The sequence below is a fragment of the Schaalia vaccimaxillae DSM 15804 genome, assembly GCF_000420425.1.
GTDB classification, from domain to species: Bacteria; Actinomycetota; Actinomycetes; order Actinomycetales; family Actinomycetaceae; genus Pauljensenia; species Pauljensenia vaccimaxillae.
The window spans coordinates 1-57,671 of sequence record NZ_ATUX01000013.1; the positions used below are offsets into that span (position 1 = coordinate 1).

Below are 57,671 nucleotides of genomic sequence, written 5' to 3' on the forward strand. Positions count from 1 at the left end.
CACGACTCCATTCATGCGCCGCCGCCCACTCAATCAAATGTGAGGATCGCACAAGCGCAGGAGAACCCACACCCGTCTGCCTCGACATCCTCCGAATGTGCTCACATCGCGTTTCAATCGTCTGAGCCGTCCGACCAGCAACGCGTAACGCTCGCGCCCAACCGTCGACGGCCTCCCGCCAAGCGGGGGTAATCGGTAATTGCTCCACAATTCAGGATGCGCGCCTCAACCGCCGTTCCGCATCCAGATCCACCACTACATCTGTGCGCATGGATGATCCCAACCAGAAGGTTGGGGGTTCGAGTCCCTTCGAGCGCGCAGCGGCCCCCCTCGGTGCGATCCACCGGCGGGGGTTCTGCGTATCTGGCCTTCTGAGGGCTCTTGCTCCTGGCTTTACGTCTACGGCGCTTTTAGTGCGTTCTCTTAGGCCTTTAGTGCCTCTCTTCAGTCCCAATACGGCTTCTCGCTAGCCTCAACTTGCGACGCCGATCTGGTTTACCCCAAAAATAGACACAGTCGTGGGCTGGCTCGCTGGCTACGGCAGATTAAATTGGCTGAATTTCAACACTTTGTGTATGAGGCGCGAGAACCCGACAACTCGACTGTGTCTAAGTCTAATTCTGCGGGTTGATCGTAGAAGAGATGTTCTGGACTAAACCGAATCAGCTCGTGAATAGTTCATTTCAGACAACTTGTTGGCACAGTTCAAGTTGGGTGTCTGGTAAGGAGCTCCGACGGACCATGGGGTGTCCTTTGCTCGACTTATGGGCGTCCCTCGGGGAAGTTTTGGGCGTCCCTCGCGGGGGAGGGAACGGGGCGTGAGAGCGATGGAGTGAGGAAACTGTGTCTGGAATTTAGAGGTTGAGCGACAGGCGCCAGCGGCCGTCTTTGTCGAGTTGAGCGCGCGCACGAACCGTAGTCGTACGCAGGTCATGGTCAGCGCGCATCTGTGCCATCGCAGGCTCGGACTGCTCCCGCGTCAGTGTCACCAAAGGGTAGACCTGGCTGGAGATCTTCAGTACACCAGTCATGCCTCCGCCCTCGATCATTGCCAAAGCAAGGAATTCGTGGCCCTCTTCATCGCGGTGATCCGTCCACTTTTCTTTGGCGCAGCGTTTCTCCAAGTGAGCGGCACCCGCCCCAGTGAGGGGCGCATCGATCCAACGATCGGACTCGATAGTCATCAGGGTTGGTTCGTGCGCGCCCAAGAGCTTCTGAAAGAAATCCACGCGTCTAGTTTGCCATGAGCCCTACGGATTGGCTCGAACTCCCACTCGAGCGCCCGAATCGACTCAAACTCCCGGAGTCTCAACCACCCACGGGTCTTGACTCATCGCCCGCAGCCCGTCCAAACCTAAGCCGTCAACAATATCTGCGGTGCAGCGCGCGCCCTCGACCCCCAGAGAACGGCCAATCCACCCGACCACGTCCTCGACCGACCAACCCAACGCCTGTAGCTGGGCGACGGTGACCGCCCCATCGCGTTTTGCTAGCCGAGCCCCCGCCGCGTTCACCGCCAGCGGCACATGCACGTAGGTCGGCACGCGGATACCCAGCAGCGTTGCCAACGCCGCCTGAGCTGGAGCTTGCGCCAGCAGATCATCTCCGCGCACCACCTGGTCGACGCCTTGGAACCCGTCATCGATCACCGCCGCGAGGTTGTATGCGGGTACTCCGTCGGCTCGGCGCACCACGAAGTGGTCGACTGGCCCAGTGAATTCGCCGTGCAACTCATCAAACACTGTCCACGACGAGGCCGGCGCTCGCAGTCTCAGAGCCGGCTCGCGGTGGGCGGCTCGAAGCTCGGTGCGTTTTTCTTCCCGTTCGGCCTCGGTCAGGTTCAGGCAGGTGCCAGGGTAGTGGCCGGGCGGGATGTGCGGGGCGGACGCGGCCTCGCGAATGTCGCGCCGCGTGCAGTAACACTCGAAAATCAGCCCGCGCGCCCGCAGGTCGGCTAGTGCGGCTTCGTGTGCGTCGGCTCGGTCAGTTTGTACGAGGACGGGCCCGTCCCAATCTAAGCCGATGGCGTGAAGGTCGCTGATTTGGCGCTTGGCGGCTTCGGAGGCGCTGCGGTCTTGGTCGATGTCTTCCATGCGGATGACGAAGGATCGGCCGGTGAGGCGGGCCCAGCTCCAGGCCAGGATTGCGGTGCGCAGGTTGCCGACGTGGAAATCTCCTGTGGGCGAGGGCGCGAAGCGGCCGACGCCGGGTGTCATCGGTGCCGCCTGGAGCGTAGGCGGACGGATCCCCAGAAGAACATTGCGACGGCCACGACTGAGAAAAACGTGAGTAGAGCTGTCCATCCGCTTGTGCTGGACTGGAATCGCAGGAAGACGGCGCCCACGGCCAGGAGGACTCCGGTGATGAGGTAGTACCAGCGTTTTGAGACGATGGGGTCTGTGAGCGGCGGGGGAGTGGTGGCGATGGACTCGACGTAGGCGGCGGCTGGGCCGAAGAATTCTTCGGCGGTCAGGTCGTCGCTGCCCAGGGCTTGGGTTGCTCGCGCGTGGTCGAATTCGGCTCGGGTGAGTTTGATTTGGGTGTTGATATGGTCCAATTCCCAACGAGGGTTTGCGCGCAGCGCTGACGTGAGTTCGGTAAACCACGCGTCGTTGAGTTCCTGGCCAGTCATGCGCCCCAGTTTAACGTCCCTCCCTTTCCCTTTCCGTTCTCTCCCGTCCTCGCGAGGGACGCCCAAAAGTTCGCCGAGGGACGCCCATGTTTGCTCTCGTCTCTGCCTACACTGAACTCATGCCCCAGCCAGCCCGTCGCTCCAAGTCTGCTACTGAGCGCCGCGGCCTCGGCAGGAAAAAGCGTTTCACCCGCGTCGGCACAACAGGGGCTTCGGACTGGATCTTCGTGGCGGCAGGCGGTGCACTTGGAGCCCTCTGCCGAGGACTCGTTGATGCCTGCGCCGGAGCCCATATTTGGTCTGACGGATTCGGTCTGATCTGGTCAACCGTGATCGTCAACCTTGTTGGCGCCACCCTGCTGGGGATCCTCCACGCAATTTTCGCGCATGCCGCGAAAACGTCCTCGTCACGATCCACGAAACTATCCGACCACAAACGCAGGATCAAACGCGCAAAACTCGTCCTCGCCACCGGATTCGCCGGAGCTTTCACCACCTACGGCGCCGTAATGACTCAAACACTCAACGGGACAGGCGCCGAGATAGTGCTCGCACGGCTGCCCGGATTGCTGCTGCAATCGCTGGCGCTCTTGGCCACGGGACTGGTGGTCACAGGTGGCGCTGACCGTATAACCGGTCGGATTCTGGGCCGATTTGACGCAGACGCCGGTCAAGTGCGAGCGAGCCGGATTAGCGAAGATCGCCAAGGCCAGGATCAAATCCGCGAGGGCGAGAATGGAATTAGTCAAGTCCACGCGCACCAAGAGGATGATGTCCACGGCCAAGGTGGCCCCAACCAGGGAGGCCAATTATGACCTCAATTCTTTGGATTTGCGTTGCCATTGGCGGAGCCCTCGGAGCCACCTGCCGTTGGAAACTCGATACCGTGGCAAAACGCAGGACCCCCGACCGGCCCTACCTTGGGATCGCCCTCATCAATATCATCGGCAGCTTCGCAGCGGGCGTTGCATACCATGTTGTGTCGGACTCCGACCTCGCAACAGCGCTAATCACCACCGGTTTTCTCGGAGGATTCACCACCTTCTCTACCGCGGTCATGGATGCGTGGGACCTCATCGAATCCAAGCGTTACGCGACCGCTGCCGCCCTGCTCGTCGGAGTGTGGGTGGTAGCTCTCGTGTGCGCGGCTATGGGCATGTACGTCGCCGCGATCTTCGTCTTTGGTTCGTTTCAGGGTTGAGGAATTTCCCGGTTTCTTCCTGTGTGATTGATTGTCGAGGTCGACTATGGGCGTCCTTCGTGAGAAAGACGTGCGTCCCTCGGCGAAGTTTTGGGCGTCCTTCGCGGGAGTTTTGGGCGTCCCTCGGGGGAGAGTTCGCAATACGAAGCGATGTAACAAAAGATTTGGGCGGTCCGAGCCGCACCCCTATGCTGTGAAGGTCCACCCCTGAACAAGGGAAAAGTCAGCGCTCGGAGGACGAAATGATCGACCTTCGCGGGGTCCGAAAAATCTACCCCGTTAAAGGCGGCAACATAGTCGTTGCCCTCGACGACGTCACCCTGCACGTCGAACGCGGTTCCATCCACGGAATCGTCGGCCAATCCGGCGCCGGAAAATCAACACTTATCCGGTGCCTGACCGCCCTCGAACACCCCTCCGAAGGCTCCATCGTCGTTGACGGACTCGACCTGGCAAAACTCAACGGCAAAGAACTACGCGACGCCCGCCGCCGCATCGGCATGGTGTTCCAATCAGCCAACCTCCTCGACGCGCGCACCGCCGCCGCCAACATCGGCTACCCCCTCAAACTTGCGGGCACACCCAAAGCTCAAATCAACGAACGAGTCAACGAACTCCTCGACCTCGTTGGCCTCACCGGACGTGGAAACTCCTACCCGTCCCAACTATCAGGCGGCCAACGCCAACGCGTCGGCATCGCCCGCGCTCTCGCCGACCGGCCCGCCGTGCTGCTATGCGACGAACCTACGTCCGCCCTCGACACCGAATCAACGCACCAAATCCTTGAACTGCTGCGCCAAATCAACGAGGCATCCGGCGTCACCATCGTCATCATTACGCACGAAATGGCCGTTGTCCGCGAAATCTGCGACTCCGTGACCCTGCTCGGCCACGGCCGCGTCGTTCAAACCGGCGCGGTCAACCAAGTCGTCACGGACCCGGCCAGCCCGCTCGCCCGCGAACTCGTGCCCGCGCCCGCCGTTGACGAAGCCGACCTGCGCCCCGAATCCACGCTGCTCGACGTGATCTTCACGTCGCGGCCAGGCGTTCCCACCGGTGCCACTGTTTTGAACCTCGCCGCTTCAATGGGGGCCGACGTCACCGCCGGAACCTTCGAATCCATGGGCACCACCCAAGTTGGGCGCCTCGCTCTGTCAGTGCCCAGCTACCACGCCGACAAAATCATCGGCCAGCTGCGCGAACACGACGTCTTTGCGGAGGTGCGGAGCCTGTGAATGTTTTGAGTGCAATCGCTTCGTCGTCATTTATTGGCGAGGGTGCGCCCGGGCTGGCGGCGGCCGCCAACAAGGTGGGGGCGGAGCTGATCAGTGCCGCAAACGGTGCCGGCACAGGGCTGGTGAGTTTGGGCAAGAATGACCCGAACTGGCTGGATAACCCGGCTCTGACTAAGCAATTCATCCCCGCCATTGGTGAAACACTGCTGATGATGGGATTCTCAACGTTCTTCGCGGTGCTCATTGGGTTGCCGTTGGGGCTACTCTTGGTGCAGACCGGTAAGCGAGGCTTGACGCCGATTGCGCCGGTCTACCAGTTCTTGAGTTTCGTCGTGAACATTGTGCGCTCGCTGCCGTTCATCATTGGCATCATCATGCTGCTGCCTTTCACGAAGTTCCTGTTGGGGACCTCGCTGGGGTGGCAGGCGACGGTTGTGCCGCTGGTGGTGTTGTCGGTGCCGTTCTTTGCGCGGCTTGTCGAGTCGAACATCCTTGCATTGGATGAAGGCAAGATTGAGGCGGCGCAGATGATGGGTGCTTCTAACCGGCAGATCCGGTGGGGTGTTCAGGTACGCGAAGCCATGCCGATGCTGGTCCAGTCCATCACGACACTGGCGATCACGCTGATTGGTTATTCGGCGATGGCCGGAGCCGTGGGCGGCGGAGGCCTGGGGCAGATGGCGATCAATTACGGGTACAACCGTTGGCAGGATGACGTCATGATTTCTACGGTTGTGGCGATCATTGTGATTGTGCAGATTGTTCAGTTGGTGGGCGATTGGATTGCCCGAGCAGTGGATCATCGCTCGCGGGACTGAGGGTGTGTCCGGCACTGGGGTTCTCGCTCATGGACTGAGGGTCACGGCTTGCTCTGACCACGGGCGTTCGCGGGGCTGAAGTTCGCCATTCTCGGGGCTGATTGGGACGGTTGCGCCGAGGATACCCGCAGAATTAGACACAGTCGTCATCAACGGTTCGCCGGTCCGTTTCTTGCTAAGCCTGTGACCTGCGCTTTTACCCGCTCGCTCTCGAGCAGACGAGTGCTCGCCAGCACGACTGTGTCTATTTTTGCGGGTGCTGCCGTCGGCTTGCCTGCGTGCTGTATCCGTGTGCCCGCTCGCGTGCCGCGTGCCTTGCTCGTGCACATTTCCCACGCGGCCCTCACCCGCCACGGCCCAACCCCGCCAGACGCCTTCGCCACTATCTGCGTGCTGTTACAAAAGTCCGTTGCGTGTTCACGATTGGCTCATAGTCCCCGCCGTAGTCAAAGATGGGTGTCATGAGCCCAGTCGGCGCGCAGTGAGCACTCCTGCTCAACGCAACATTTCGTCCGGGCAAGAAGCATCTGGCCCCAAGGCTGAATAACCGAAACACAGAAGAGAGAATCTCATGACTTCCATCCGTAAATCCGATGTCGCAGCTGCGGCCGCCGCCTTCGCGCTCGTTTTGGCCGGATGCTCCGGCTCGGGTGATTCTGGCGAATCCACTGCCACGACTCCTGCCGAGTCCGGCGGAGCTTCGGCTGAGACCGTCACCCTGACGGTCGGTGCGTCGCCGTCGCCTCACGCCAAGATCTTGCAGTACATCGATGAAAACCTTGCTGCCGATGCCGGCTTGGACATTGAGATTGTCGAATACTCCGACTACATCCAGCCCAACGAAGCCCTCGATGGCGGCGACTTGGACGCCAACTTTTTCCAGACCGTCCCTTACCTGGAGACCCAGGAAGCCGAAAACGGCTACGACTTCGAAGCCGGCGAAGGCATCCACCTGGAGCCTCTTGGTGTCTTCTCCAACAAGGTGAAGTCTTTGTCCGAGCTCCCGGCCGGCGCGACGATCGGTGTCATCTCTGACACTTCAAACCAGGCTCGTGCCCTGGCTGTCCTTGAGGCTGAAGGCCTCGTCAAGCTGCCGACCGACGGCTCGGATGCGAACGTGAATAACGTTGAGATCCTGGGCGACTTTACGTTCAGGGAGGTCGACGGCCCGCAGCTGGTGCGTTCCCTCGATGACGTTGATGCCGCGGTGATTAACGGTAACTACGCGCAGGAAGGTGGCCTGTCTTTGGCCAACGACGCGATCGTCACCGAGTCCCCCGAGAATAATCCGGCCGTCAATATCCTGGCCTGGAAGGCTGATTCGGACAAGCTTGACGCTGTTAAGAAGCTTGAAGAGCTGCTCCACTCCGCTGAGGTTAAGAGCTACATCGAGTCTGAGTGGACCGACGGCTCTGTGATCCCCGCGTTCTGATCTGATCGTCTGGTCCGGTGTCCGCACCTGACGTGCGAGCCGGTCGTTATCTGAAAAGTGCCCCCGCCACTGGGTTTTCAGGGCGGGGGTACTTTTTGGCTCCGTCCTATTCGACGAGGCCGAGCGCAGTTTTGCGTCAGGCTGCTGCGGGCAGTTGGACCTCGGGGTCGAGTTGGCCGGAGATGCGGTTGCGCATGTCGCGGCGAAACACTTCGATGACCCACAGCCAGAAGATGTGGCCGAAGATTTCGGAGAAGTGTTCTTCCCACGGCTGGTCCCACGCCGTGGGGACGATTCCCATGATTGGCATGAGGACGAGGTGGAAGCCAATCCAGATGACGAGGCCGAACATGGCACCTTGCCACATTCCCCGCGAGGGATGCCCAAAACTTCCGCGAGGGACGCCCAAGTTAGCACTGCAACAAACGCATATCCTCCACGAACTCCCGGCCTCGGCCTCGTCCGCGGTAGCCTAGGAGCATGCAGCTTCATATCGCGGACCACCCGCTTATCGCCCACAAACTCACCGTCCTACGCGACCGCAACACCCCATCGGCCACATTCCGCCAACTTGTCGACGAACTCGTCACCCTCCTGGCCTATGAGGCAACACGAGATGTTGCAGTTTCCGATACTCCCATCGAAACCCCGGTGGCCCCAACCATCGGCAAGACGCTGTCCGAGCCGCGCCCCATCGTTGTGCCCGTTTTACGTGCCGGTCTGGGCATGCTTGAAGGCATGACGCGTATGCTGCCGACTGCCGAAGTTGGCTTCTTGGGGATGCGCCGTGATGATGACACCCTGGAGATCGAGACCTACGCAAACCGTCTGCCTGATGATCTGTCGGGGCGTCAGTGTTTCGTGCTCGACCCGATGCTGGCTACCGGCCACACCATGGTTGCCGCTACGAATTACCTGTTTGAGCGTGGCGCCAGGGACGTTACCTGCGTGTGTATCTTGGCTGCTCCCGAAGGAATTAAGACTCTCGAGGATGCGATCGGCGACCGTGCTGACGTCAAGGTTGTTGTTGCTGCTGTTGATGAGCGTCTCAACGAGAAGTCGTACATTGTCCCTGGTTTGGGTGACGCGGGCGACCGCCTTTATGGGATTGTCGACTGACGCGGTTTTCTGAGCAGTTGGGCTGAATTCGGTCATAACTGTTCACGAGGACGCGCCTCCTTTGCTGGTTTTCCGGTTCCGGGGGCGCTGTCGTTTTCTGCGGTGGGCGTCCCTCGCGGAAGTTATGGGCGTCCCTCGCGGGGGATGTTTGGAGGGAGTCCGGACACCCTGGGAAGACCCTGATCTTGGTGGGAAAGTCTTGTCGGGGCTCAGCGTACCGGTACGCTTGGACCGTGACTCCAATGGACCGTTATCGAGAAGCGATGAGCCGCGCACTTTTCTTGGCGAACCGCGCTCGAGAATCTGCGGATGTGCCAGTTGGCGCCGTCGTCATTGACTCGCTAGGCCGTATCGTCGGCAAAGGTTGGAATTGCCGTGAATCCGACCATGATCCCGCGGGACATGCTGAGATCGTTGCGCTGCGCGAAGCCGGAAAAACTCTAAAACGCTGGAACCTGGTGGGCTGCACCTTGGTTGTCACGTTGGAACCGTGCACGATGTGCGCTGGCGCCGCCATCGCGGCACGCGTCGATCGGGTCGTTTTCGGCGCATGGGACCCTAAAGCCGGAGCAGCAGGATCACTACGCGATGTTTTGCGCGACTCGCGACTCAACCATTCGCTAGAAGTGATCGGCGGAGTCCTGGGTCAAGAGGCCACCGTCCAACTCCGCGCGTTCTTTGAGAGCCGCCGTGAGCATGCTGCTGAGGCGACTGGGCGCGCGGCGCTTGCGGACGCACCCGCGAAGGTTCCTGCATTTGAGACTGTTAAGGGCTGGGCTGATCACAAGGATGCTGATGGTCACGAGGACGCAGCAGCTGCAACGTCCGGCAGAAAAATCCTTAAGGAAACCGAGGTTCAAGGAACCAAAGCAAAAGTGGTTGGGCCTACGCGGCTTGAGCCAGAAGATACCGAGCGAGAACCGATTGAGTTGACGCAAGTTTGCTTAGAACAGGCTGGGGCGGAAGCGGTTGCGTCGACGGAGGTTGACTTAGAGCAGGCTGAGTCAGAATCGGTCGATTTGACGCAGGTTGGCCCAAAATTGCCCGAGCTGAAAGCATCTGATCTCCAACCATCTCAGCCGGCGGCGCCCTCGTTCACTATGACAGCGGCGGGGATTCCTCTGCGAAGTCGGCGACGCCGCAACGCTCGGCACTAAAACGATCGGCCTCAAGCATTGGCATGGAACCAAGCCTGAGGCCGATAGTTATTTGATTGCTGGATTGGGCTTTAGGCCTCATCCATTTCGGCAGTGGGATGTGCGACGAGGACGAGGTTGAGCGGGTTGTCGGGATCGGGTTCGATTTGGTTGTCGATAAAGCGGCCGAATCGGCGTGACAGGAAGCCGTCCACCATGCCGATGCGCGCCTGCAGGGCGAATCGGTTGGGGTTGGACGGTTCCACTACGGGAGAGGTCAGCAGGACTAGTGTCTTGGGGTCTGATGATTCGCGTGTGGCTCCCAGGCCCATTCGACGCAGGCAGGTCCGCGTTTCGTTGAGGAACTCTGCGTAGTTGAAGTGTGCTGGAAGTTCGTCGTATTGGTCGAGGCGTTCGACGTTCATGTAGTTGAGTGCCTCAATACCCCAGTTGACGCCGATCTGATGGGCTGCGGCCATCGCAGCGTCCTCGTCGAGGCTTTCGAGCCATGTGAAAACTGCGCGAGAGAAGTGTTTGAGCGTTAAGGCGACGAACATGGGATGGGGTGGCAGAATCGTTGAGTATCCGATGGCGGGGCGTCCGCGACCTTTGGTTGGCATACGTTCGGAGGTGACGATGTCCGCTTTGATGAGTGCCTCAAGGGTTTCCCGCACTGAGGACACGTGCAGGCCAAGCTCTTTGGCGAGCATTGGAACGGTAACGGGTTCGCTGTGGCGGCCGATCTGAGTGAAGAGTGCTTGTTGTGCGGGGGTGAGGCGGCTGAGCACCTTGGTGAAGTCGGTGAGTCCCAGGGGAGTGTTGTGTGCGGTCATGTTCGTTCTTCTTCGGTCTGTGTCTTGGAGATCGGTATTGCTGATGAGCCGGGTGTGGAGCGACCCTGTTAATTACTTCAAGGTGTTCCTGCTTGGAATTGTTGGATGAGTCATAAGAATACGGTGAATTTTTGTAAGAAAATTAACCGTTTATTCAGAATGTTTTGCGCTTATCCCACTTAATTAAAGCCTTGTTGAATTTTGAAAACTTTGTGTTGTTCGAGGGTTTGTTCCTTGGTGGGGAGGGTTTTAACTTGGTGGGGAGGCGGATTATCTAGGGTTGCAGCACTGTAATCGGCAGTGCTGGACGGACTGTGCTTGGGCGATGTGATTGCTATTTAGTGATCAACCGTTCGGTTTGCATTTCTGAGCAACTTGTAGAGTGATGTTTGTCACTTTGTAAATTGCTTACTGTAGTTAAGGCTCACCTACTTGAATTGAGCATGATGTCAGTTTTTGAAAGTTGAGTCGCACATTTGTGTTAATAAGTTGCACGCCTGTGCGAAGTTGGCGAGGCTGGATCTACCCGGCAGACCAAACCTGCCCACTTCAACGACGAATCGGACTCGTCAGAGTGCAAAGAGACAAAGAGAACAAGGAGCCAAAGGTGGCTAACCCCAACCTCGCCGACACAACACTCAACACCCGCCAACGCCAAGACGCCCTCGACTCAATGACCAATGCCGAAGGCCTCGACGTCCTCGTCGTCGGCGGTGGTGTCACAGGAGCTGGGATTGCCGTAGACGCCGCATCGCGAGGCCTGCGTACAGCCATCGTCGAAATGGGCGACTGGGCATCAGGAACCTCATCCTGGTCCTCCAAACTCGTCCACGGTGGCCTGCGCTACCTCTACCAACTCGACTTCGCCCTCGTACATGAAGCCCTGACCGAACGCGGTCGGCTCCTGGAAACGACAGCCCCCCACCTCGTCAAAGCCCAACCTTTCCTCTGGCCACTCAAACACCAATACGAACGCTCATACTCCGCGATCGGCGTTGGCATGTACGACGCCCTCGCAATCGCCGGAGCCCGCGGCAAGAAAACCGTGCCCGTGCAAAAGCACCTCGGTAAAAAAGGAACACGCGCCCTCGCGCCCGCCCTCGACTCGACCAAACTCGCAGGAGCCATCCGCTTCTACGACGCCCGAGTCGACGACGCACGCCTTGTCCTCGCCCTCGTACGAACCGCAGTCGGCCTGGGAGCCATGGCCGCCAACCGCGCCAAGGTCACCGGATTCATCAAAGACGCCCAAGGCGGAGTTGAAGGCGCCTACATCACCGACCTCGAAACCGGCCAAGAACGCGAAATCCACGCCAAGCAGGTCATCAACGCCACCGGAGTGTGGACCGAAGACACCCAAGACCTGGCCACCTCGGACGGCGGCCTGAAAGTCTTGGCCTCCAAAGGCATCCACATTGTTGTGCCCAAGGAAGCAATCGACGCCGAAACCGGCATCTTCCTGCGCACCGAAAAATCCGTGCTCTTCATCATCCCGTGGCCGCGCTACTGGGTGATTGGAACCACCGACACCCCGTGGGAACACGATGTCGCCAAACCCGTTGCCACCAGCGCAGACATCGACTACGTCATCAACCACGCAAACGAGGTGCTCTCCAAGCCCATCTCGCGCGACGACGTCATTGGCGTGTACGCGGGATTGCGCCCCCTGCTCCAGCCCAAGCTGCGCCCCGGCGCCGAAGCCTCCTCTACAAAAGTGTCGCGCGAACACACCGTCACTCGCATTGTTCCGGGCCTGACCGCCATCGCCGGCGGCAAACTCACCACCTACCGAGTCATGGCCGAGGACGCCGTCAACCACGCCCTCGGGGAAGCCAAAGCCAAAGCAACGCCCTCTAAGACCGCGACGTTGCCGCTGGTTGGAGCCCGCCGCTATCACGGCCTGGCCGACCGAGCCGGCGAAATTGCGCGCGCCCGCGGCTGGACGCTCGAGCGAGTCCACCACCTACTTGACCGCTACGGCGACGAAGTCGTGGACCTGCTTAAAGTTATTGACGAGGGTGCGGACGCGAAGCTGGCCGAACCGTTAGAGGCCGAGCCGGCCTTCTTACGTGCCGAGGTCGCGTGGGCGGTGACTCACGAGGGCGCGGCCCACCTTGATGACGTGCTGCTGCGACGAGTCCGCCTCGACATTGAACAGCGTGACCACGGTCTGGCAGCTTGCGACGAGATCGCCGAGATCATGGCTCCTCTGCTCGGATGGGACGAGGAAACTGTCGACGCTGAGAAGCTGGCGTATGCCGAGCGCGTTGAGCAGGTTCTGGCTGCCGAAGCCGAAGCCGCTGACGCCGCCGCCGTCGCCCACATTGAGGGAGCTATCTAAGCGCTCCCTCTCCCCCGCTCTTTCGCCGAGAGCAGACCTTATGGTCGTTTTTGGCCTAAAAACCGGCCATTTTCGACCATAAGGTCTGCTCTCGGCGGGCGGGGGGATCGCTGGAAAGACTAAGAGATCAGGCTGCGCGAGCGGCCTCGTACGCCGCAGCGTTACGCGATACCTCAGCCCCAGCCGGGCCCTCCTCCAACGCAGCCTTGTTCTTGTAGAAGCAGCCAATACCCGTGATCGCCAAAACCGGAGCAATCACAAAATTGATGATCTGCAAGAACATGAACGGAATGTAATCCGAATAAGCCACACCCAGCGTCGACACCATGAAAATACCGGTCGTCGTCCACGGCAACATCGGCTCAATGAAAGTGCCGTAATCCTCGATCGAACGCGACAACACGCGACGCGGAATACCAGCCTGATCGAACTTCGGACCAAAAGCCGTACCCACCAAGAATGCGGTCGCGTACTGGTTCGAAGAGAACCCATTGATGAACGAGGACGACAGCAGAGCCGACAAAATCAGTGCTACCCGCGACTTCGCCCAGCCGAAGGCCTTGTTCACCACAACCTCCATGGCGTTGAGAACGTCCATCGCGCCAATAAACATGAACACGAACAAGGTGATGCACACGGCAGAAGCCATCGAGTACAGGCCACCGCGCGACACAATCGTCGTTGCCTGCTCGTTCAGAGCTGCACCGCCATCGGCCAGCATCTCAGGGGTAAAGCCATTCATCAGAGTCGCAATCATGTTGGTCAACGACTGGCCCTGAACAAAAATGGCTACGACACAAGCGGCCGCAATTGAGAAAAACAGGGTCGGCAGCGGAGGCTTGCGCCAAATTGCACCCACAATAATCACTGCTACCGGCACAAGCAGAGTAACCACAGCGCCAGCAGAGAAATTGAACTCTGCGGACAAAGCGTCAGCCGTGGGCTGCGTGTATTCAGAAATATCGGTAGCCACCGATGCTGGAACAACAAAACCTGCCACCGCGTACAACACCGCAGCGATCAGATAAGCAGGCCCCGTGGTGTTGAGCATCGAGCGCACGTGCGAATATACGGGAATGCCCGCGCCCATTGCCGCCATGTTCGTCGTATCAGACAGGGGAGACATCTTGTCGCCAAAGTAGGCGCCACCAATGATTGCGCCAGCCAACAAACCAAGGTTTGCTCCGGTGGCCGTGCCGACCGCAATCAACACCACGCCAATCGTTCCAGCCGAACCCCACGACGTCCCCGTTGCCAGTGAAAACACCGACGTGATGAGGAAAGCAACCAGGTAAATCCACGCCGGATTCACCAACTCCATGCCCCAGTACACGAGCAACGGAATGGTGCCCGATGCAGTCCATGCGCCGATCAGCAGACCAATCGTCATGAGCATCCAAATGGCTGTTAACGCAGTCAGGGTGCGCTGCCCCATCTTTGCCGTGATCTCCTCGAAGGAATATCCCAGGTAGAACAGCAGACACCAGGTGCACAGGGCGCCCAAAGCGAAAGTGAATTCCAGCGGCCACGACTCAAGGTCAAAGACCATTGGGCCCAAAACCATGCCCCACAGGATCAGTGCGACAAGGAGGAGGACAGGCGCCAGTGCATGCCAGAACTTAAAGGGCTTCTTCTTGCGGCCCATCGTCTTGTCAGACTCAGGCATGCCCTCGACCGGCTGGGCGGGAGCAACATTGCTACTCATGTGTTTCTCCAGGTTGTTGAGTATTGGGAAGGGAAAAAGAATTCTTGGGATTGTGGGATTGAGCGTGAGCGACAAGGGCGAGCGGGCAGTCGTGAGAATCCCCCGCACGCCCTCGTCAATGAGTCACGCCAACGCCAAACGAACCACCGTCGGGCACCCGTCAGCGCGAGCCGCAGGCGAGATGAAGGACACTGACGATGCTTCCTCGGTTTTGCCAGAATTGACAGCAACTTCAGCGCCGGAAGCCAGGTCGGTAACCGACACCACCGACACGCCCTCGGGAAGAGGCAACCTGACCTCGGTGGCGCCGCCCTCGACCATTGCAAAAACCACGCCATCCTTCGACGTCAAGTGCACGCCCTCAGGCGCAGACCAGCCAGAAGCGGGGACCGTGTCATAAATTGCGTCGCCGTGATCGTCCATCCACGCGCCAATCTGCAACAGGCGCTCCTGCTGAATCACAGGGATGCGACCGTCAGCAGTTGGGCCCACATTCAAAAGGAAATTGCCGCCCTGGGACACCGTGCGCACCAGCAACGTCACCAACTCGGGAGCCGTCGCGTAATCCTCGATATTCTCCGCGCGGTTAAAACCGTAGGATCCGCCAATGCCGCGCGACTCCTCCCACGGGTGGGCGGTGCCAAAACCGTCAATGTCCTGATATTCCGTCGAATAATAATCGCCGTGATTGCCTGGCATTCCCACATGCATGCGGTCATTGACAACGACTTCATCCCTGTTGGGAGCCTCGTTGTACAGCCAACCCAGAAGCTTGCGGGTCTGGGCGTAATCTTCTGACAGGTCCCACTCGCCGCCATCGGTGTAAATCACCGACGGAGCGTAACGAGTATTGAAATCTTTCCACTGTTCTTCAAGAATCTCCGTTGGGTAATCCGCTTCGGGAATGCCGAAGAGTTCCACATCCTTTTCCGGAACGAAATGGCCTCCATCAACCCGGTGAGAGCGGTTCGTCTCCCAATCGATCATCGAGTGATACAAGCCCATCTTCAGGCCTTCGGCTCGCACCGCATCCGTCAGGTCACCGACCAGGTCGCGGTGGGGGCCAATGTCGCCGGCATTCCAATTCTTCTTATGAGGATTACGCGTGGGCCACAAGCAATAGCCTTCGTGATGCTTAGAAGTCAGGACCACATATCGGGCTCCGGCGCGCTTAAAAAGGTTGGCCCAACGCTGCGGATCGAAGAGTTCCGCAGTGAATTCGGGCGCGAAGTCGCGGTAAAGCTTGTCGCCGTAATGCTTGGTGTGAAAGTCGCCGTCAGCGTTGCGGTAGGGGCCGTAGACAGAGGCGTAGTACCACTCGGCGTAGGAGCCGAATTGTTCATTGGACAGTGTGCGCCACGCAGGAACAGAGAAAACACCCCAGTGGATGAAAATGCCGAACTTGGCTTTTTGGAACCAAGGCGGGCAGGGCCGGGCGTCGAGTTCTTCCCAGCTGGGCGTTGTCATCGGGGGCTCCTTTGCGTGATATGGGTTGGGGGGCTGGTTGGGTATGTATGCCTGCCGCCAGGCGTCGGTATTGGTTGCTCGAAGGTTGGTACTGCTATCTGGCTGCTGCTTCTTTCTTGCTGGCTGGTGTTGTTTCCTACTGTTTGTGACTGTCGATTTTTGTCTGCTCGCTGCTGTCTGCTACCACTGACAACACTGCTCATGGTCTGCGGTGGTTGTGTATGCTCGTTGTTTGCCTTAGCTGTGCGCGCGAACTATGCATGCACGCGGCTTGTGTGCTGATGCTGCCCATTATCGCGATGTGACCATCACAGAGGATAGGTATTCCCCGTGGTTGGGAAACTGTTGACAACTTTGGAGTCGGTGTGCGGGGCATGTCTGCGCGACCCGCAAAAACAGACACAGTCGTTGTTTAGCGCGCAGGCAGTCGAGCAGAAGATTGCCGGAATCTCAATGAAAGTACTTTTGCGCTGTCGCCTTGATAACCACGACTGTGTCTGATTCTGCGGGTAAAACCAGGCGGCCGCCTTTGTTGGGCACCTTTGCCACCCGCCTTCGTCGGGCACCTTTGCCACTCGCCTTCGTCGGGCGTCTCGCCGATGAGGCTGGGACACTGGATATGCGTCGGTGCAACCCACGCTGCGTCGACTATTGAAAGGAAATACCTATGCGTTTAAGTGCCCTCGAACAGGTTCCGCTTTTTGCCGATAGCACGCCGCGCGAAGCTATTGAAGACATGGTCACCTTGGCTCAGGGCCTCGAAGACTTGAACTTTCATCGTTTTTGGATCGCTGAACACCACAACACTGCGGCGTTTCTGTCTTCCGTACCGCAGCTAATCATGACGCATCTGCTGACAAAGACCAGCCGGATCCGCATTGGCTCCGGCGGCGTCATGGCCATGCACCAGGGATCCGCTCAAATCGGTGAAATGTTTAACACAATGGCCACCCTCCACCCTAACCGGGTCGACATGGGCTTGGGCCGAGCCCCGGGTGGGGACATGATCTCCGCCCACGCTCTGAACCAGGGCAGGGTTGTCGATCCGCAGGTCATTAACGTGCTAATCGATGAGGCCGTGGCGATTATCGAACACACATTGGGTGACGATCACCCGTACGCGAAGATACGTGCCTATCCAGAACCGGAGGTTGCCGCCGAAAAGTGGTTGCTTGGGTCGTCGGGCCAGTCGGCGGCGTGGGCTGGAGTGCGGGGGATGAACTATGCGTACGCGCAGTTCTTCTCGGGCAAACAACAGCCTGAAATAATGGACCATTACCGGGCTCACTTGCCTGCTGAGCCTCTGCCGTTGGGGCCGGGTGCCCCTAAGCGCGGGGCTACGGGCCAGACTCTTTCAGCGCTCTGTGTCTCCGCGGCGGCAACTGAGTCTGAGGCTATCGACCAGGCGCTCCCGGGGGCGTATTTCCGTCTGTGCTTGCGTCTGGGGCGTCCGTCCGAGTTCAAAGCGCCAGAGCTGATGTCCGAGGCTGAAAAGGATGAGGCCCGCAAGTGGCTGGAGCGAGATACAGCGATCATCGTTGGCGACTATGACCGGGTTGCCGATCTGATCCGCGGCTTCGTCAAGGGGCATCGAGTTGATGAAGTTATGCTGATCAGCTACATCGGTGATACCGCGGTGAAGCTCAAGCAGTATGCGGAGCTTGCCGCCCGTCTGTCTGACTGATCGGAGTAGGTTGGCGCTGTCGTTGCAATTCTCGTTTTGCAATGTGTTTGACGAGGGCGGGCTTGCAGTTGGTGCACCGACGAGAGTTTGATGGGTGGATCGGGGGGGGCTGATTGTGCGACTGCTCGCACCTTTCCTTGGGAAGTTGGCGCAGCTGTCTGCTTCCCGTTACGATTGGCGCACAAGGTAGCGTGTCCGAGCGGCCGAAGGTGCAGCACTCGAAATGCTGTGTGGTGTCACAGCCACCCTGGGTTCAAATCCCAGCGCTACCGCCATAGTTTGCCCCGTGATTCCAACGAAAGTCGGAGTCGCGGGGTTTTGGTATGTGGAATGAGGCGCGACGGTTCTGTGTTCTTAGGGTGCGTCGCCAGAAGGTCTTGGGCGTCCCTCGGCAAACTTTTGGGCGTCCTTCGCGGTGAGGGAGGGAGAGGGTGGTGGGCAAAATTGCTGCTGAGTCTGTCAAACGTGCGTCACAACTGTTAGCCTCGCCCTATGACCGAGGATTTCATGGCGCTCGCTCGCCAAGCCGAACGTAACTCCACAGCCGCCCAAGACCCGGATTACCCGACTTTCCACGTGGCTCCTCCCGTCGGCCGCCTCAACGATCCCAACGGTCTCATAGTTGACGGCGACACCTACCACGCCTTCTATCAATACACCCCGCACCACCCGCGCCGCCTCGTGTACTGGGGCCACGCAACCTCGCCCGACCTCGTCAACTGGACGCAACACGCACCCGCGATCGCCCCCGACTGCCACCAGGACGCCAACGGCGCCTACTCGGGCACTGCCATCGCCACTCCTGACGGTGTTGAACTCTGGTACACCGGCAACTACAAGGACCCGGTCACCGACGAACGCGAAGCAACCCAGTGCGTCGTCACCACCCCGGACCTCAAGGTCTTCACCAAGATCACCTCGCCCATCATCGAGCGCCAACCCGACGGCTACACCGCTCACTTCCGCGACCCCCAGGTCTGGCAAGACACCGATGACCTGGACAATCCTGCGGGGTCTTACCGAATGCTCCTGGGAGTTCAGCGTGACAACCTGACCGGCGCGGCCCTGCTCTATCGCTCGCATGATCTGCGGAACTGGGTCTGTGAAGGAGAGATGACTTTCCCGGACGCGCACGGAGCTTTCGACAACTTCGGCTACATGTGGGAATGCCCCAACCTGGTGCGCCTGCGCGACGAATCCACAGGCGAAATTAAAGACGTTCTGATCTTTTGCCCCCAGGGCATTGACCCTGACCGCGAAGGCTTTGACAACATTTTCGCCTGCGTCTACATCGTCGGAAACCTGGTGGGCGCCGAACTGCGGGGCGCTGACGGCTCCTTCGAAGAGGTCGACCGCGGCTTCGAGTTCTACGCCCCCCAGGTGTATGCGCGCCGCGACGCCCAAGACCAAGCTGTCTCGTGGAATGACGTCGATGGTGACCCCAAGCTCCTCATCGGTTGGGCTGGCAACGCCGACGAAGACGCCCAGCCCTCCATCGAAAGCGGCGGCTGGGTGCATTGCTTGACGTCTCCACGCGCCCTGGCCCTGGTCGGCGGTCGCCTGGTGCAGCGCCCCTTCTTGCCTGGCCTCCCGCTTGAGGGGGCGTCGCCCTCGTCGCTCCTTGTCGAAGCAGAAGCTGGGCAGGTGGCGGGGCTTGAGGGTTCGCGTGCCTTCCGCTTCGCTGCGGATGTGGCGTACGAGGACGGGGCCGCCCTCGTCGTGGACTTGGGTGAGGCAAGCGGCGTGCGGCTGCGTTTGGAGGCCGGCCGCATGGTTGTTGACCGGTCGGGGAGTCGTTACCCGCACGGCGGCGTCCGCGAGGTCACTTTGTCTGGCACAGAGTCTGGCCGGTTTGAGCTGATTGTGGACCATTCGCTGGTGGAGGTTTTCGTTGGCGGAGGCTCGCGAGTCTTCACATTCCGCGCGTTTGTTCAAGGTGCGGAGGGCCAGCCTTCGGGGCCGCGTCTGAGCGCCGATGGTCGGGTGCGTCTTGACGAGGTCGAGGTCGCGCGCCTGGACTGAGGCCAGTCGCCTCGGCAGTGTTGTCTGCTTGGGCTGGGAGTGCACGCTGCGCTGGCGGAGACAGGTATGCCGCTGGCTCAACGGCTCGCCTGCGCTGTCTTTTTGGTCGCCCAAACATGATTTTCTGAGATTTAACTGAGTAACCCCTTGCGCTCAGGTATGAATTCACCCTAATGTGTCAAACGATTGATATATCGCTCCGGAGGGCAACGTCGCCCGCGTCGCGGCTCCCGGATTCCATGAAAGGAAACGGCAATGGATCACGCCAAAGTGGCCACTGACGTTGTTAACGCCGTAGGTGGCGTTGGCAATATCAGCGCCGCCGCCCACTGTGCCACGCGACTTCGCATGGTTATCGCAGACGAATCGAAGATCGACCAGGCAGCGCTCGACGCCCACGAGGATTTCAAAGGCACCTTCGCCGCAGGCGGAATGTTCCAGATCATCGTCGGCCCCGGCGACGTGGACGTCGTTTACCGCCACATGGTGTCCGACCACGGCGTGCGCGAAGTCTCCAAAGACGAAGCTAAAGAAGAAGCCGCAGCGTCTGGCAATCTCTTCTCCCGCTTCATCAAGATGATCGCCGACATCTTCGTTCCAGTCCTTCCGGCCCTGATCGCCGGCGGTCTGATGATGGCCATCAATAACGTCCTGACCGCTGAAGGCCTCTTCGGTGGAGCCGACGCCCCGTCGCTGGTCAACCGCTGGAACTGGCTGACCGACTACGCCAGCCTCATCAACATGATTTCGTCGGCAGCATTCGCCTTCCTGCCGATCCTCATTGGTTTCTCCGCCGCCAAGCGCTTCGGTGGCAACCCCTACCTCGGTGCCGCAATCGGTGGTGCCATGGTGTCCTCCGATCTGCTCAACGCATGGAACACCGGCGCGGCTCTGGCCGGCGAGGCCGAGGTTCAATACTGGCACCTGCTAGGCATGGATGTCGCCAAGATCGGCTACCAGGCGCAGGTCATCCCCACCCTGGCCGTCACCTTCGTCATGTGCGTCATTGAAAAGTGGCTCCACAAGCGCCTCAAGGGCACAGCAGACTTCCTGCTCACCCCTCTCATCACCATGCTCGTCACCGGCTTCCTGGCCTTTGTCACTATCGGCCCGGTTACCCGCATCGCAGCCGAATGGCTGACGAACGGTATTTCCTGGGGTTACGACCACCTCGGCGTTTTCGGAGGCCTGATCTTCGGCCTCGTCTACAGCCCGATTGTTGTCACCGGTCTGCACCAGTCCTTCCCCGCCGTGGAAATCCCGCTCATCACCTCCGGCATTGGCGACTTCATCTTCCCGATCGCCTCCATGGCTAACGTTGCCCAAGGTGCGGCAGCCCTCGCGATCTTCTTCAAGACTCGCGACAAGAAGATGAAGGGCCTGGCTGGTGCCGGTGGCGCCTCGGCAGTCTTCGGTATCACCGAACCTGCAATCTTCGGTGTCAACTTGCGTCTGAAGTGGCCGTTCTTCATTGCCATGGTGGCGGCAGCTATCGGCTCGGCCGGCGTTGCCCTCTTTGACGTGCGAGGCCAAGCGCTGGGTGCAGCCGGCTTCGTGGGCCTGGTGTCGATCATGCCCAAGCACATCCCCATGTACCTGCTGCTTGAGGTCATCGTGTTCGTCCTCGCCTTTGGCGCGACCTTCATCTACGCAGGCACTCGCGGCAAGGCTGACATGGCTTCGGCCGATGTGCTGTCGTCCGCCGGTGATGCTGTCTCCAGCGAGGCCTCCGCCGTTGCAGCTGCTCCTGGCGATGCTCCTGCGACTTCCGCTGCTACTTCTGCAGCTCCCGCTGCTGTCGCCGCCCCTGAGTTCTCTAACGAGGCCGCCCACGACTTCACCGTCACTTCGCCCCTGGCCGGTCGAGTGATCGCACTCGAATCCGTCAAGGACGAGTCCTTTGCTCGCGGAATGCTCGGACCTGGCGTTGGTATTGAACCCGCAGGCGGATCCGTTGTGGCCCCCTTCGATGGAGTTGTCACGGTTGCTTTTGGTACCGGTCACGCCTACGGCCTCAAGTCCGCTTCCGGCCTGCAGGTCCTCATCCACGTCGGCATGGACACCGTCAAGCTTGACGGCAAGGGTTTTACCGCTCGTGTTTCCAAGGGTGACGTTGTCAAGCGTGGCGACGTGCTGGCAGACATTGACTGGGACGTCATTCGCGAGGCTGGATACGACATCACCACCCCAGTGGTCGTGACAAACAAGAAGAAGTTCGAAGACATCGCTCCGGTCGCAGACTTTGATGCGGTTCAAGGCGACGCGATCATCACGGCGACCCCTAAGGAAGTCACCGGGTGATCGTTTGAAACGCGAGCGGGCCCAGGGCAACAATGCCCTGGGCCCGCTTAGTTTTGTCAGTTCATTGCGTTGGCCAGCGTCGACCTCGCCGACCTCGGCACCGTCCTCGTCCCCACTTCTCGCCGAGAGCAGACCTTATGGTCAAAAATCGGCCCAAAATCGGCGAAAAACGACCATAAGGTCTGCTCTCGGCGGGTTTAGGCTGTCCAGCCTTCAACTAGCTCGGCGGGGAACTCATAGCGAGGCCGCAGCCTACCGGTCACACGAGCATCGTCGCTCTCGTCCTCCGAGGAACGAGCATCAATCTGCGCAAGCAAAACCTTCACTGCCTGGCGAGCAATCAAATCCAAAGGCTGATGTAGCGTCGTCAAGCCCGGCAAAGCGCGGCGCAAGGCCATCGTCCCGTCAAAGCCGATGACGCGCAGATCCTCAGGCACTGACAACTCGCGGGTGCGCGCCCACTCAATCGCCTCAGCCGCCCCAAGATCATCGGTGGAAAACACCGCGTCAAAGCTGCCCTTCGCGCCGTCCAACGCCTCATTGACCATGGCTTGGCGGTGGCGCGGATCAGTATCAAAAGGAACAGCAAACACCAGCGGCTCAATCCCAGCTTCAGCCAGAACACTTCGATAACCGCGCTCACGCAGATTGTGGTCACCCGACCTCGACGTCAACAAAGCCGGCCTGTGGGCACCGCCATCAATCAGCCGACGGGTCGCAATGCGCCCAGCGTCCTCGTTATTGCAACGGATGTTGGGAATCCGATCCGTCAGATCTCGGTCAACCGTCACCAACGGCATCCGAATCGACTCATACTCAGCAAGGTTTTCGTTGTGGGCGCCAGAAATGATACCGTCCACGCGATTGCCGATCAACAGGTTGAGGTATTCGCGCTCACGGTCGGCTCGGCCCATCGAATTGCAGATCAGCGTGCGGTAGCCGTGCTCGGCTAAAACATTCTCGACCTCGACAGCGAGCTCGCCAAAGAACGGCAGGGCCACGGTTGGCACGATCAAGCCGATCATGTTGGTTTTCATGCCGTGCAGCGCGCGAGCCACCTGGTTGGGGCGGTATCCAAGCTCGGCGATGGCGTCGGCCACGCGAGTTTTGGTGGCTTCGGAAAGGTAGCCGCGGTTATTGAGGACGCGAGATACCGTCGTCAAAGACACCCCCGCTTTTTCTGCCACATCGGCCAGGGTGGGTTCTTTGCACAGTGGCACTATGTCCTCCAAAGCTCATCGGATCGCGCGCCTCGTCCTCGTCTGCGCGAACACTACTGTCAAAACTGCTGTTAGTTTAGATCCTTGTGGGAGCCGCCTCATCCACGAAGGTCGCACAAAATGGCGTGAGCGGCGAAATTGCAGCTCGAATCCTGGTATTTTTTTCTTTCCCCTCTCCCCAAATCGGCAACGACCCCATACGATGGAGCAAGGACATATGTCTAACGATGGACATATCTCCCTTTGAAAGGAAATGCCATGATCTCCCGCACCGTCACCGTCGCATCCTCCGTTGGTCTCCACGCCCGTCCCGCCGCCGCCCTCGCTGAAGCAGTCGAAGACTCCGGAGTCGACGTCACCATTGCTTTCGACGGTGAAGAGGCCGATGCTGCATCGCTGCTTGAAATCATGACACTGGGAGTCAAGCACAACGACGTCGTCACCCTGACCACCGATGACGACAACGCCGGCGACACCCTGGACGCCCTCGTTGAACTGCTTTCACGCGACCTCGACGCGGAGTGACCCAATGACCCCCGCCGAGCACAAGGTCCTCCACGGCATCGGCGTCTCCGCCGGTACTGCCGCAGCCCCCGCCGCAATCGTCACCGCCGCTCCCGGAGTTGACATTCACGAGGCAGGCTCCGTTGACGCTGAGGCCGATGGTGCTCGCATCCGCGAAGCCCTCGCCTCAGTACAAGCCGACCTTAAGGAGCGCCAAGAACGCGCTCCCGAAGAATCCAAACCAATCCTCAAGGCTGCCGCGCAGTTGGCGGGCGACAGGGGACTGGCCAAGGCCATCGACAAGAAGCTCAAAAAGGGCCTGGGCCTGACCCAATCCGTTCACGACGCGGTTGAGGAATACGCCAAAATGCTCGAGGCTCTCGGTGGATACATGGCCGAGCGCGTCACCGACCTCTACGACATCCGCGACCGCGCAATCGCAGCGATCCGCGGTTTGCCCGCGCCCGGTGTCCCCGATTTCGAGGGCGAAGTCATCATCGTCGCCCGCGATCTGGCGCCCGCTGAAACCGCGACGCTCAGCCCCGACTCCGTCAAAGGAATCATTACCGAGGTCGGCGGCCCAACCTCGCACACCGCGATTCTGGCTGCCCAACTCGGTATCCCGGCGATCGTCAAGGCCGAGGGCATCCTAAGTGTTGAATCCGGGCAGCTTGTTGCCCTCGATGGTGGTGTTGGTGAGGTCATTATTTCGCCCATTTCTGAAGAGGTTGAGCTGCTTGCCGAAAGGTCGCGGCGGCGTGCTCAGGCATTGGCAGGTTCCACTGGCGAGGGCGCCACGTATGACGGCTACAAGGTCAAGCTTTTGGCCAACATTGGTACTGCCGATGATGCGGCCCGGGCCGCTACCCATGACCTGGAAGGGGCGGGTCTGTTCCGCACGGAGTTCCTATTCCTCGAACGTAATGATGCGCCGACCCTGGAAGAACAAACTGACACCTACACGAAGGTGTTGGAGGCTTTCGGGCAGCGCCGCGTAGTTGTGCGAACCCTGGATGCGGGAGCTGATAAGCCGCTGAGTTTTGCCGACCTGGGGCCGGAAGAAAATCCTGCTCTTGGGCGACGGGGCTTACGCCTGTGCCAGATCCGTGAGGATCTAATCGATACACAGTTGGAGGCCTTGGCAGCGGCGTACCGCAAGACCAGTGCTGACCTGTGGGTGATGGCTCCGATGGTGTCGACTCTCGAAGAAGCCAAGTGGTTCGCTGACAAGGCTCGGGGCGTGGGTCTGCCCAAGGTTGGCATCATGATCGAGGTTCCCGCCGCGGCTATCCGCGCCGGTCAGCTGCTTGATGTTGTGGACTTTGCTTCCATTGGTACCAATGACCTGACTCAGTACACGATGGCTGCTGACCGCCTTGATGGTGAGCTTGCTCCGTTGCTCAACACGTGGCAGCCCGCCGTTTTGCAGATGATTAAGTTTGCGTGCGAGGGTGGGCGCTCAACCGGTAAATCAATCGGTGTGTGCGGTGAGGCCGGTGGAGACCCCCTGCTGGCGTTGGTCTTGACCGGTTTAGGAGTTGGCTCTTTGTCGATGGCTCCGGCCAAAGTTAATGCTGTGCGAGCTGCCTTGCGTATGCATGACCTGGCGACCTGTCAGCAGATGGCGGCGTTTGCGGTTGATGCGCCTTCGGCTGAGGATGCTCGCGAGGCAGTTTTGAAGCTGGTGAACCCGACGATGCTTGACCTGGTGTGAGCTCGGTGTTTGCGAAGGGGCTTGAACCCCATCGGAATCGTGATCACCGCAATCGCAGCAAGAGGCTTATTTGTGCAGAGGTTTGAGGGCAGGAGGGCCTGATGAGGCTTGATGCGCTTTCAGGGTTTCGGCGCGAATGTTGGATCTGACGAACACTGATCCCCGTGGCAGCTTGGCCTGCCATGGGGATCGTGTGTTCTACACGGTTACGGCCTGTTGTGCATGGTTGCGCGGGGGGTTTCGTGCTGTAAGTGTGTGGATCGCGCAGGCGGTACACGGTTACAACCTGTTGCCCAGTGGTGCAACATTGCTGCGCTCGGTCATGACTGCCGCGTGGTGTCAGTCATGATGAGGGACATCCAGTTGAGTTTGCCTGGACGCCCTCGCCCTCCACCTTTGTAGCAACTGCTTGACACAAGAGTGGCAATAGGTGAACAATTTTTGTATCAAGGTGTTGGTACAAGCAGCTTTATTCTCAGGAGGTCTTGATGGGTTTCCTCGCATTCACGGTGATTCCGTTAGTGGTGCTCCTACTGGTCAGCCTGCTCGTTCTGGCTTTGATCCTCCTCTTCTCAACAAAGTATTCGGCGGGAACAAGGACGGTTGGAAAAACCGCCCACATGACATCAACCGACGTCGCCCTCGTCTACCACAAGCGCAGCATCGGATGGGCAATCCTCATCGGATGGATGGCTGCATTTGTGTGCTCTCTCGTATGGAGCTTCATCGAAGGGCCCCTCGGTGTGCGCGAACAGGTTGCCCCAGGTTTCTCCCTCGATATTGGACTCACGGTTTCATCGGGAGTATTCGGTGCCCTCGCCCTCGCAGTCCTGACCTACCGCGAGTCTCGTAGCCCACTAGTTGACCGTGAAGTTCGGTGGGCCGCCCTCGAAAGACGACGCTTCATCGACTACGCACGCGGCTGGGCACTCGCCCTCGTCGGCATCGGACTCGCCAGCATCTTCGGCCTCGCAATAGTGGGACTGCTCGACTCCCGCGCAAGCGCATTCTTCTTCGTCTATGGCGGTGGCGCAGAAAATGGCACCTGGACTGGGGTGCTCGGCCCCTGGTTTGGGGTTGGCAACGCTGCGGTTGTCGGCGTGCTCCTCGTGATTGAGCTGGCAGTCGCCGTCATGGCGGGACGCAACATTGCCAGGCGAGCGCAATCCCTACCCGCTCACTCCGCACCCATAGATGCCACTATTCGACGCCGATCAGCCGACGCGTTGATTGCTTTCCTACTCCTCGGATTGTCCCTACCCAACATTCTGTTTGGTCTGGGCATGGCCGCCACCGCGGGGCTGGCCATGGGGGAGCAGCCAGTATTGCCACCCAGTTACGTTGGGATCGGAGTGGGCGCTCTGGGTTGTGCTCTTGTTGGAGTGGTGCTCATGGTTGCTGGCACTCTTCTGCTGTGGAAGCAAAATTATGACCAGCAAGACCGTTCGCGCCGTCAGGAGGTATCTAAGTGAGTGCCTCGATCATTGTCGATATGAAAAATCCGACTCCGCCATACGAACAAATCCGCAAACAAATCGTCGCATTGATCGAGTCTGGCATCCTCGAATCTGGGCAGCGACTGCCCACCGTTCGCCAGCTTGCGTCAGATCTACAAGTCGCCTCAGGCACGGTGGCGAGGGCGTACAAAGAGCTCGAATCGGCAGGACTCATTGTCACCCGCAGGGCGGCAGGCACACGGGTTGCTGGTCAGCTAAAAGGTGGGGGCGCTAAACGTAGTGATCGAGATGAGGATCGATACAAGCTTGACTTGCTGGCTGAGGCATTTGTTGGCCAGGCTCGAAACTATGGGGCTTCGGGAGCTGAAATCGCTGCGGCCGTGGAGAAGGCGTTGGTTAACAAGAAAGGCGGTGTGTGAACGCAGGTTTGCATGTTGTAGTTAGGTGAGGCTAACCTATCTGTCGCTCGCTTTAGTTTTCGAGCGCTAAATCGTCTCACCGGAAGCAAAAATATGACCTCTATGCGTACCCGTATTGCGGCATGTGCTCTGAGTATTGCCATGCTCCTAGGGGTAGGAATTACTACCTTCCCTTCACTTATCCATGCGCCCGCATCGGCTACTCAAGCCGATGATCTTTACAATTTCGACTGGATCAAAACGCGCGCCAAAGCTGTCAAATTCACCAGTGAAGATAAAAACATCACCGGGAAGATCTGGGTAGCCGCCCTTGCAACAGACCCGCTCAATGGGGCTCGAGACCTTCTTGTTTACGGTCAACTCGACATGCCTTATACCTCCCAGGATGTCGGAGTTGAAACATTCAACAACCACCTCATCTTGAACAACGACACCAACTTCATTGTCTACAACGGTGGATACATCAAAGGAAATCTTTATTGGTGTGAGGAAGAAACGGTTGGTACTTATGACAAAACGGTCTTCTGCTCTGACGGAATAATCACCGTGCGACGGGCAGAAAAATCGATCGCGCTTACGATCGATAACACGCAAATTGATGTGCCTATTCCTGAACAAAACGCAACTGTCAATGTCGGTCCCCTTAAAGCCGCAGTTGATGAACACTGGGCCGCTTATCAAGCTGCCCTCACTGCGGGCATGAAGCTCGAAAAGAAGAGTCAAAACAACTATCTCGCAAAAAATCAAGAGGCTGAGTCCCTTGTTGCGAAAGCAGAATCCGGCACCGATATGCCAAGCGACGAAGAAATAGAAAATATGCGTCGCAACCTTAATGCTGCTTTTGCAGCAGTTGCTCCCGAGCCCTTCGAACGTGGCCCAATCCAGGCAGCTATTGCCGATGCCGAAAAACTTCTTTCGAATAATGGAGCAGATGGCCGACGCTTGACTAAAGAAACATATGAACTAGTCACACAACGACTAGCTGCAGCTCAAAATATTAATGCGACCGCTGACTATGACACTCTCCTCGTTCCAGGACACGGCGATCCACAAATCACGCACGCAGACTTTGTCAAAGCAACTAACGCCCTTAATTCAGTGGTCGCCGATCCTCAGTACGAGGATTACGCAACTGTGGACACAAGCCACCTCGTGAAACTTTACGATGCAGCGCTTACACGAGTTCCCGCTGAAGGAATGGGTTTCGATCCCGCTAGCCGGGACCGATTCCTTGACACTCTTGAACGAATTTACGAGTTCCTCAACAACAGCGTTTATGTCAACTCGGAAGATGTTGATGCTCGTATTAGAGAGCTCAACGATGCTGCACAAGGGCTGATTGAAAAACCGTTGCCGGATCAAGAATTCAACCTCAAAGTTCGCTATCAATATCCAGCTGAAGGAGCCGTCAGCAATCTCATCCATGCGAACTTTACACACGCCGATGGGACTGTGGTCGAAGAATTGCTGACCGTCAAGCAAGGTGAAGAACTTCGATTCGCTATTGACGATCCTCTCATTAAGCGATTCGATGGATATCGGCCAAACTCCTTCCACCTCAACGGAGATGATGGTTCCTTACATTTGGTCCGTATCCTCACCAATTCAAAAGGCCAACAGACCATCGCATTTCGAGCTACAGGAGCCACCGCAGCAGGAGCAGGAACTACTGCAAGTTCTCGGAGTGCCTCTGCAATGAGTCCTTTAAGGGCAGGGGCGAACCGATCCTTTAAGCCAGACCTGCCCGTTCGAGGCTCACTTGAAATCCGTTACGTTGCTGGTGCTGATCCACGTCCTGCCACGTCACCCGATGTGGAAACTGACAAAACCAGCAGTGATTCCAATCGTGGAAATCCGGATGCAGCCAATCAAAGTTCGACCAATTCCGCAGACGCAACGACAAAATCCGCTCGTCAACCCGAACTTGCCCGAACTGGAGCAAGTAATTCGGTCATTCTCTCCGCTGCTCTCCTGTTTGTTATAGGTATTGCGCTGAAGAAGCGTCACGCGCGCAATAGCTAACAGATCGGCCATCTGGCCGGGTGCAATATTGTCTCCCGGCCAGATGACAGCTAGGGGATCGGAAAAAGAGTCCCCATAGCAATGCCAACCGCACTACGGCCAGAAAACCTCACGCACAGCCGGCGTCGTCTGAGCGATCACGCGGCCATCGCGCACCGAACGAACCACCGCGGCATTCCAATTGAGAGCCTCGACCCAACTTGAGGCGTCCAGCACGACGAAGCGAGCGGCCTTACCCACCTCGATCCCGTAATCGGTCAGGTGCAAGGTTCGTGCAGCGTTCGTTGTGACAAACTTCCACGAATCTTGGATCTGCCCATAGCCCATCATCTGAGTGACATACAAGCCATTGAGCACTACATCGCGCAGGTTTCCAGTACCCAACGGATTCCATGGATCCTGAATGTCATCGGTGCCGAAGCTGACATTGATTCCGGCCTCCGTCAACTCCTTGACACGAGTGACCCCGCGGCGCTTCGGATACGTATCCATGCGCCCCTGCAGGTGCGTATTGACCATCGGATTGGACACGAAGTTAATGCCACTGAGCTGCAACAGTCGCAGCAAACGCACAAAGTAGGCGTTGTTGTACGAATGCATCGCAGTTGTGTGCGAGGCCGTGACCAGTTCGCCGATCCCATACTCGTAGGCGCGCGTTGCCAGAGTCTCCAAACCACGCGAGGCCTCGTCATCAATCTCATCGCAGTGCACATCCATGAGCAGGCCGCGGTCCCGAGCCAACTCGCACGCGAAGTTCAACGAGTCGACGGAATACTCGCGAGTGAACTCGAAGTGGGGGATCGCGCCGATCGCGTCAACACCCAGGTCCGCGGCCTGAACCATCAGGTCGCGGCCGCCGGGGAAAGAATGGATGCCTTCTTGAGGGAATGCCACGATCTGCAAGGTCACCAGATCAGCCAGTTCGTCGCGCAAATCCAACATGGCGCGCAGAGCTGTCAGGTCCGGATCAGTGACGTCAACGTGGGTGCGGATGTACTGGACACCAAAAGCGGCTTGATCTCGAACAACGCGGCGCACGCGGTTCTTTACATCGTCAACGGTTAGAAGTTCCTTGCGCTCGGCCCACCGCTGGATGCCCTCGAAAAGGGTGCCGCTCATATTCCACTTTGGCTCTCCCGCGGTCAGCACCGAATCAAGGTGAATGTGGCTTTCCACGAAGGGCGGCAAAACCAGGCGGCCCCGGGCATCCCACTCATCAAGATCGACGAGGGCGGCCGCGCCGGCCTCGTTGTCAAGGCTAGCCTTGGGTGTGGCCTCGTTGTGGAGTGGGGACCCGGGCGCGGCCTCGTCAGGTGAACGGACAGCACGGGAGACGCCCTCGCCAGACGGAGTGATCGCAGTGAAGCGGCCGTCGCTGATCGACAGATCCCATGTGCCCTCACGGTCGGGCAAAGTGGCGTTGAGAATACGCATCAGCGAACCTTTCGAGTCAGAACAACACCCACAGCGTGGATTGCCACGGCCACCACAATGGCGTTGACCGCGGAAATACCCCACGTCGAATACCAGCCAACCAAACCGCCGACGATCACCGCAATGACAGCATGCCAGTGGACCGGCTGGGCGTCCTCGTCAGTGGAGGAATAGCGGCGATGACGCATGAAGTAGTCGGCGATCAAAACCGCGCCGATGGGCGGCAAAGCCGCATTGAGGAAGTTCAACCAGCCCACGAAATTCGTGTACAACCACAGCGCGGCGAGGGTGCCGAGAATGCCCGACAGCAGGGTCATGGGACGAGTGTGCGCCTTCGTAATATTCGACAGGCCCAAACCGGTGGTGTAGAGCGCATTGTTATTCGTCGTCCAAATGTTTGCGCCCAAGACGATAATCGCCGGAATTGCTAGGCCTTGAGCGATCATCGCGTAGAAGATGTCGTCCTTGCCGGTGAACGCGCCGCCCACAGCGCCGAAGCTGAACATCAGCGTATTACCGAGGAAGAAAGCGACCACCGTGGTCAGAACCGCGATCTTGGCGGAACGGGCAAAACGCGTGAAGTTCGGGGTTGCGGTGCCGCCGGAAATGAAGGAACCGATCACCATTCCAACACCGGTGACAACAGGCATCGAGGCATCACCGAACACTGCATTCAGGCCGCCCGCTTCGCTTGTCGCCGTAATCATGGAGTAGGTGCCGAGCAGGGCGATGAGAGGCACGGAAATAAAGCTGACGATCTCAATGGCTTTAATACCGAAGTAGGCCGAGGCCGTCATCAAAGAGCCAGCGATAATGATGATCCACCAGGGGCTAATGCCCATAAGTTCAGAAACAGGCAGAGCAAACATAGCCACACCCACGCCAAACCAACCCATCTGAGTCAGCGCTACCAGCGCTGACGGCAAGATTGAGCCGAAGCGGCCGAAAGCCTTATGCGAGAGCAGGTCAACGCCCATGCCGGTTGTGGCGCCCAGGTATGCCAGGCCTCCGGTGTAAAGGGCAAGAAAAAAGCCACCGATAACGGTGGCGGAAATGAAACCGGAAAGATCGAGGCCATTGCCAAGTTTGGCGCCGACGCTCATTGAGGCTGAGAAGAATGTGAAGCCCAGCATCACAAAGCCAACTGACCAGAATCCCCGGCGAGCGTTGGTGGGGACGGGTTCAAAGCTGTAATCGGCGTCGTGGACGACCTCGGTGGTGGTGTCGGTAGAGACGTCAGAAGTAGGACTTGAGGATCGATGGTCGATTTGAGAGACGGTCATTCACATTCCTCACGTGAAAAGCGTTGACGGGTCTGGCTGCCCGTAGTCATGAAAGGAGTGTGCTCAAGGCCTGGATCCGCCATGTCCGGCACAACCTTGTTGAGGTTAGCAGGCTGGAAGGGGCCGTGACTTGGCAGAATCTGTGATATCTAGCGCAAGGGACAAGTTGAGTCAAGTTTTGAGTGTTTTCGTCAGATTGCCTGATCGCGAGCGCGCGCGTTATCCACGTCATGCATGGTTACGGACTGTTATGCACGGCTGCGCGGGGGTTTTCGTGCTGTGAGTGTGAGGGTCGTTTGCGTGGTGCACGGATACGGCCTGTCGTGCACAGCTGCGGAGGAGTCTCCTTTTGCAAGCGTGCGCATCACAAGGGGCGAGAGGGCGGACGCGAAAAGGCCCTACACCGCGCACCGCGCGATGTAGGGCCTTGTCCATGTGGGGCCAAGATCAGGACTCCGGCGTTCCTGCAGGCTCAACCTCGCACTGAGCTTCTGACGTTATCGCAAGCTCAGCCTTCGCCTCCGCTTCGGCTTGAGAGGCTCCGGAGCTACTGCAATCCAACATTGGCCAACCAACCTCGGCGGGAACTGCAGCCTCGTCCTCGTCCCTGGGAACGACCCGAGAAAGATCAGGCGTTGACCAAACCCGAGTACTTGGTGCGGGCGCGCTCGAGGCGCTCAGCCACATCTGCCCAATTCACCAGGTTCCACCAAGCCTTGACGTAGTCAGCCTTGACGTTCTGGTAATCCAGGTAGAAGGCGTGCTCCCACATATCCAGCATGAGCAGCGGAACCGTCGCCACGGGTACGTTGCCCTGCTGGTCGGTCAACTGGAAAGTCACCAGGCGTTCACTAATCGTGTCCCAAGCAAGGACTGCCCAACCCGAACCCTGCAAGCCAGTGGCCGCCGCGGTGAACTGGCCCTTGAACTTGTCGAATGAACCGAAGAACTCGTCGATCGCTGCCGCGACCTCGCCCTCGGGCTTACCGCCGGCGTCGGGCGCCATATTGGTCCAGAAAATTGAGTGATTGGTGTGTCCACCCAGGTTGAAAGCCAGGTTCTTCTCGAAAAGGTTAATAGCTGCGAAGTCGTCGGATTCGCGCGCTTCCTCAAGCTTTTCCAGCGCAGTGTTGGCACCCGCAACGTAGGTGGCGTGGTGCTTGTCGTGGTGCAGCTCCATGATCTTGCCGGAGATGTGTGGCTCGAGGGCGGCGTAGTCGTAGGGCAGGTCGGGAAGGACGTAAACGGTCATGATTTCTCCTTGGGTATTGAAGATCTGGGGTGGCCCCGTGGAGCCGATCACTATCCAGGTTACAGGCCGTTGGTCCTACGCGCCCGAGGACGGGGTAAGCGAATCGGGTGCAACGTTCAGATTGCGTGCCGTGCGTCGAGGTCTTTTGATCCGACGTAAGTGCTCGACCAAACCGTATAAATGAACGGGTTTAGTGACCTGCGTCGGCAGACACAGATGCCTTGTTTTTCTTGGGAAGAACATGGCTGATCCCCAACCAGATGTAAGCCAAGACCGCTCCCCACAGCAAGCCAAAGATGCCCGATAGGACAGTCTCAACCGTCCACGTCACCACGCCACCGAGGCCTTCGACCGCGTGAACCGCATGCTCAACCAGACGGTGCAGGTAACCTAGCCCCAGATCAGCAAGCGCTGCGATCACAATGTGTCCGCCCACCCACAGCATCGCCACCGTGCCGACAACACCAATAACGTCGAACACTTTCGGCATCGCCTTGACGATTCCTCGCCCAAATTTCGCCTTCGTCGACTGGTCAGATTCAACGCCCGCCAGGCGCAGGCCGAAGTCATCCATCTTCACCAAGATTGCGACCAGCCCATACACGAAGAATGTCATGAAGAAAGCAACAAATAAAAGGATTCCAATTCGAAGCCAGTTCGATGTCTCTTCGATAGAAGCCAAGGAGATCAGCATGATTTCGGCCGACAAAATGAGGTCAGTGCGGATCGCTGAACTCGTCATCTGCTTTTCCAGGGCTTCTGAAGTTAGCGCCACCGGAGCGTCCTCGTGGTCGTGACCATGGCCGGGCAGCAGCTTGAATTTAGCCAGGACCTTATGGGCACCCTCGTAACACAGGTATGAACCACCCAAGATCAGCAAGACGGGCAGAGCCCAAGGAGCCACCCACGTCAGTAGCAACGCGACGGGCACGATGATGAAAAGCTTGTTGAACAGGGAGCCTTTGGCGATCTTCTTAATGATGGGAAGTTCGCGTTCGGGGGACAGACCGCGCACATACTGGGGCGTTACTGCGGTGTCATCGATGACGACACCCACCGCTTTTGAGGAGGCTTTGACCGCTCCAGCGGCGATGTCGTCCAATGACGACGCGGTGATCTTTGCAAGGGTTGCGATGTCGTCGAGCAAAGCAACAAGGCCACCGGCCATGGTCAATCCGATCTGTTGGCGATTACGGGGAGGGGCAGGTGGCTGGACTAACTCAGCCACTCAGCTTGTACACGGTATTTCGTTAGTAGTGTGTCACGATGTGCGTGAGTATCGAGGTGCGCGAGTAAGTGTGTGCGCGTGGGAGTACGAGCGCAAGTTCAACGAGTACAGGCAGTGTAGCCCCTGCGTTTCTCCACCCACTTTGGCCCGCGCAATTCTCCCGCAGAATACCGCCCTGCTAGATGCTTCGAACGACGGCACCCGCGAAAACAGACACAGTCGTGACGTGCCTGTTGAGGGCAGAGATCTGAAAACCGCGTGATTCTGCGTTTTCTTGTTAGCGCTCTCGAATCCGTGGGGAACGACTGTGTCTATTTCTGTGGATTGGCCGACGGGTGTGGCGCCGCCGACCAGCTCTGCAGCACCTATTCAGCCCAACTGGCTAGATCAGCCGGAATGGTCAGGCCCAACTGGCTAGCTCAGCTGCCCCAGCCCTTCGGCCCACGCAGCCCAGCCCTTCATCTCAGCCTGTCAGCCCACATCCTCGCGGGCCTGGATAAACGCAGCAACACAGGCCTCGACGTCGTCGGCGCTGTGCGCAGCCGACAACTGAACGCGAATACGCGCCTTGCCGTTGGGCACCACTGGGAATGAGAAAGCGGTAACGTACACGCCTAACTCGAGCATGCGCGAAGCAATAGCTCCGGCTTGGCGGGCGCCGTCTTCACCCGGGAACATCACCGCATGGATGGGGTGGGAACCCGGCAAGATCTCAAAACCTGCTTCAGTCATGCGCGACCGGAACAGCGCTGCCATCTCCCGCAGCTGGGCGCGCAAGTCGTCGGCCGTCGCCGCTAACCGCAGAGCTTCACGCGAACCGGCCACCACGGCCGGGGCCAAAGTATTGGAGAAGAGGTAGGGCCGCGCCTTTTGCCGAAGCATGTCAACCACTGCCTGACCTGCGGCGATGTAGCCGCCAGAAGCTCCACCCAGCGCCTTGCCGAGCGTCCCCGACAAGATATCGACGCGGTCTTGGACGCCGAAGAGTTCGGGCGTGCCGCGCCCGCCCTCGCCAACAAAACCTGTGGCGTGGGAGTCGTCGACCATGACCAGAGCCTCGAATTCTTCGGCCAGGTCGCAGATACCTTCAAGAGGCGCGTAGGAGCCGTCCATTGAGAACACGCCGTCGGTCACGATGATGACTTGCTCGGCGCCGGCCTGGCGTGCGGCGATTAACTGCGCGCGCAGATCCTCCAGGTCTGCGTTGCGATACCTGTAACGAGCGGCCTTACACAGGCGGATGCCGTCAATGAGCGAGGCATGGTTGAGCTCGTCGGAGATGATGGCATCGGCGGGGGTGAAGAGGGCTTCGAAAATACCCCCGTTGGCGTCGAAACAACTCGAGAAGAGAATGGCGTCGTCGGTGCCGAGGAAGGCGGCGATTTCGCGTTCCAGGTCGCGGTGCTGGTCCTGAGTGCCACAGATGAAGCGCACGGAACTCATGCCAAATCCCCACTTGTCGAGGGCAGCTTTGGCGGCTTCGGCTGGCCCGGGATGTCCGGCCAGCCCGAGGTAATTGTTCGCGCAGAAGTTCAGCGCTTCACCTGCGGGGGTGGCGACCTGGGGTCCTTGGCGGCCAAGAATTTCTCGTTCAGCTTTGTAGAGGCCTGCTTCGCGGATGTCGTCGAGGGCGGCCTGGAGTTTGGGAGTCAGAGTGTCCATGGGCTTCTCCATATTCGGCGTAGGTGGTTCGGAGTGAGTGAGCGTTAGCGGTTGGGTAGTGGCGCTTACTAGTAGATGTAGTGGCTTTTACTAGCGGGTTCTGGCTTTGGTCAGTGGCTACTGACTTTGGCCTGGTGCCCAACGGGTGGTCTGGATGGGAACAGTTGCTTTTGAAACGGTTTGGCTGGAATGAGTTGGCCTGGAACTATGCCTCCCAGTCGAGTACGACTTTGCCTGCTGTTCCTGATGCTGCAGCGGCGAACGCATTCTCCCACTGCTCAGGTGTGAAGCGGTGGGTGATGATTGACCGCACGGATTCGCGAAGATTCGCTGAGGTTTCCATCATGTAGGTGGCCAGATACCAGGTGTCGAACATTTCGCGGCCGTACACACCTTTGATGGTGAGCATCCGCGTGATGACCTTTGACCAATCCACAGGGAAAGCGCCTTTGGGCAGCCCTAGTAGAGCAATGGTGGCGCCGTGGGTGCAGTGTTCGATGAGGGTAGCCATGCCACCGGGTGCTCCGGACATTTCGAGGCCGGCGTCGAAGCCTTCTTTGATTTCGAGTTCGGCCATGATTTCAGGCAGTGTGCGTTCGGTGATGTTGACGGCCGCGTCTGCACCAGCTTGTGTCGCAAGTTCTAGGCGGCTGGGTTGCATGTCGGTGATGACAACGTGGCGTGCTCCTGCGTGTTTAGCGAGGGCGACGCACATGATGCCGATGGGTCCAGCTCCGGTGATCAGGACGTCCTGGCCAGTCAGTTCGAGCTGTTGGCAGGAATGTACTGCATTGCCGAGGGGGTCGAAGAGGGCACCGAGTTCCGGGTCGATGAGGTCAGGTTGGACCCAGACATTTCCTGCGGGAACGACGACGTAGTCGGCAAATCCACCGTCTTGGTTGACGCCGATGCCAATAGTGCGGATGCACATGTGGCGCCGTCCAGCACGGCAGTTTCGGCAGCGTCCACACACGATATGTCCTTCAACGCTGACGCGTTGGCCGACGTGGAGCTCGTCGCGGTCTGTGCCTTGTGCGACGCCGGGGCCGATCTCAACGATTTCGCCGCAAAACTCGTGTCCGAGTGTTTGCGGGGGAGTCAGCGACCCGGGTGCTCCACCGTCCCAGTTGAACAGGTGGACGTCGGTTCCGCACAGGCCTGCGCGTTGGACGCGGATCTTGACTTCTCCGAAGCCGGGAGTGGGTTCAGGAATGTCACACAGTTCCAGACCGGGGCCGGTGCTGGTCTTGCGAAGAGCACGCATCATCGCTCCTTTACGGGGTTGAGCAGGCAGGGCACATCTATTGTGCGCTGTTTATTGTGCGTTCGAAGCCTTCGTGGAGGAAACACCCGCAGTTTTAACACAGTCGTGCCCCAAAGTCTTCAGAGCGAAAATCTTGCACCGCGCTGACCTGCGTAAACGCTGAGGGTCGGAAAAAGTGAGGGGATGACTGTGTCTGTTTTTGCGGGTTAGCCTGGTGACATGACTGATTGTGCTGCAGAAAACGCTTCTTTACTGAGTCGTTCGCCTTCGGGAGCTGTCGCGGCAAACGCGTCGAACTGGGATGACGAATCAGCCCCCGTGCCTGTCCGAGACGAAAAGATGATTCGGAAGTTTCGAGCCGATGTGGAGGCGGCCGAATGGACGGTTGATGGGCTGAATGCGATGTTGTCGCGCGGGGCCAGTGAAGCCCTCATGCGTGACCAGCGCATTCCGGCTTTGGTGGAGCTGCGTGGTCGCGAAGAAGCTGCCGCGGTACTGACGCGTTTCTTTGTTTTAGGCTCGAATGAGGAACGCGCTGTTCTTGACGCAGCGCTCCCAACTTTGGGCGCCGATGGTGCAGTGGCTTTGGGTCTTGCTCGTCCGACTCGCACCGTCGATGATGCGGGTGCTCTAGCGGGTGCTCCCGCCGGCACAGTCACTCGGGCTCTGACCGGAAGTGGCACAGTCACGCCCGCTGATACGGGTCACATCCCCGAAAGCGAAACACTCACCGCCCTTTTCGACGTCCGTCCCCACGCGGCCACCCTGCCTAGTCCGGATGCGCTGGACGACCCAGAAGCCGAACGAGACTTCAACTGGTGGGTGGTCTCTGACCTAGGTGAGGCTCAAACTGGCCGCCCCTTGCACGCCGACCACGTGCTGGGAATTGGAGGGGCCACGATGAGCCTCCTCGGCCTGACAATCCGTCGCCGTTTTGGCTCCGCCCTCGACCTGGGTTGCGGCTGCGGAATCCAGGCGCTCTACCTGGCCACTCACTGCGACCGCGTCGTCGCAACAGACCTTTCCGAGAGAGCCTGCGATCTGACGCGCTTCAACGCCATGCTCAACGGCGCCAACATTGACGTGCGGCAGGGATCCCTTTTTGAACCGGTATCGGGCGAAAGTTTTGACCTGATCGTCTCCAACCCGCCCTTTGTGATCACTCCTGACTCTGTGCGAGCCGAGGGCGCTGCCGGAATGTTCGAGTATCGCGACGGAGGCATGGATCGCGACAATCTCATCCGCACGGTTGTGCGCCAAGCTCCTGACCACCTGGCTGCCGGCGGCATCGTTCAGATGTTGGCGAATTGGGAGATTCCGGCTGAGTGTGACCCGGATACGCAGTGGTCAGGCCGTGTCCAGGAGTGGTTGGATGACCTGCCTGTGGATGCATGGATCGTTCAGCGCGATGTCCTCGATCCGGCTCGCTACGTGGATATGTGGATCCGCGATTCTGGCGGCCAGCTGGTGGATCGCAAGGTATTCGAAGAGACCTTCGCCTCGTGGCTGGAAGATTTCCGCAAAGCGGGCGTTGGTGCCATCGGAATGGGCTTCATTGCGTTGCGCCGTCTGGCCGAGGACGCTGCCAAGGTCGAGCCCGCCCTCGTATTTGACAGTGAACTAACGGGTCAGGCTCCGCGCGGAGTGGATGTTGACCAGGCCCTGAGCACTTTGCGTTTGCCTGCGGAGCTGTGGGATTTGACCCTGGAGCGCGCTGATGATGTGACGGAGGAACGCCATTATGTTCCCGGCACAACGGATCCGACGGTGATGATTCTCCACCAAGGCGCGGGTCTGGGCCGGTCGATCGCGGTGGGTACTGCGGCCAGCGCAATTGTAGGTGCGTCTGATGGTGAGCTGACTGTCGGCCAGATTACGGCGGCGGTGGCGATGCTCACCGAACGCGATGTCGAGGATGTGCGCCGTGAGGTTGAAGAACCTCTACGTAGCCTGATTCGGGCGGGCATGCTGCGTTTGTCGCGATGCTGAAGTCCGGTGACATGTAGCCTGCGGTTTTTAGGCCGGAGTTGCGGTTATCGCTGCCGTTTGAGCGCGATGAGTTGGCGCGTGTATCCCAAGGCTGGGACGGTGACGTAGATCGTGGGGAATGCAACGAGGGCGACCAGCGCGGCTTCGAGGGCATCGTGAATATCCGTGTAGCTAATGAGTATGAACACAGCGACGAGGGCGACCAGCGCGATGCCTGCGAACTTGAGGAACCGGTTGCGCTGGGTTGTGATCTCGGTGATGCGCGATTCGTATGCCTGGGGCACAGGGACAGTCCCTATGGGAGCTCGAAAGACGTGGATGCGCCCATGTGAGACGACGTGTTCCCAGCCGGCAATGGCGTATTGGCCGAAGTATTCGTCTGTTGGGTCGTCCTGGTAAGCGATGTCGAATTCGGCTTCCTCAGCGGGAGCTTTTTCGAACATCCAGCCGTTCGCATCCAGGGAAATACCGGTGAGTTTTTGCCCTTTACGGGCTTGGGCCCGGAAGAGCTGCACCTCTCGGTCAGGGTTGAAAGACATGCCGGATGCGAATCGCTGTGTGGTTTCCACGCTCTAAGGGTACGGGGTCGAAAGGGCGTTTTACGCGCGAGTCCAAGTCATGCGTGGGTCCAAGGGAGGAGAGTCTCCCAATCGAGAGGAAACCCCATTGATTCGATGGTTAAGGTAGAGCCGGACCCTTCGGTGATCGTTTTTGGGAACTTTCGAATTTGAGTGCGTAAGTCGCGTGGCCAGAAGCTGCCCAAAGGATGCTGTGTGAGCATGTAGGCGAGGAGTGTGAAGGGAGTATAGACCCTCTTCTGCGGCGCAGAGTCTGCCAAGTGTCCTAAGACATCAGGGGCAACTAGGGCATTCGATCGGATCTTGAGTTGGCGTTTTGTGGTGCTGTTGAAGAGTCGTTGGCCGTGTGCACAAATGTTTCGTAGGTCCACGAAAGCGCGCGTCCACTTTGTCAGAGAAGCCCCATGCTTGATGCCAAAGTTTCGAGCCACGGTATTGAGATCATCGTCATGTAGAAGATCCATAAAATACGGCAGCGAACCGAAGGAAAGGACGTCTAGTGCAGTCCAGATCGGTACAGGCTCGCCGTACTTGATGAGATGGTGTGCGACAGCATCCTTTTCTCGTGCATTGTGGACTCCTTCATCGACCGTGGCCTTCCATGCTTCGAGAAGGGTGTCGTAGGGATCCCTGCCTATACGACCAGTTTTGTCGGGGGTTGAGTGATCCTTCGGGCATGTCGATGTGAGAGTACTTGCCTCGCTGTGAAACAACGGATATCAAAGCGGCGCGCAGGCGGAATTCGAATTCAAGGAGTCCTTCTAGAACGACTCTGCGAAGACGATGATCAAAATGGAATAGCTTCATGACTTGTTCATGAGTTGCACCGCTGATGAAAACATCGTTACGAAATACTCGGCGCGTTGGGTCTTGAAGCTCCGGGGCCAGTGGGATACGTAGGGGGGTAGCGATATCCGCCGAGCCGGTGGTAGCCGTAGGCAGCTAGATCGAGCAGCGCTTTGTCCTGATCGGCGATGATGAGACCGCGTGCTTTGAGAATCTTGATTAGCTCCTCATCTGTATGAGGAGTTTTCGTAAAATTCCCTGTCATTCGTGCATCGTATAAAAGAAAACCGCCCCATGATGGCAAGCCAACAGCGGGGGACGGTGTCTAGTAGTGAAAATACTACCATCGTTCCCGCATAAGATTTAGACGGTACCGAGGTGAAGTTGTGAGCGTCACTCAAAAGCTGTGACCGAGCGGACCCACCGAAGTAAGACTGGGAACTGGAAATGAGGGCGGTCCGTTGTAAGGTCAGCGGAGCACATTCACTTCGTCCTCGTGTACGAGGGCGGGACCACTCATCGGAAGGTCAGGGAACATGGGAGCGTCCAAGCTGGTTATCGTGGAGTCCCCCGCGAAGGCTGCGACGATCGAGGGATACCTCGGCCCGGACTATCACGTTACCGCGTCGATCGGGCATATCCGCGACCTGCCCCAACCCAAGGAGCTTCCCACTGAGATGAAGAAGGGGCCTTTTGGTCGCTTCGCTGTCGATGTCGAGAACGGCTTTACTCCTTATTACACGGTGAATCCCGATAAGAAGAAGAAAGTCGCGGAGCTCAAGCGTGCTCTCAAAGAAGCCGACGAGCTTTACCTGGCCACTGATGAGGACCGCGAGGGCGAGGCCATTGCGTGGCACCTGTTGGAGGTGCTTAAACCCAAGATTCCCGTCAAGCGCATGGTATTCCACGAGATCACCAAGGAAGCGATCAGTCGGGCGCTTGAAAACACTCGGGACTTGGACACGGACCTGGTCGATGCCCAGGAAACGCGCCGCATCCTCGACCGCCTCTATGGGTATGAGGTGTCTCCGCTGCTGTGGCGCAAGATTCGCCCATCTTTGTCGGCTGGACGTGTCCAGTCTGTGGCCACGCGCCTGGTGGTTGATAAGGAACGTGAGCGTATGGCTCACGTGTCGGCCGAATACTGGTCGATTGATGTGGTTGCTCAGGCCAAGGGTGAGTCTTTTGCCGCTCGTGTCGCCCAGGTCGATGGGCACAGCGTTGCCACCGGCTCTGACTTTTCAGAGAAGGGTCGCCTCTCAGATAAGGCCAACAAGGCTGGCGCTCTGCATTTGACGGCTGAGCGTGCCCAGGCCCTGGCCCAAGCGTTGGAGGCGTCGACCTCGTCCGTTGTGGATTCGGTGACGCAAAAGCCGTACCGGCGCCGCCCGGCTGCCCCATTCACTACGTCGACTCTGCAGCAGGAGGCTTCGCGCAAGCTCCACTGGAACGCGTCGTCGACGATGCGTACCGCCCAGTCTTTGTACGAGTCCGGCTACATCACTTATATGCGCACGGATTCGACGGCGCTGTCTAGCCAGGCGGTTGCGGCTGCTCGTCAACAGGCTGCGGATTTGTATGGCCAGGAGGCTGTGGCCGATAAGCCGCGCGTGTATGGCAAGGTCGCTAAGGGAGCGCAGGAGGCGCACGAGGCGATCCGCCCGGCGGGCGATCATTTCCGTACTCCGGACCAGGTTGCCGGTCAGCTGACTCGCACCCAGCTCGCGCTGTATGACTTGATTTGGAAGCGCACGATTGCCTCGCAGATGGCTGACGCCGTGGGCTTTACCGCCACGATCAAGATCTTGACGGGTGTGTCTTTGGATGATGGCCGTCATGATGTGATTTCGTCGGCCTCGGGCACGGTCATCACGGCCCCGGGTTTCCGCCTCGCCTATGAGGAGGGCCGCGACAAGGGCCGTTACGACGCGGAAAAGACTGACGATTCTGAGAAGGTTTTGCCCGATGTGGCCGAGGGCGATCCGGCGAACGTGCAGGATGCGACCCCGCAGGGCCATCAGACGCAGCCTCCGGGCCGGTACACGGAAGCCACTTTGGTCAAGACTATGGAAGAGCTGGGTATTGGTCGGCCTTCCACCTACGCTGCGACAATCCAGACGATTTCAGATCGCGGTTATGTCACTCACCGCGGTCAATACCTGGTGCCGTCGTGGTTGGCGTTTTCTGTGACGCGCCTGTTGGAAGACAATTTGGCGAACCTGGTGGACTACGATTTCACGGCCTCGATGGAGTCTGACTTGGACCGGATTGCCGCCGGAGACGAAAACGGTACGGCTTTCCTGACGTCGTTCTTCCTGGGCGACAACGGTAAGGGTGATTCGGGCGGCCTGCAGCACCAGGTGGCCTCTTTGGGTGATGACATTGACGCGCGCGCGGTCAACTCACTGGAGTTGGCTGATGGTGTGACTCTACGCGTTGGCCGCTATGGCCCGTACCTAGAGAAGGCTGATGGTAGCCGCGCCAACATTCCTGAAGATGTTGCCCCTGACGAGGTCGATGCCGACAAGATTGCTGAGCTTTTCGCGTTGGCAGCTGACGATGGTCGTGAACTGGGCGTGGACCCCGAGTCTGGCAACATGCTGGTGGCAAAGAATGGCCGTTTCGGCCCGTATATCACCGAGGTTTTGCCCGAGGTTGACGAGGTCGAAGACACACCTAAGGGCCGCAAGGCTGCCAAGCCGAAGCCTCGAACCGCTTCGCTTTTCAAATCGATGGACTTGGCGACGGTGACTCTGGACGAAGCCCTCAAGCTGTTGTCTTTGCCGCGCGAGGTTGGTGTTGATCCCGCTTCGGGCGATGTCATTACTGCCCAGAACGGCCGCTATGGGCCGTATTTGAAGAAGGGCGCAGATTCACGCACCCTCCAATCTGAAGACCAGCTGCTGTCGATCACTTTGGATGAGGCCTTGGCGATTTACGCTCAGCCAAAGACTCGCGGGCGAGGCACTGCCAAGCCGCCGTTGCGTGAGTTTGGTGAGGATCCGATTTCGCAGAAGAAGGTCGTGGTCAAGGACGGGCGTTTTGGCCCGTACATTACGGACGGCGAAACGAATGTGACGGTTCCGCGCGCTGAATCCGTTGAGGACTTGACTCAGGAGCGTGCTTTCGAGTTGCTTGCGGATAAGCGCGCCAAGGGGCCTGCTCCCAAACGAGGGCGAGCCGCCACCAAGAAGACGACCACCCGCAAGACTGCTGCCAAGAAGACCACAACGCGTAAGGCGGCTGCGAAGAAGACCACTTCGAAGGCTTCCACCAAGAAGGGGGACACTGATGCCTGACGGCGGAGTATTCATCACCTTCGAGGGCGGGGACGGTTCGGGTAAATCCACCCAGATTCAGCGGGTCCGCCATTGGTTTGAAGAGCGCGGCTTCGAGGTTTTGGTAACCCGTGAACCCGGTGGCACCGAGCTCGGGTCAGAGATCCGACGCCTCGTCCAAAACGGACCCGAAGATGTGGATCCGCGCACCGAAGCCCTACTGTATGCCGCCGACCGCGCCTACCACGTCGCCACTGTGGTGCGCCCAGCTTTAGAACGTGGCGCTATTGTTTTGGCTGACCGGTATATCGATTCCTCATTGGCCTACCAGGGGGCGGCTCGCTCTTTGGGCGTTGATGAGATCCGCGCTTTGTCAGCGTGGGCGACGAACACCCTTGACCCGGCTTTAACTTTCCTTTTGGATCTGCCTCCCGAGGTGGGCGCACGCCGTCGCACTGATGCTCCGGATCGCATGGAACGCGAGTCCATGGATTTCCATGAACGAGTACGCCACGAATACTTGCGTTTGGCGGATGCCGAACCCGAACGCATCGTTGTCATCGATGCGGTTGGCACCCCAGACGAAGTGTTTTCGGAGATCCGCGGTGTCCTGGTTGAACGCTTCGAAGACACCGGTATTGCTGCGAAGAATGTTCCCGCCGAGGCCGCGACTGCTTCGAACGCCTCGCTGTCGGCCGTAAAAGGTGGCAATGATGGCTCCGGCCACGAGGAAACACAAACAACGTCAAAGCGCGCCGCCTCCACGCGTAACGCCTCCATGGACGCCGCTTCGGCGAAAGATACGAAGCCAGCGACCATGGTGGGCGTCCTCGGCGTGGAATCTCAAGACACCCTGTGGGACGCATCTGAGGGTGGCCTACTGTGACAACCGATCGGACGGTCTGGGACGAGCTCATCGGACAGGACAACGCTGTTTCTGTTCTTCTCGAAGCTGCCCAGGGTGCCCGGTCGATTATTGCCGCAGAACAAGAGGTCGCCGGTTCGGCAGAGGATTCTCGACGTTCCATGAGCCACGCTTGGTTGATTACGGGCCCACCAGGGTCCGGCCGGTCAGTGGCCGCCCGCGCTTTCGCTGCAGCCCTCCAATGCACGGGGACACAGCCCGGATGCGGTCAGTGCCCGGGATGCCGCACGGCGATGGCCAAATCCAATGGTGACGTGCTCTTTGTTGCTACCGAAGCCTCGATCATCAAGGTTGAAGAAGCTCGCTCGCTCGTACTCAAAGCCCAGTCCGCGCCCTCGCAAGGATTGTGGCGAGTGATCGTCGTCGAGGACGCTGATCGCCTTAACGAACAGGGTGCAAATGCCCTGCTCAAAGCCATCGAAGAACCGCCAGAACGCACCGTGTGGCTGCTGTGCGCACCCAGCCCAGAAGACATGATCCAAACGATCCGGTCTCGGTGCCGTCATTTGTCTCTACGGATCCCGTCCGCCCAGGCGGTTGCCGATCTCCTTGTGTCCGAGGGCGTAGCCGACCCGAAGACCGCTTTGGACGCGGCCCGAGCGGCCCAATCCCATGTTGGTCTAGCGCGAGCCTTGGCGCGCGACCCCGAGATGCGTCGGCGCCGCCGAGACATCATCACCGCCCCCGTTCGGGTGCGTTCTGTGGGCGAAGCAGTGATGGCTGCTGAACGACTGTTGGAAACAGCGAAAGAGCAGGCTGATGCACGCCTTGGCGTGCGTAACGCGCAAGAGAAGGCAGAACTTTTGCGCCAGCTCGGAATGGAAGAGGGAGAGTCTGCAAATAAACAGTCACGTGCCCTACTGCAACAGCTTGAGCAAGAACAAAAACGTCGAGCCAAACGTGCCCTCAATGATGAAATCGACAGGGCACTGATCGATCTACTAGCAATTTACCGTGATGTGCTGATGGTTCAACTCAATACTGAGCAAGAGTTGGTCAACATGGACCTGGTGGAACTGGTTCATGAGTTAGCCGCGGATTCGACGCCTCGGCAAACTATGGCTCGCACAGCGGCGATCGAAGAAGCCCGCAAACGACTCATCGCTAATGGCAACACTTTGTTGGTGCTCGAAGCGATGGCAGTGTCTTTGCGTCCCCAGCTGTAAATAGGGTCTCCTGCTGTAAGGGCTTCCTGCGCACCGGTGATACCTAGATTTGGTCGTCCTCGCTCCAAATCAAACGGGGATGAAACTTCCCGTAGGCTTAGCGCATGAATGCTCGTCGTACTGGTGTTTTAGCTATTTCTGTGATCGCAATGATCGTAGCAGTGAGCCTCTTCGTTGCTCTCATATGGCAAGGCATAGGCCTGTTGAGAGGCGCTTCTCACCTAGGTTCCCAAAGTGGCCGTAGCGACCTTCCCGCCTCGGCTTCACCCAATCCTTTGAACGCCACTAGCGCGCAAGACTTCTACAACCAGACTGTGAATTGGCGCCTGTGCTCCGAAACAGAGATCACCCTGGACGTCGCGACGCCGCCCTCGGATATGAGTCCCTACGAATGCGCGACGATCCTGGCACCGCTCGACTGGGACGACCCAGCCGGCGAGCAAATCGAACTGGCCGTCGCAGTCCACCGAAACGGTAAGGAGGCGGCTCCTGCTCTCTTCTATAACCTCGGTGGCCCCGGTGGCAATGCCGTCAAATCGCTGTCCTACCAGATTGCAGACAACCTGGGTGATGCCCTCATTGAGGCTTATGACATCGTTGCTCTTGATCCGCGAGGCGTTGGTGCCTCGACGCCCGTCAAGTGCATGAGTGACGCTGAACTGGACGAGTTCAATACGGGAGAGAGTCTTGTCGAGTCCGATGCCAGTCCGCAAGAGAAGATCGAAACATTGATCGAGGCATCCGTAGAGATCGCCCAGGGCTGCCAAAAGTATTCCGGTGACTTGTATAAGCACATTGATACGGTGTCGGCCGCCAAAGACTTCGATATGGTCCGCGAACTATTGGATCAGGAAAAGTTCAATTACCTGGGATATTCCTACGGGACTTTTCTTGGAGCCACCTACGCCGACCTGTTCCCAGAGAAAGCTGGTCGCCTAGTTTTGGATGGTGCCGTTGACCCGGCCCTGTCAGTCAATGAGGTGTCTGATCTGCAGATGCGCGGTTTCGAGGCATCAATTCGGCACTGGGTTGAGGATTGTCAGTCGGGGTCAGGATGCCCGCTCACAGGTAGCGTCGACGACGGCATGATGACGGTGAAAAAGTTCCTCGAACGCCTCGCAGTCAGTCCACTGGAAACCGTAGATCCCCAGCGGCCGTTGACTCAGAACCTCGCAATGGGAGCGATTGTGGGGTTGATGTATTCCGAGCAGACGTATTCGGTGCTCACTCAAGCAATGACTCAGGCCCTTAAAGACAATGATGGATCCCAGTTGCTTTACCTTGCGGACTTCCTTAACGACCGAAATGATGACGGGACCTACGCATCAAATAGCGCGTCAGCTCTCATCGCGATCAATAACCTTGACTACTCCGCCCAAGGCACCCCAGAAGAATGGGAGGCGGAAGCGAAGAAGCTTGAAGAGGAATTGACCGTGATGGGCCAATTTGCGGGATACTCGTCGGCGGGTATTAACGAGTGGCCCACTGCTCACGCCGAACGTCAAGAAATTCGAGCTTCGGGAACTCCACCGATTGTGGTGGTGGGTACCACTCACGACCCGGCAACCCCGTATGTCATGTCGGAGTCCTTGGCTCGTCAGCTTGAAGCGGGTGTTCTGGTGACAAGTGAAGGATGGGATCACACCGCTTATTCGAAGACTGCTTCCGAATGTGTCATTGGAGCGGTTGAAGGTTACCTGGTTGACGGCACTGTGCCTGAGGACGGTTTGGTCTGTCAGTAGTTGCTAGGTTGTCAAGTAGTCGGTCTGTATAGGCGGTGGCTGCTGGGTTGGGCAGGTGTGGCTAACTGGTTGTGCAGACGTGGGTTAGATAGTTACGTAGGCGTCGGCTAGCTGCGAGCGGTCTAGTCGTGTGATCGGAACCATGGCGCGGCTCGATGCTTGCGGTTTGCTCGGCCTGTGGTGATCCCAGTAGAGTGGGCGCGTTGCCTGAAATCCCAGTCAAGGGTTTGATGGTGCGGCCGCCTTAGCTCAGTCGGCAGAGCGATTCACTCGTAATGAATAGGTCGTGGGTTCGATTCCCACAGGCGGCTCCGGATTGGACCCGGCCCCTACGGGGGTCGGGTTCTTCGCGTATGTGGGTACGAAGGGGGCAGGAAGCCAGCCGCCGCGACCGTCTGGGGTGGGCATGAGGTCGTTCGGCGTTACGCCGAAGAAAGCTGCGAGAAGAGTGATCTCTTCAGCGGACCATTTGGTGCGGCCGTTCATTCGATAGGAAATGCTTTGGCAGCTAGGTCTTGGCCGCGATCATTCGAAAGAGTTCGGCCATTTTTGGTCCGTTTGACTGTGGCTGTTGTCAGCAGCATTCAGCAAATTTGACATATCGTTGCAAATTAGGTGTCGACACACAAAAGTGCAAGTTTGTAATATGGCGCATGACACAATGCGACTTGCATAGCGTGACGATGAGAGAAGAGTGAGGCGTGCCGTGTCTCTTCGTGTCGTGGTGTGCCGTTGGTTGGCGTGTTGTCTAGGGGAACTGAGATTCAGATTTTCCTGAATCCAACGGGAATACCTGTTTGCTGGGCGCAATAGGAGTGAATGTGAAGTCCTATTTAAAACCCTTGGATTGGGCTCTGATCGTTGTTGCTGTCATAGGGATCGTTGCAAATGCTGCTACCGCTTGGTTACTTCACCAGGACAGCCACTGGCTTCCGATATGTTCGTTGATCGGAAGTATCGGCCTGTTCGCCTGTGCTCTGATCATGTTGCGTGCCGCGTTCATTCGTTCAGGAAAAACTGCGGGAGATGCGTCTGCTGATTTGTCGAAGAGTTGACCGACGGGCGGCATTATTCGAACGTAAAGGGAGCTTGAGAAACGCCGTTGATTCCACAAAACGTCATTGGATAGCACCTTCGGTCAACATCTCTATCTGCGAATCTGAAGTGTTCTAGGTGTTTGTGTAGGCGCTAAGGAGGGTTATCTGACTGGTTGGGTTGAGGCCAGAATCCTTGCCGAGGGATCTGGAATCGGGAAGCGTCTTAGGCTCGGGTGCTTAACTTGGGGCCTCTAGGCGCATTGTCCGCTAGTCGTTATGGGAAGGTTGCAAGGCTGGGTGGACCTTCCGTATTGAAGGATCTGACTGTGAAGATTGCTGGCCTGCGGGGCGAGAACGAAGAGCTGCGTGAGGCTGATGAATTGCTTAAAGTGAGCCGACTCAATCAGAAGCGGTCCCAGTAGTTCAAAACTGAGAACACGGTCGTTCTCTATATGCTTGGAAAATGGACCTATGTAGCCATTGCTGTAAAGACTTGGCATGGCGGTCGCAGAGCATCCGCAGCTTTTGTTGTGTCACCCGCAAAAACAGACACAGTCGTGGTTGTAGGATTGCGGGTGTGATGCGCGGATTCGCAGGATTCCGCTGTTTTGTCTGCCAACGAAAAAGATGGATGTGCCCGACTGTGTCTATTTTTGCGGGTTGATCGAAATGGCGGATTAGGATTTTTGTCCATCGAAGGGGCCAAAATGTGCTGCATGTGACGTAGTCGCAATTTTTCTTTTCGCTCTCGTCAGACTCTGTTCACCTTCTGTTCACCTTGCGCCGGAATGCTTCATCGCGGAAATCAACTGAAGGATTCTCAGAAAGGTGAACTCCATGAGTTCGTCTCCCACCCCCACGCAGGATCCCACCGCAGGTACCACACGTGCCACCAATGATCGATGGTGGCACCTCGCTTTCGGTGGCCTACTCACCGTTGGGCTCATCGGATTTACTGTCTGGTCCTTTGGCTATGTTGGCCCCGGAGTCAACCACTTCCTGTTGGTCTTAGCTATCGCATTCGGTTGCTTCATGGCTTTCAACATTGGTGGTAACGACGTTGCCAACTCCTTCGGAACATCGGTGGGAGCGGGAACTCTGTCCCTTAAACAAGCACTCATCGTCGCTGCCATCTTCGAAGTCTCTGGAGCTGTGATTGCCGGCGGTTCGGTAACCGATACGGTGCGCTCGGGCATCGTCGATCTGGGAGCCATTGACGTCAACCCCATGCACTTTGCCTTCATCATGATGGCAGCCCTTTTAGGTGCTGCTGTGTGGCTGCTCATTGCCACCTGGCGTGGCTGGCCGGTGTCAACGACCCACTCGATCATCGGTGGCATCGTGGGTGCAGCTTTGGCAATTGGTTTTACGACAGGTTCTGGCGGCCTGGACATGGTGCAGTGGGGCGAGATTGGCAAGATTGCTTCCTCGTGGATCCTCTCGCCTGCACTCGGTGGCTTAGTCTCGTGGATTCTGTATTCGTGGATTAAGAAGTCAATCCTGGCCTACAACGACGAGGCCGATGCCAAGCTGCGTGAAATTCACCAGGAGCGCGTCAATCATCGTAATCGCCACAAGGAACGCTTCAGCTTGATGACCGAGCTTCAGCAGATCTCCTATACATCGGCCATGGCTCGTGATGCGGTGATCGTGCACGCTCCGGACTTTAGTGAAGAAGACTTGGAGTCGGATTACTATCGCGAGCTGTACGTCATTAACCGCAAGGCTGACGAGGTCAATGCTCACCGCGCACTGGAACGCTGGGTACCAATTTTGGCGGCAATCGGTTCGATGGTTCTGACGGCAATGGTGGTGACTAAGGGCTTGAAGAACCTGGACCTGGACCTGTCGGCTATGGAAAACTTCCTCATCATCGCGATGGTGGGAGCTGTGGTGTGGATGGCGATCTTCATCCTGGCCCAGACCATGAAGAAGCACGCGCTGAACCGTTCGACCTTCCTGATTTTCTCCTGGCTTCAGGTGTTCACTGCCTCGGCATTCGCCTTCAGCCACGGTTCCAATGACATTGCCAATGCTATTGGCCCCTTTGCGGCTGTCGTGGACGTTCTTAAAGAAAATGCCATTAACCCGAAGTCTCCGGTTCCTATGGCGATGACGATTGTGTGTGGCATCGCGTTGATTTCAGGCCTGTGGTTCATTGGCCGCAACGTCATCCGCACGGTGGGTACGGGATTGACCGAAATGCACCCCGCCTCGGGCTTCACAGCTGAATTGTCGGCGGCTGCCGTGGTCATGGGGGCCTCGGCCCTTGGCCTGCCGGTGTCCTCAACCCACATCCTCATCGGCGCTGTTCTGGGTATTGGCATCGTCAATAAGGCTGCTAACTGGAAGCTGATGAAGCCGATCGCCATGGCGTGGCTCATTACCCTGCCTGCTGCTGCTGGCGTGTCGGCGGTGACGGCGCTGGCTCTCAATGCGTTTTTCTAATTCGCGCGTTCAGCCTGTTCTTTATCGCCGCTCTAGAGGCTTAAGCGAAACCGTTCGGCACAATGCCTTCGCTGGAGGCGTAGCTGTCCGTGGAATCCTTGCGATTACGCCGTTCAAACCTGTGCGTGAGGCGCCGGGATCGCTGGGAGTATTCTCCCGCGGTGGAAAAAGTGGGCCAAAAGGCCCATCCTAGAAGGGTAGTCAGCGGGTCCGCTTCAATGCTGGATCCGACGGATCGATCCACCCGAGAAGGAGAAAAGATCATGACTGTTGAATCCACCGGTTTTAAGGGTTCGGATGTGTTGTCAGCCGACCTCCAGAAGGTTCTCACCGATGTGACGGCTCTGTCGCTGGTAGGCAAGCAGCTTCACTGGAATATTGTTGGCCAGGGCTTCCGTTCCCTGCACCTGTACCTGGACGAGGTCGTCGCTATTGCCCGCGAAGCATCCGACGAGGTCGCCGAGCGTATGCGCGCTATCCAGCTCACCCCAGATGGACGCCCCTCCGTTGTCGCCCAGGAAACGAGCTTGCCCAAGGTTGCCGAGGGCGTCGTTTCCACCGAAGAAGGCGCTGCCCAGGCAGTGGCAGCCATTAACGCCACGGTTGCGACCATGCGCGATGTCCACGAGAAGGTTGATGGGGAGGACCCGACCTCGGGCGATATTCTCGTCGACTACATTGGTCGCCTCGAGCAGCAGGCGTGGTTTATCCGCTCGCTGAACGAGAAAGCCTGAGGCTTTCCGCTCGAGGTGCTATGGTGCCCCAGGAACCTGGGGATAGCGTCGGCGTGTTAGCCCCGAGATTTCAGTAAAGAATCGCCCTACAGCCAAGAGGTTGTAGGGCGATTCTTTACTGAGAAAAGCTGGTGTGTTGATAGTCACGCAACATGCCAGACGCCACAGCACTCGCTAGGGTCGAAGAGAATTTGCTGTCTACGAGAGGCCATTTTGAGCACTGCAAACCCCGAAACTGATCTGAACGCTCAGACGGACGAGGCCCGCATCTCATGGCGCGTTGTAGCGCCTGCCGTCGCCATCGCATTGGCACTTGTTGCCCCAGCCGTCATTTGGCCAGATTCCATGCGAGACATTGTCTCAGGGATCTCCAGCGGCGTCGTCAACGACATGGGCTGGTACTACACCCTGATTGTTGTTGGCTTTGTTGCTTTTGCGATCTTCATTGCCGTCAGTCGCTTTGGCGATATCAAGCTGGGCAGTGACGACGATGAACCTGACTATTCTCGTTCTTCCTGGTTTGCAATGCTATTCGCCGCAGGCATGGGCATTGGTCTGGTGTTCTGGGGCGTGGCTGAGCCGCTAAGCCACTACGAAGATCCAGCCCCCGGGACCGACGTGTCGTCAATGTCGTCGACAGCCCAAGCCGCCATGAACACCACTTTCTTGCACTGGGGCCTGTCCGCCTGGGCGATCTACGTCGTGATCGGTGTGGCTATCGCCTACATGGTGCACCGCAAGGGCCGCACAGTATCAATTCGTTGGGTGCTCGAACCTCTCCTCGGTGATCGTGTTAAAGGGTGGCTGGGAGATATCATCGACATCGCCGCCCTCGTGGGTACTCTCTTCGGTGTCGCAACGTCTCTCGGTTTTGGTGCCGCCCAATTCAGCGGCGGCCTTGAATTTCAAGGCATTCTCAACCAGTCGCCGAACGTTCTTTTAGCCATCGTTGTGATCATCAGCTTGCTCGCTGCCCTGTCGGTTGCTTCGGGCCTTGACGTAGGCATTAAGTGGCTGTCGAATGGTAACCTCGTCCTCGCTGCCGTCCTTCTGGTTGCTGTCCTCTTCTTGGGTGAACCGCTGTTCATCATGCGCGAGTTCGTTCAGTCCATCGGGCAATACATTCAGAATTTCGTTCCACTGTCGTTCCGCACTATGCCTTTCTACTCCGTCGAGGGCGGGGGAGAAGCATGGCTTGGTTCGTGGACCACCTACTACTGGGGTTGGTGGATGAGCTGGTCGCCTTTCGTGGGTATTTTCATCGCGCGAATCTCCAAGGGTCGTACCGTCCGTGAGTTCGTCGTGGGTGTTCTGGGTGTACCGACTTTGGTGACTTTCCTGTGGTTCTCCGTCATGGGTGGCACTGCGCTGTGGCAGCACATGTACGGTGGAGTGAACTTGACCGAGGGCGATAACTGGACCACCACTGCGCTCTTCGCCATGGTGAACAATTTGCCGGGCGGCCCGGTTTTGGCCGGATTGTTCATGCTGTTGCTAGTGGTTTTCTTTGTGACGTCTTCCGATTCGGCCTCCTTTGTGCTGGGCATGCTTTCGTCGAATGGTTCTCCGAATCCTCCGCTGAGTATTCGTCTTTTCTGGGCGGCCCTTCAGGGTGGAATTGCGGCTCTGTTGCTGTGGTTGGGCGCGAGTTCTGACGGCAGTGCCACCGACGGTCTGGGGGCTTTGCAGGTGCTGTCGATTCTTTCGGCGCTGCCCTTCTCGGTTGTCCTCGTGATGACTTGCGTGTCGATGTATAAGGCGTTCGGTAAGGAAAATGAACGTCGTATGAGGGCGGAGCGGCGCCTGTTGCGTGAACGCATCGAAACTCTGGTGGATGAGTCCGTAGAGATGGGGGCGGCGCGTCGCCGTGGGCGTTGGATGCCGCGCGAGTCCCTGTACACGACTCCGCGTCCCCGTCGTAAGCCCGCGGGCGCGAAACCTGGCTCTACCTCCGAGACTGATTCAGGTTTGGGGTCATCGGATTCTTTTGAACCGTCTTCAGGCACAGGTGTGTGACCTTTTTCTAGGTGTGACAGTGGTGGTCCGGGTTGCTCAGCAGCGCCCGGACCGCCACTGTTTTTCGTTGATTTTGCAATGTTTAGCACCTATGAGACAGGCCGTCACCAAAGTTCGTGCTCTGAACCGTTACCCTAACCTTCGTGACGGAAACTCTTAACGTGTCAGAAAAGCCCGCCCTCGTCCTCGTCAATCTTGGAACCCCCAAGTCGCCGACGACGAAGGATGTGCGCACCTACCTGCGTGAGTTTCTCTTGGACCGCCGAGTCATTGAACTCAACCCTTTGGTGTGGCGGCCCATCCTCGAAGGCATCATTTTGCGCACCCGCCCAGCCAAGTCCGCTGCTGCCTACAGAAAAGTCTGGATGGAACAGGGATCGCCCCTGATGCATTACACGGTTGCGCAGGCGACCATGCTCCAAGACAGGTTGGGCGACGAGGTCGTGGTGCGGCCCGCGATGCGCTATGGCCAGCCCGCCCTGGGCACCGTTCTTGACGAGTTGTACGAGGCGGGGCATCGCCGCGTTGTCGTCTTGCCTGATTACCCGCAGTATTCGTGCACGACCGTTGCGTCGATTATGGATGTCGTCGCGGATTGGATGAAGAGTCACCGCGATCAGTTGGAGTTTCGTACCGTGAGGTCTTTCCCGACCTCCCAGGCCTATATTGAGGCACTCGCTGTTGCCGTGGAAGATTCTTGGGCGAAAAATGGCCGCCCTGACTTTGGGGCAGGGGACCGGCTCATTACGTCGTTCCATGGCATTCCTTTGTCGATGCACGAGGACGGCGACCCCTACCGCAGTGAATGCGAGGCTACGGCGAAGCTATTGGAACAGCGGCTCGCCTTGCCTGACGGCGCTCTTCAAGTCACTTTCCAGTCTGTGTTTGGGCCAGCCGAATGGCTCAAACCGGCCACGATTGACACGGTTAGCGAGATGGGTGCCAGCGGGGTTGGGCGTGTCGATGTGATCTGCCCAGGGTTCATGGCTGATTGTCTGGAGACTTTGGAAGAGATCGATATTCAGAACCGTGAGGCTTTTATGGACGCTGGTGGGCGCGAGTTCCACTACATCCAGTGGGGTAACGATTCCGAGGGCGCTGTGACCGCTCTGCAGGAGCAAGCAGAACGCTCCCTAGCCGGCTGGCTCTAACCCCGCTCCTCTCTCCCTCCCTCCCCTCCCGTTCCCGCGAGGGACGCCCAAAACTTCTGCGAGGGATGCCCAAAACTTCTGCGAGGGACGCCCAAAACTTCCGCGAGGGACGCCCATCTTCGCCCTCTTCGATCAGCAAACGAACTTCACCTGGCCTAACCTGAATAACGGAACGTGGACCCGGCCTCGACCTCGTCCCAATAGTCGCAATCGATTAGGACCCGACATGACGCGCATTGGCACCTCTGAACTCGACATCCGCCCCTTCGCACTGGGAGGCAACACCTTCGGATGGACCTCCGATCAGAGCGAATCCTTCAAAGTGCTGGATGCCTTCGTCGGAGAAGGCGGGTCATTGGTTGACACAGCCGACGTTTACTCGGCGTGGGCGCAGGGCAACAAAGGCGGAGAATCTGAAGAAATCCTCGGCCTCTGGTTCGAACGTAACGGGCACCGCGACGATGTCTTCGTCGCCACCAAAGTTGCCAAACACCCCGACTTCCCAGGACTCGGTGCAGACAATATTCGCCGCGCAGCAGACGCTTCGCTCAAGCGCCTCAAGTCCGACCACATTGACCTGTACTACGCGCACGCCGAAGACCCCGACACCCCGATCGTCGAATCCGTCGCGGCCTTCGCCCAGCTCGTCCAAGCAGGCAAAGTTCGCTACCTGGCGCTGTCGAACTTTTCCGCAGCCTCCATCCGCGAATGGATGGCCGAAGCTGACCGTCAGGGTGTGGACCGCCCGGTCGCCCTCCAGCCGCACTACAACCTGGTGACCCGCGCCGACTTCGAAAACGAACTGCGAGGCGCTGCCGAAGAATTCGAGCTCGGCGTCATCCCGTACTTCTCGCTGGCTTCTGGCTTCCTGACCGGCAAGTATCGCAATGCTGACGAGGCCGAGGGTGCGCGCGGCGGCATGGTGGGCCCCTACGTGTCCGACCAGGGATTCGCCGTCATTGATGAGCTTCGAGCTATCGCTCAGGCGCACAATGTTGAGCTGGCCACGGTTGCCTTGGCGTGGCTGCGCGTCCAACCCACTGTCGTAGCTCCGATTGCGTCAGCCAGTTCGGTTGAGCAGCTGCCGGCGTTGCTGGCGTCGACTTTCGTCGAATTGAACGAGGACGAGGTCGAGCGCCTCACCAAGGTCTCCGAAGGTTTGTGACCTGGCGTCAGAGGCCGCAGAGAACCTGGTTGTTACCTGCTTGCGAAGGGCCGCGCCGACCGCTCAGCCCAGGCTGTGGCCGCCACAGCCCCACCGATGGCGATGACCGCGGGGACGAGGATTTCGCTGCCCTGGTGAGTGAACTCCATGACCAGTATCAAGCCAGTAAAAGGCGCCTTCATCGAAGATCCCAGGAACACGGCGGCCCCGATGAAAGCAAAAGCCGCAATCGACGTCCCTGGCCACACCTGCGACCACAACAAACCGGTCACCGTCCCCAAACCCGCGCCCAGAGCGACCCCTGGAGTAAGGGTTCCGCCCCAACCTCCGGCGCGAATAGTCAGCAACGTCGTCGCAGTTTTTCCAACGAGGACGAGACAGGCCGTCACCAGGCCAGCTCCGGCAAGCCAGGCGCCCTCGAATTGCGTTTGAGCGCTGGCTTGGCCGTTGCCTAAAACGGAAGGCATCCACACGGACACGGCTCCGACGATGGCAAAAGCGACCGGCAGCGTCCACAGCAGATGCGTGTTGCGAGGACGCTCGCCCTCGCACATGTGGACAACGCGGCGGAACATGACGCCAAGCCAACCGAATACCGGCCCCAAAAGCACAGCCCACACCGTTAGCGAGGCGGTGGCGTGCAGGTCGGGGACGGTGTAGAAGGGTTCCGTGCGCAGCCAGGTGCTGGATACGAGGACGGCAATACCTGAGACCGCTAGTGCCGGGGCCACGGTGCGTGCACGCAAAGTCACGAGCAGAATTTCGAGCGTGTATACGGCGCCTGACAGGGGGATCGAATAGACGGCGGCCAGGCCAGCTCCTGCGCCGCAGGCCACAATGATGCGCCGATCTTCGCTGTCCAACCCCAGGTGATCGCTCAGCCAGGCTGACAAGGCTGAGGAGATTTCGCGCGGCGCGACCTCGCGCCCAATGGATGCGCCCAAGGAAACAATGACGATTTGGGTCAACGCATGCCAGGTGGTTCGCAGAATTGGCATATGTTTGCCGTTGACGGCTTGCTGGACGGAGGTCAGTGACTTTGAACGGCGAAAGAGCAGTGTCCAGGAAACTCCACTGATGACTCCTGCGAGGATGAGTAGGGCGACTCGATGCCACCAGGGGACGGTGCTTGCGGCTTCCAGGAGTGTTGAGTCGTGCTCGAGCCCCCAGGCGATGCGTTGAAGAATGTGGAGGATTTGAGAGCAGCACCATCCGACAATGCCGGCGACGATGCCGGTCAGGACGATGGCTGCGGCGAAGCGTTTGTTTTC

At 58.5% G+C, this 57,671-nt stretch carries 44 protein-coding genes, 2 tRNA genes and 2 pseudogenes (1 of these 48 running past the window's edge); 29 read left to right on the forward strand and 19 right to left on the reverse strand.

Features of this window, described 5'->3' with window-relative positions; all coding sequences use genetic code 11:
• Window positions 1-854 precede the first annotated feature (854 nt).
• From G439_RS0110170 to G439_RS0110180, 3 genes are all read right to left on the reverse strand, one after another.
• Window positions 855-1,229 (reverse strand): hypothetical protein, encoded by a 375-nt coding sequence (locus G439_RS0110170; RefSeq protein WP_022869076.1) that lies wholly within the window; start codon window positions 1,227-1,229, stop codon window positions 855-857.
• Between the two features lie 63 nt (window positions 1,230-1,292).
• Window positions 1,293-2,216, reverse strand: a complete 924-nt coding sequence (gene gluQRS / locus G439_RS0110175) for a tRNA glutamyl-Q(34) synthetase GluQRS (RefSeq protein ID WP_022869077.1) — start codon at window positions 2,214-2,216, stop codon at window positions 1,293-1,295.
• Window positions 2,213-2,632 (reverse strand): hypothetical protein, encoded by a 420-nt coding sequence (locus G439_RS0110180; RefSeq protein WP_022869078.1) that lies wholly within the window; start codon window positions 2,630-2,632, stop codon window positions 2,213-2,215. The genes gluQRS and G439_RS0110180 overlap by 4 nt, the downstream gene beginning before the upstream one ends.
• 119 nt (window positions 2,633-2,751) lie before the next feature.
• Here G439_RS0110180 and G439_RS12300 point away from each other — a divergent pair, with 119 nt between their 5' ends.
• From G439_RS12300 to G439_RS0110205, 5 genes are all read left to right on the forward strand, one after another.
• Window positions 2,752-3,447 (forward strand): fluoride efflux transporter FluC, encoded by a 696-nt coding sequence (locus G439_RS12300; protein ID WP_165544542.1) that lies wholly within the window; start codon window positions 2,752-2,754, stop codon window positions 3,445-3,447.
• Window positions 3,444-3,833 (forward strand): fluoride efflux transporter FluC, encoded by a 390-nt coding sequence (locus G439_RS11995; RefSeq protein ID WP_022869080.1) that lies wholly within the window; start codon window positions 3,444-3,446, stop codon window positions 3,831-3,833. The genes G439_RS12300 and G439_RS11995 overlap by 4 nt, the downstream gene beginning before the upstream one ends.
• A 242-nt stretch (window positions 3,834-4,075) precedes the next feature.
• Window positions 4,076-5,068, forward strand: coding sequence for a methionine ABC transporter ATP-binding protein (locus G439_RS0110195; RefSeq protein WP_022869081.1), 993 nt, complete (start codon window positions 4,076-4,078; stop codon window positions 5,066-5,068).
• Between the two features lie 86 nt (window positions 5,069-5,154).
• Complete coding sequence (locus G439_RS0110200; RefSeq protein ID WP_131333647.1) at window positions 5,155-5,886, forward strand: methionine ABC transporter permease; 732 nt, start codon at window positions 5,155-5,157, stop codon at window positions 5,884-5,886.
• Window positions 5,887-6,457: 571 nt separating this feature from the next.
• Entirely contained in the window at window positions 6,458-7,318 is an 861-nt protein-coding gene (locus G439_RS0110205; protein ID WP_022869083.1) for a MetQ/NlpA family ABC transporter substrate-binding protein, read from the forward strand.
• Window positions 7,319-7,454: 136 nt separating this feature from the next.
• Here G439_RS0110205 and G439_RS12000 read toward each other — a convergent pair.
• Window positions 7,455-7,697 (reverse strand): annotated as a pseudogene (locus G439_RS12000) (DUF1440 domain-containing protein); the annotation flags it as partial.
• A 101-nt stretch (window positions 7,698-7,798) separates the two neighbouring features.
• On the opposite strand from G439_RS12000, the gene upp reads away from it, so the two are divergent.
• Window positions 7,799-8,437, forward strand: coding sequence for a uracil phosphoribosyltransferase (gene upp, locus G439_RS0110215; protein ID WP_022869085.1), 639 nt, complete (start codon window positions 7,799-7,801; stop codon window positions 8,435-8,437).
• A 263-nt stretch (window positions 8,438-8,700) separates the two neighbouring features.
• Window positions 8,701-9,594, forward strand: a complete 894-nt coding sequence (gene tadA / locus G439_RS12465; RefSeq protein ID WP_243442583.1) for a tRNA adenosine(34) deaminase TadA — start codon at window positions 8,701-8,703, stop codon at window positions 9,592-9,594.
• Window positions 9,595-9,665: 71 nt separating this feature from the next.
• Here tadA and G439_RS12010 read toward each other — a convergent pair whose 3' ends face one another.
• Complete coding sequence (locus G439_RS12010; RefSeq protein WP_022869087.1) at window positions 9,666-10,406, reverse strand: helix-turn-helix domain-containing protein; 741 nt, start codon at window positions 10,404-10,406, stop codon at window positions 9,666-9,668.
• A 673-nt stretch (window positions 10,407-11,079) separates the two neighbouring features.
• Here G439_RS12010 and G439_RS0110230 point away from each other — a divergent pair.
• Window positions 11,080-12,747 carry a glycerol-3-phosphate dehydrogenase/oxidase gene (locus G439_RS0110230; RefSeq protein ID WP_083940875.1) on the forward strand — a complete coding sequence of 556 codons (1,668 nt, stop codon included), beginning with the start codon at window positions 11,080-11,082 and terminating at the stop codon, window positions 12,745-12,747.
• A 127-nt stretch (window positions 12,748-12,874) separates the two neighbouring features.
• Here the strand turns inward: G439_RS0110230 and G439_RS12015 are convergent, their stop codons facing one another.
• A complete protein-coding gene (locus G439_RS12015; RefSeq protein ID WP_022869089.1) occupies window positions 12,875-14,452 on the reverse strand; it encodes a Na+/H+ antiporter NhaC family protein in 1,578 nt (525 codons plus the stop codon).
• 123 nt (window positions 14,453-14,575) lie between these two features.
• On the reverse strand, window positions 14,576-15,919 hold the full coding sequence (locus tag G439_RS12020; protein ID WP_022869090.1) for an alpha-L-fucosidase: 1,344 nt from the start codon (window positions 15,917-15,919) through the stop codon (window positions 14,576-14,578).
• Between the two features lie 667 nt (window positions 15,920-16,586).
• On the opposite strand from G439_RS12020, the gene G439_RS0110245 reads away from it, so the two are divergent.
• From G439_RS0110245 to G439_RS0110260, 4 genes are all read left to right on the forward strand, one after another.
• On the forward strand, window positions 16,587-17,603 hold the full coding sequence (locus G439_RS0110245; protein WP_022869091.1) for an MsnO8 family LLM class oxidoreductase: 1,017 nt from the start codon (window positions 16,587-16,589) through the stop codon (window positions 17,601-17,603).
• Window positions 17,604-17,788: 185 nt separating this feature from the next.
• Window positions 17,789-17,878 (forward strand) — tRNA-Ser (locus tag G439_RS0110250).
• Between the two features lie 217 nt (window positions 17,879-18,095).
• A complete protein-coding gene (locus G439_RS0110255; protein ID WP_022869092.1) occupies window positions 18,096-19,625 on the forward strand; it encodes a glycoside hydrolase family 32 protein in 1,530 nt (509 codons plus the stop codon).
• A gap of 255 nt (window positions 19,626-19,880) precedes the next feature.
• A complete protein-coding gene (locus tag G439_RS0110260; RefSeq protein ID WP_022869093.1) occupies window positions 19,881-21,926 on the forward strand; it encodes a sucrose-specific PTS transporter subunit IIBC in 2,046 nt (681 codons plus the stop codon).
• Between the two features lie 197 nt (window positions 21,927-22,123).
• Here the strand turns inward: G439_RS0110260 and G439_RS0110265 are convergent, their stop codons facing one another.
• Window positions 22,124-23,146, reverse strand: a complete 1,023-nt coding sequence (locus G439_RS0110265) for a LacI family DNA-binding transcriptional regulator (RefSeq protein ID WP_022869094.1) — start codon at window positions 23,144-23,146, stop codon at window positions 22,124-22,126.
• A 258-nt stretch (window positions 23,147-23,404) separates the two neighbouring features.
• Between G439_RS0110265 and G439_RS0110270 the strand changes: the two genes are divergently transcribed.
• The 5 genes from G439_RS0110270 (at window position 23,405) to G439_RS0110290 (ending at window position 29,262) form a co-directional block, all read left to right on the forward strand.
• Window positions 23,405-23,671: an HPr family phosphocarrier protein gene (locus G439_RS0110270; protein WP_022869095.1), complete on the forward strand. Its 267-nt coding sequence runs from the start codon at window positions 23,405-23,407 to the stop codon at window positions 23,669-23,671.
• 4 nt (window positions 23,672-23,675) lie between these two features.
• Window positions 23,676-25,364 carry a phosphoenolpyruvate--protein phosphotransferase gene (gene ptsP, locus G439_RS0110275; protein WP_022869096.1) on the forward strand — a complete coding sequence of 563 codons (1,689 nt, stop codon included), beginning with the start codon at window positions 23,676-23,678 and terminating at the stop codon, window positions 25,362-25,364.
• A 488-nt stretch (window positions 25,365-25,852) separates the two neighbouring features.
• Window positions 25,853-26,836, forward strand: coding sequence for a hypothetical protein (locus G439_RS0110280; protein WP_022869097.1), 984 nt, complete (start codon window positions 25,853-25,855; stop codon window positions 26,834-26,836).
• Entirely contained in the window at window positions 26,833-27,240 is a 408-nt protein-coding gene (locus G439_RS0110285) for a GntR family transcriptional regulator (RefSeq protein WP_022869098.1), read from the forward strand. Before G439_RS0110280 ends, G439_RS0110285 begins: the two co-directional genes overlap by 4 nt.
• 102 nt (window positions 27,241-27,342) lie before the next feature.
• Window positions 27,343-29,262, forward strand: coding sequence for a hypothetical protein (locus tag G439_RS0110290; protein WP_131333641.1), 1,920 nt, complete (start codon window positions 27,343-27,345; stop codon window positions 29,260-29,262).
• A 93-nt stretch (window positions 29,263-29,355) separates the two neighbouring features.
• On the opposite strand, the gene codA is transcribed toward G439_RS0110290, so the two are convergent.
• The 6 genes from codA to tdh all read right to left on the reverse strand — a co-directional run bounded on the left by codA (window position 29,356) and on the right by tdh (window position 37,388).
• A complete protein-coding gene (gene codA / locus G439_RS0110295; RefSeq protein WP_022869100.1) occupies window positions 29,356-30,696 on the reverse strand; it encodes a cytosine deaminase in 1,341 nt (446 codons plus the stop codon).
• The gene (codB, locus tag G439_RS0110300; RefSeq protein ID WP_022869101.1) at window positions 30,696-31,979 is read right to left on the reverse strand and encodes a cytosine permease; all 1,284 of its coding nucleotides are present in this window, start codon (window positions 31,977-31,979) and stop codon (window positions 30,696-30,698) included. The genes codA and codB overlap by 1 nt, the downstream gene beginning before the upstream one ends.
• 628 nt (window positions 31,980-32,607) lie before the next feature.
• On the reverse strand, window positions 32,608-33,231 hold the full coding sequence (locus tag G439_RS12025) for a superoxide dismutase (protein ID WP_022869102.1): 624 nt from the start codon (window positions 33,229-33,231) through the stop codon (window positions 32,608-32,610).
• Window positions 33,232-33,421: 190 nt separating this feature from the next.
• Entirely contained in the window at window positions 33,422-34,399 is a 978-nt protein-coding gene (locus tag G439_RS0110310) for a DUF808 domain-containing protein (RefSeq protein ID WP_026459616.1), read from the reverse strand.
• A 531-nt stretch (window positions 34,400-34,930) separates the two neighbouring features.
• Complete coding sequence (locus G439_RS0110315; protein ID WP_022869104.1) at window positions 34,931-36,121, reverse strand: glycine C-acetyltransferase; 1,191 nt, start codon at window positions 36,119-36,121, stop codon at window positions 34,931-34,933.
• A 205-nt stretch (window positions 36,122-36,326) separates the two neighbouring features.
• Window positions 36,327-37,388, reverse strand: a complete 1,062-nt coding sequence (tdh, locus tag G439_RS0110320; protein WP_243442584.1) for an L-threonine 3-dehydrogenase — start codon at window positions 37,386-37,388, stop codon at window positions 36,327-36,329.
• A 336-nt stretch (window positions 37,389-37,724) separates the two neighbouring features.
• Between tdh and G439_RS0110325 the strand changes: the two genes are divergently transcribed.
• Window positions 37,725-39,374: a DUF7059 domain-containing protein gene (locus G439_RS0110325; RefSeq protein WP_051125775.1), complete on the forward strand. Its 1,650-nt coding sequence runs from the start codon at window positions 37,725-37,727 to the stop codon at window positions 39,372-39,374.
• 44 nt (window positions 39,375-39,418) lie between these two features.
• On the opposite strand, the gene G439_RS0110330 is transcribed toward G439_RS0110325, so the two are convergent.
• From G439_RS0110330 to G439_RS12030, 4 genes and pseudogenes are all read right to left on the reverse strand, one after another.
• Window positions 39,419-39,943: a DUF2812 domain-containing protein gene (locus G439_RS0110330; protein WP_131333643.1), complete on the reverse strand. Its 525-nt coding sequence runs from the start codon at window positions 39,941-39,943 to the stop codon at window positions 39,419-39,421.
• Window positions 39,944-39,990: 47 nt separating this feature from the next.
• Window positions 39,991-40,665: an Abi family protein gene (locus G439_RS0110335; protein ID WP_022869108.1), complete on the reverse strand. Its 675-nt coding sequence runs from the start codon at window positions 40,663-40,665 to the stop codon at window positions 39,991-39,993.
• 22 nt (window positions 40,666-40,687) lie between these two features.
• Window positions 40,688-40,759, reverse strand: a pseudogene (locus G439_RS12920) (hypothetical protein); the annotation flags it as partial.
• Between the two features lie 37 nt (window positions 40,760-40,796).
• Window positions 40,797-41,003, reverse strand: a complete 207-nt coding sequence (locus G439_RS12030) for a hypothetical protein (RefSeq protein WP_040435061.1) — start codon at window positions 41,001-41,003, stop codon at window positions 40,797-40,799.
• A gap of 271 nt (window positions 41,004-41,274) precedes the next feature.
• Here G439_RS12030 and topA point away from each other — a divergent pair, with 271 nt between their 5' ends.
• The 11 genes from topA (at window position 41,275) to G439_RS0110400 (ending at window position 56,400) form a co-directional block, all read left to right on the forward strand.
• Window positions 41,275-44,037 carry a type I DNA topoisomerase gene (gene topA / locus G439_RS0110340; protein ID WP_022869109.1) on the forward strand — a complete coding sequence of 921 codons (2,763 nt, stop codon included), beginning with the start codon at window positions 41,275-41,277 and terminating at the stop codon, window positions 44,035-44,037.
• On the forward strand, window positions 44,030-44,902 hold the full coding sequence (tmk, locus tag G439_RS0110345) for a dTMP kinase (RefSeq protein WP_022869110.1): 873 nt from the start codon (window positions 44,030-44,032) through the stop codon (window positions 44,900-44,902). The genes topA and tmk overlap by 8 nt, the downstream gene beginning before the upstream one ends.
• Window positions 44,899-46,107: a DNA polymerase III subunit delta' gene (locus tag G439_RS0110350; RefSeq protein ID WP_022869111.1), complete on the forward strand. Its 1,209-nt coding sequence runs from the start codon at window positions 44,899-44,901 to the stop codon at window positions 46,105-46,107. The genes tmk and G439_RS0110350 overlap by 4 nt, the downstream gene beginning before the upstream one ends.
• 104 nt (window positions 46,108-46,211) lie before the next feature.
• Window positions 46,212-47,849, forward strand: coding sequence for an alpha/beta hydrolase (locus G439_RS0110355; protein WP_022869112.1), 1,638 nt, complete (start codon window positions 46,212-46,214; stop codon window positions 47,847-47,849).
• Between the two features lie 238 nt (window positions 47,850-48,087).
• Window positions 48,088-48,160: transfer RNA gene (locus G439_RS0110360), tRNA-Thr, on the forward strand.
• A 510-nt stretch (window positions 48,161-48,670) separates the two neighbouring features.
• Window positions 48,671-48,904 carry a hypothetical protein gene (locus G439_RS0110365; RefSeq protein WP_022869113.1) on the forward strand — a complete coding sequence of 78 codons (234 nt, stop codon included), beginning with the start codon at window positions 48,671-48,673 and terminating at the stop codon, window positions 48,902-48,904.
• An 819-nt stretch (window positions 48,905-49,723) separates the two neighbouring features.
• Window positions 49,724-51,334, forward strand: coding sequence for an inorganic phosphate transporter (locus G439_RS0110375; RefSeq protein WP_026459618.1), 1,611 nt, complete (start codon window positions 49,724-49,726; stop codon window positions 51,332-51,334).
• 263 nt (window positions 51,335-51,597) lie between these two features.
• On the forward strand, window positions 51,598-52,068 hold the full coding sequence (locus G439_RS0110385; RefSeq protein WP_022869117.1) for a Dps family protein: 471 nt from the start codon (window positions 51,598-51,600) through the stop codon (window positions 52,066-52,068).
• A 213-nt stretch (window positions 52,069-52,281) separates the two neighbouring features.
• Window positions 52,282-54,084, forward strand: a complete 1,803-nt coding sequence (locus G439_RS12035) for a BCCT family transporter (RefSeq protein ID WP_022869118.1) — start codon at window positions 52,282-52,284, stop codon at window positions 54,082-54,084.
• 143 nt (window positions 54,085-54,227) lie between these two features.
• A complete protein-coding gene (gene hemH / locus G439_RS0110395; RefSeq protein ID WP_026459619.1) occupies window positions 54,228-55,235 on the forward strand; it encodes a ferrochelatase in 1,008 nt (335 codons plus the stop codon).
• A gap of 226 nt (window positions 55,236-55,461) precedes the next feature.
• Window positions 55,462-56,400, forward strand: coding sequence for an aldo/keto reductase (locus tag G439_RS0110400; RefSeq protein ID WP_022869120.1), 939 nt, complete (start codon window positions 55,462-55,464; stop codon window positions 56,398-56,400).
• A gap of 32 nt (window positions 56,401-56,432) precedes the next feature.
• Here G439_RS0110400 and G439_RS0110405 read toward each other — a convergent pair whose 3' ends face one another.
• Window positions 56,433-57,671 carry the 3' portion of a chloride channel protein gene (locus tag G439_RS0110405; protein WP_022869121.1) on the reverse strand. 135 nt of this gene lie beyond the right edge of the window, so only the last 1,239 of its 1,374 coding nucleotides appear in the window; its start codon lies off the right edge, out of view — the gene reads right to left on this strand; the stop codon is at window positions 56,433-56,435.

What these genes read in the sequence shown, in the direction of transcription:
- G439_RS0110270 (WP_022869095.1), top strand. Translation starts at nt 23,405, where the DNA reads ATGATCTCCCGCACCGTCACCGTCGCATCCTCCGTTGGTCTCCACGCC.
- G439_RS0110230 (WP_083940875.1), top strand. Translation starts at nt 11,080, where the DNA reads ATGACCAATGCCGAAGGCCTCGACGTCCTCGTCGTCGGCGGTGGTGTC.
- G439_RS0110195 (WP_022869081.1), top strand. Translation starts at nt 4,076, where the DNA reads ATGATCGACCTTCGCGGGGTCCGAAAAATCTACCCCGTTAAAGGCGGC.
- G439_RS0110260 (WP_022869093.1), top strand. Translation starts at nt 19,881, where the DNA reads ATGGATCACGCCAAAGTGGCCACTGACGTTGTTAACGCCGTAGGTGGC.
- G439_RS0110355 (WP_022869112.1), top strand. Translation starts at nt 46,212, where the DNA reads ATGAATGCTCGTCGTACTGGTGTTTTAGCTATTTCTGTGATCGCAATG.
- codA (WP_022869100.1), bottom strand. Translation starts at nt 30,696, where the DNA reads ATGCGTATTCTCAACGCCACTTTGCCCGACCGTGAGGGCACATGGGAT.
- G439_RS11995 (WP_022869080.1), top strand. Translation starts at nt 3,444, where the DNA reads ATGACCTCAATTCTTTGGATTTGCGTTGCCATTGGCGGAGCCCTCGGA.
- G439_RS0110375 (WP_026459618.1), top strand. Translation starts at nt 49,724, where the DNA reads ATGAGTTCGTCTCCCACCCCCACGCAGGATCCCACCGCAGGTACCACA.
- G439_RS0110400 (WP_022869120.1), top strand. Translation starts at nt 55,462, where the DNA reads ATGACGCGCATTGGCACCTCTGAACTCGACATCCGCCCCTTCGCACTG.
- gluQRS (WP_022869077.1), bottom strand. Translation starts at nt 2,216, where the DNA reads ATGACACCCGGCGTCGGCCGCTTCGCGCCCTCGCCCACAGGAGATTTC.
- upp (WP_022869085.1), top strand. Translation starts at nt 7,799, where the DNA reads ATGCAGCTTCATATCGCGGACCACCCGCTTATCGCCCACAAACTCACC.
- G439_RS0110245 (WP_022869091.1), top strand. Translation starts at nt 16,587, where the DNA reads ATGCGTTTAAGTGCCCTCGAACAGGTTCCGCTTTTTGCCGATAGCACG.
- tadA (WP_243442583.1), top strand. Translation starts at nt 8,701, where the DNA reads ATGAGCCGCGCACTTTTCTTGGCGAACCGCGCTCGAGAATCTGCGGAT.
- G439_RS0110205 (WP_022869083.1), top strand. Translation starts at nt 6,458, where the DNA reads ATGACTTCCATCCGTAAATCCGATGTCGCAGCTGCGGCCGCCGCCTTC.
- G439_RS12300 (WP_165544542.1), top strand. Translation starts at nt 2,752, where the DNA reads ATGCCCCAGCCAGCCCGTCGCTCCAAGTCTGCTACTGAGCGCCGCGGC.
- G439_RS0110315 (WP_022869104.1), bottom strand. Translation starts at nt 36,121, where the DNA reads ATGGACACTCTGACTCCCAAACTCCAGGCCGCCCTCGACGACATCCGC.
- tmk (WP_022869110.1), top strand. Translation starts at nt 44,030, where the DNA reads ATGCCTGACGGCGGAGTATTCATCACCTTCGAGGGCGGGGACGGTTCG.
- G439_RS12020 (WP_022869090.1), bottom strand. Translation starts at nt 15,919, where the DNA reads ATGACAACGCCCAGCTGGGAAGAACTCGACGCCCGGCCCTGCCCGCCT.
- tdh (WP_243442584.1), bottom strand. Translation starts at nt 37,388, where the DNA reads ATGATGCGTGCTCTTCGCAAGACCAGCACCGGCCCCGGTCTGGAACTG.
- codB (WP_022869101.1), bottom strand. Translation starts at nt 31,979, where the DNA reads ATGACCGTCTCTCAAATCGACCATCGATCCTCAAGTCCTACTTCTGAC.
- topA (WP_022869109.1), top strand. Translation starts at nt 41,275, where the DNA reads ATGGGAGCGTCCAAGCTGGTTATCGTGGAGTCCCCCGCGAAGGCTGCG.
- G439_RS0110255 (WP_022869092.1), top strand. Translation starts at nt 18,096, where the DNA reads ATGACCGAGGATTTCATGGCGCTCGCTCGCCAAGCCGAACGTAACTCC.
- G439_RS0110310 (WP_026459616.1), bottom strand. Translation starts at nt 34,399, where the DNA reads ATGGCCGGTGGCCTTGTTGCTTTGCTCGACGACATCGCAACCCTTGCA.
- G439_RS0110325 (WP_051125775.1), top strand. Translation starts at nt 37,725, where the DNA reads ATGATTCGGAAGTTTCGAGCCGATGTGGAGGCGGCCGAATGGACGGTT.
- G439_RS12010 (WP_022869087.1), bottom strand. Translation starts at nt 10,406, where the DNA reads ATGACCGCACACAACACTCCCCTGGGACTCACCGACTTCACCAAGGTG.
- G439_RS0110385 (WP_022869117.1), top strand. Translation starts at nt 51,598, where the DNA reads ATGACTGTTGAATCCACCGGTTTTAAGGGTTCGGATGTGTTGTCAGCC.
- G439_RS12025 (WP_022869102.1), bottom strand. Translation starts at nt 33,231, where the DNA reads ATGACCGTTTACGTCCTTCCCGACCTGCCCTACGACTACGCCGCCCTC.
- G439_RS12015 (WP_022869089.1), bottom strand. Translation starts at nt 14,452, where the DNA reads ATGAGTAGCAATGTTGCTCCCGCCCAGCCGGTCGAGGGCATGCCTGAG.
- G439_RS12030 (WP_040435061.1), bottom strand. Translation starts at nt 41,003, where the DNA reads ATGACAGGGAATTTTACGAAAACTCCTCATACAGATGAGGAGCTAATC.
- ptsP (WP_022869096.1), top strand. Translation starts at nt 23,676, where the DNA reads ATGACCCCCGCCGAGCACAAGGTCCTCCACGGCATCGGCGTCTCCGCC.
- G439_RS0110290 (WP_131333641.1), top strand. Translation starts at nt 27,343, where the DNA reads ATGCGTACCCGTATTGCGGCATGTGCTCTGAGTATTGCCATGCTCCTA.
- G439_RS0110280 (WP_022869097.1), top strand. Translation starts at nt 25,853, where the DNA reads ATGGGTTTCCTCGCATTCACGGTGATTCCGTTAGTGGTGCTCCTACTG.
- G439_RS0110180 (WP_022869078.1), bottom strand. Translation starts at nt 2,632, where the DNA reads ATGACTGGCCAGGAACTCAACGACGCGTGGTTTACCGAACTCACGTCA.